This window comes from Methanoculleus sp. UBA303, assembly GCA_002501655.1.
Classification (GTDB): domain Archaea; phylum Halobacteriota; class Methanomicrobia; order Methanomicrobiales; family Methanoculleaceae; genus Methanoculleus.
The window spans coordinates 1-56,396 of the sequence record DANY01000002.1 but is presented as its reverse complement, the minus strand read 5'-3'; the positions used below and the strand labels follow the sequence as shown (position 1 = coordinate 56,396).

Sequence of the window (56,396 nt, the reverse complement as noted above, 5' to 3'; positions counted from 1 at the left end):
CGGAGACTGATCAAAGGCTGATCTTCGGAGCACGGTCGTATCTCTGCCGTGAGGGGCCGTCAGCCCCCCCATACGGGAAAGGGCATTAAGGATTGAGAGCACAGTATGGTGCACATCGATGCTGGACTATTATACAATAACTATTACGGGGGAGAATTGAGCATGGTATCTGTCACTGAACTGCTAAAAGACCCGGCGGTCAACGCCTATATCCTGCACATGATCGGCGAGCAGGGCATCGAACTTATCAGAAAGTTCCCTGAGGGAGAGGAGCACAGCGACGAGGAACTTGCCGAGGAGACCGGCGTCAACCTCAACACTGTCCGCCATACCCTCTACACACTCTATGAGAAGCGCCTCGCCGAGTACCGGCGGTTGAAGAATTCCGAGACCGGCTGGCTCACCTATCTCTGGCACCTCCGCCTGGACCGCGTCCACGAGGTGATCGAAGAGGAGATTCGGGATGTGCTCGACCATCTCGATGCGCGGCTCACCTACGAGGAGAAGAACGACTTCTATATGTGTAAGAACTGCGGCGTCATCTATACCTTCACGGATTCGGCGAACTGGAACTTCGAGTGCCCGAACTGTGAAACGATGCTCGAACACTTCGACAACGAACTCGTCGCCACCGCCCTCCGGCGGAGGGTCGACAAGATCAAGGAGAGCCTTGGGAGTGCGTGAGCCGGACTGCATCGATCTTCTCCGGCGCGCCGGGTGCTCCGAAGGGGTCATCGCACACTGCCGGGTGGTGCGTGATCTCGCGCTCACCTACGCCTCCGATCCTATGGTCGACCGCGACCTGGTTGAGGTCGGCGCCCTCCTCCACGATATCGGCCGGGGGGTGACGCACGACCTTCGCCACGCCCGGGTGGGCGGCGCGATCTGCCGCTCGCTCGGCCTCGATGAAGCGGTTGTCTCCATCGTCGAGCGGCACATCGGCGCCGGGCTGACGGCCGACGAGTGCTCGCTCCTTAACCTCGTGCCGCGCGACTGCATGCCCTGGACGCTCGAGGAGAAGATCGTCGCCCATGCCGACAACCTGGTAAAGGGAACTCGTATTATAACGATGGAGGAGCGGCTGCAGCACGCGATTGCTCTCCCGAGGAGGCAGAGGGAGCGGATCTGCCGGCTCGGACTTGATATGGAACTCTTCAGATAATCAATCGTTTTACCTGCGGAAGCGCACGCAGGTCTTCGTAGACCGACGCCGGGACCCGTGCCTCGTCCACGATCATAACGAGTTTCGGCTCCTCTGCAAGGTAGGGGTCAGTGACGAATATCTGGCGGATGGAGAGGTCGTGGTCGACGAGGACCTTGACCGCCGCGCCGACGATCCCCTTCTGCTGCGCGTCCTTTGGGTATAGCGTGATGACCGAGAGGCCGAGAGCCTCGGCGACCCGGGAGAGGTCGGGTGAGGCGCGCATGCGGATGAAGACCTCCCGCAGCTCTGGGTTTTCGAGGATGCGGCGGGCTGTGGCGTCTACGACTCTCCGGTCAGTCTCGATCGCCCTGCCTATGTGCGTGGCCGGGATCTCGATGCCGTTGCAGACGATGCGCCCCTCTTCGTTGATGCCGAACCCGTTCTCCAGCAGGAACCTGACTACCCTGGTCTGGGACGGTGAATCGGCGAACTCCCGTGAGATGTCAGCCCACATGCGGGAATGTTGGAACCGGGCGCATAAATACACACCGAAGGCGGTCCCGAAGCGCCGGAGCATGGGTATCTCCAGGAGGGCACGAGCCGGTGGGGGCTCCCAGCCTTGCATCCGCGAAAGCCCGGACCCCGCGGAGCAAGATATTTTATCTCGCGGGGTTGAAGGCGGCATGAGCGAGAAGACCCCGGCCAACAGGTGCGGGGATGGAAGCGGCGCGCCTTCTTCAGTGTCGATGTGCCCGGAGCCCGGGGATCACGCACCGGGGGAAAACACAGATTCGAGTGGATCAGGGAGCATAACTCTGAATGAATAATAAACGCATAGCGAATTTTTGTAATAAGGCGCTGTTTTAGCGCCAGTATAGAAAATCGAAGCGCCCCGGCCGGGATTTGAACCCGGGTCAAAAGCTCCGCAGGCTTCTAGGATATCCACTACCCTACCGGGACACGAAAATAAGTGTCTTACCCCTAATAACTACGTTGTCCTGGTTAAAAAGGATTGCTCACCGGAAAAACTGGGCCCCGTGAGGGGGGGCTGCAGGGTCCGGAATAAGAGGCCGGGCCCCGGTCTCTTCCCAGCAGGACCCGGGAGGAGTAGCGATGCTGGTTGGTGTATGCCCGCAGGCCTACACGCCCCCTGCACGCATCAGCACATGCACCTTCACATCGTTTCCGGCGAGCTCGATCTGGTAGTTTCCGGGCCGGCCCATGTAGATCTGCTTATGGGTATCTGCGCTGTAGAGTTTACCGAAGCCGTTCTCGGCCACAATCGCGCCGGTGCCGCGGTCCCGCACGGTCACCTTAAACCACGCATCTTCGCTCGGGAAGGTCTGCTTGTAGTTCTTATACTTCCTGTCCGTGTAGTCGCTTTTTGCATGCACCTCCCGCGTGATCATCTTCGGCTCCACATCAAAGTCTATGAGGAGCGGAGGTGCGGTCAGGTCAAAGGCAAAGGCTTCCGTCGTCTGAGTAAACTGTGTCGTCCGGTTGTAGATGATCACGTACATGTCGGGCGTCGGCGCGACCTCCGGCAGCATGCTGAACGTGGGGCCGGCCATACTGCTTGTTGCAGTGGGGTACGGGGTCACCGGCGTCAGATACCCCGGGTCAGCGTCCTGCCCGTCTGGCGTCTCTGGCGATTCTGACGGCGAAAAAATGCCGGACCAGCCGGATTCGCCACCGGCCGGCAACTCTGCGCACCCGGCGGATGCGAGGATCAGGATCATTACTGCAACGACAAGGAACGATTTATACACCCAGGTCACCGTAGAGGAATTATGCAAAGGGATATTTATGTTTTTACTCTCAGATTCTCAGAGAAATATTTTATACCCCAAATATATGTAAGGACTGCATTTATAGCCGAAATCCCTGGCTGATTCAATAATTGCGCCTCCCGGGCATCCGGCACAGTCATTCTGAAAGAAGAACAGCCCCCTCTTCGAGGGTGATCATCCGCAGGGGACGTCGTGTTGAGTACACGACGGAAAAAGAATCGGCCACGGTGCCGGGCTCCTGTATGCTGCCTGCAAGGCACCTGTGACGTACGATGTCCAAATATCCCGGCAAAAGGGATTTACAGATCCGGGGTTTTCGGGGTGCAAGCAAGCCCCCGACTTGAGCCGTGGGGCTGAATTGCACCCCCGGGTCTGTACACTTTCACCCCACGCGGGATAGATTATAGCCTGATGAGCACTCACGGATTCGTGGAGTCTGGAATGCGACACGTCACCCGGTACCGAGCATACCCCTCTCACGCCGTTGAGCAGCGGCTGTTCACCGGGTTTGCGAGGTGCTCCTTTGTCCGGCATTGGTGTCTTGAGAACAAGGTATACCGGGATTCCTGTCTCCCGAAGCTGAAAGAAGAGTACCCTGAGTTGAAGGAAGTCCACAGCAAGGTTCTGCAGAACGTGGTTCAGCAGATCGTTCACAACCTGATTGCCCTAAGAGGACTGAAGGCAAAGGGGAGGAAGGTCGGCAAGCTGCGGAAGAAGTGGCTTCACTCGATGATCTACGAGCAAAGCGGGTTCAAACTCACGGGGAACCGCCTCTGGCTGAGCAAGATCGGAGAGATGCCGATCGAGCTCAGCCGCCCGGTACCCGGGCGGATCAAGCAGATCGTGATCAAGCACACGCCTGCTCACCAGTGGTTTGTGGCGATCATCTCCGAGACTCCGGACACGCCCGAACCGACGACCGGCACCCGGGCGGTCGGGATCGACCTGAATCTGGAGAACTTCTCCACCGATACCGACGGAGTGGTCTTCGAGCACCCGCACAACGTCAGGAAGTCGGCAAAACGGTTGCGGCGTGCTCAGCGAAAGTTGTCCCGGGCAGTGAAGGGCAGCAGGAACCGCCGCAAGCAGCGGGTCAGGGTTGCCCGGATCCACGAGCAGGTGGAGAACCGGAGAAACGATTTCCTGCACACGTGGAGCCGGTACTATGTTGATCGATATGATCACATCGCTCTGGAACACCTGAACATCAAACCGATGGTTGAGTCGCTGGACGCGAAACTCCGCGGCAGATCCAGATCTATTCTCGATGCCGCGTGGTACAAGGCAAGAGAGTTCATACGCTACAAAGCTGCGAATGCTGGTAAGTATGTCCACCTCATTGATCCAGCGTATACGACCCAGGACTGTTTCCTCTGCGGGCACCGGGAGAAGAAAGACCTCTGGCAGCGGACCCATTGTTGTCCGGTCTGTGGGTATACCGTCCCGCGAGATCTGAATGCCGCACAGAATATTCTGAAACGAGCAGCCGTAGGGTGGGGCACACCCGAATCGACGCTTGTGGAGATCAGAACCGCTACACCGCCAAGTCTGGCGGTGCAAGTCCCGGTCAACGAAACAAGAATCTCCCGGCTTTAGCCCGGGGAGAGTGTCAAACGTCCCTGATACCTGCCTGAAGCATCCAGTAACGTATATCAGCGTTTGCAGTCAATGACTGATGATTAAACATGGGCAGAAAGCAGGGGAAACGGACAAAGCGTGAGGTCGAGACGTATGACGGCGGAGATCTTGACGCCGGCAACCCCACTCCAGCAGCATCGCAGGCTCTTTCCTTCGATACCCTCGTGGCGTCTGTCAAAACCAGCAGGTACCTGCAGGCCCTCATCGGGCTGACGCTCGTCGGGTTTCTCCTCCGGTTCTACAACCTCGGCTGGAACTCGCTCTGGCTCGACGAGGCTTCGACCCTCACGTTTGCCCGACAGTCGCTCATCGGCATCTGGGAGAGCACCGCCGGCGGGGAGTTCAACCCGCCGCTCTTCTACTGGCTGGAGCACGGGATGCTCCTCTTCGGGGATAGCGAGTTCGTGCTCCGCCTCCTCCCCGCACTCCTCGGCGTTCTGACGATCCCGGTTGTGTATCTCATCGGAAAGGAGTTCCGGGACCGAAATATCGGGCTCATCGCCGCTGCTCTCCTCACGTTCTCGCCCTTCCACATCTTCTACTCGCAGGAAGCCCGAGCATACGCCCCGATGCTCTTCTTCTTCTCCCTTGCGCTGCTCTTCTACGTAAGAGCAAGCCGGTCGAACGAGGCCCGTTCATGGGTCCTCTTCGGGCTCTTCTCCGCGGTCGCCTTCTGGATGCACTTCTACGCCATCGTGCCGGTCGCCGTCCTCATCCTCCACGCCCTCCTCACCCGCGCCGGCGAGTTCCGGCATGACGTCCGGAACGCGAGAAACCTGGCTTTCTCGGTCGTCGCGTTCGTCGTCGCAAGCCTTCCTCTGCTCATCGTAACGGTCAATCTCTTTCTCGTGAGGACTTCGTCCACCCCGACGTTCGGCATCCAGGGACTCGATGTCATCTACCAGACCCTCCTCCAGGTATCAGGGTTCAGCGACCTCATCCTGGTACCCTTCATCCTCCTCTTCGTGCTCGGCGTCGCCTACACCTGGCGCGAGGACAGAGACGGGGCACTCCTCCTCATCTTCATGATGGTCCTCCCGCTCGTGGCAAGCCTCATCCTCTCCTCAAGGATGCCGATGATACCCCGCTACCTCATCTACCTCCTTCCGGTCTACTTCGTCGGTATTGCGTCGGCGTATCCCGGGCTCTATGCCCTCGTGAGAGACAGGAGGGCGGTCTACCTTGCTGTCGCGGCGGCGGTCCTCGTGAGCGTCCCCTTTCTATCGACCTATTACACAACGCCCCAGAAGAACGACTGGCGGGGATTCTCCGCGGAGCTCGGGGGGATGACGGGGGAAGGCGACCTTGTCGTCGTGCTGCCGCCGTATATGGCGCAGCCGCTCGACTACTACTACAGCAACACGACCGACCGAACCCTCGAACTCGGGGCGACAACCGTGAAGGATCTCGAAGATATCCGGGACCGGTACCCCGACCGGCGTGCGTTCTACGTGGTGACCACCGATATCTTTGCTGCGGACCCCACCGGGGATGCAGTGGGCTGGCTTGACGGGAACGCAGCGTTCGCCGGGCAGCGCATGGGAATCTACCTCTTCACATCAGCCTAGGGGTGCACAATGGCTGACGTATACGACCTGACGGTGATCATCCCGACGTTCAATGAGGAGGAGAACATCGCCGCGATCATCGATGCGGTCAACGATGTCTTCCGGAGGAGCGGCATCCGCGGCGAGGTCCTGGTGGTTGACGACTCCTCAAAAGACCGCACGATCGAGATCGTGCAGGAGATCGCTAGCCAGAGTGACAACGTGCGCCTGATCGTGCGGAGGGAGGACCACGGCCTCTCCCAGTCGGTCGTCGAGGGATTCGGTGCGGCGCGCTCAGAGATCCTCCAGGTTATAGACGCCGATTTCTCGCACCCGCCGGAACTCATACCCCGCTTCTACGAGGCGATACGCGGCGGCGCCGATATCGCCATCGGGAGCCGGTATATGAAGGGCGGAGATATCGAGCAGTGGCCGCTTGCACGAAGGGTCATATCGTTCGGGGCCACGGTGTTTGGGCGTATCCTCTTCCCGGAGGTCACCGACCCCGTGAGCGGGTTCTTTGCCGTTCGGCGTGAGGTCGTTTTCGGCGCTCCGCTCACGCCGCGGGGATACAAAATCCTGATGGAGGTCCTCGGCAAGGGCCGGTGGCACTCGTTCGTCGAGATCCCCTTCATCTTTAAGGACCGCGCGGAGGGGACGAGCAAACTCAGGCCGGATACGATGGTGGACTACCTCCGGCAGTGCGCCGGCATCGCCCGCTTCTCGATAACCCGCCGGGCCGGACCGGTCTGGGATGAGTGGACAAAGATCGTCCGGTTCGGCCTCGTTGGGCTCTCCGGGATCCTCGTCAACATGGGGCTCCTCTACGCCCTGACCGAGGTTGCCGGCCTCTACTATCTCATCTCCGCCGCGATTGCAATCGAACTCTCGATCGTGAACAACTTTGTCTGGAACGACATCTGGACGTTCGGGGCCGCAGATAATCTCAGGCTCGAGCGGAAGATCCAACGGTTCGGGTCGTTCCAGGCGGTCTCTATGGGCGGGCTCGTCATCAATATGGCCATCCTCTACCTCCTCGCGGATGTTGCCGGAGTCTACTACCTCGTCGCGAACCTCGCCGGAATACTCATCGCGTTTATCTGGAATTATGCGGTGAACAGGCACTATACCTGGAAAGAGACATAGTCTTCGAGAAAGTCCCCTTGCCTCCAGGGACTGCGGGAGAGTCTCCCGGCCTCCAATCGCTGCAAGGTTAGTTACAATCGCTCAGTTCACTCCACCCCGGAGGGAGTCAGGCCGGGGCCCGGATATCGTTTTACCCATCGCCCGTATAGTAGTTGCCCGCTCTGCCGTGAGCCGGTTCATCGGTGAGACCCCCGCATTACCGGGAAGGAAGGCCCCTTCCGGCCGACCATACCCGTCCACGGGAGGAAGGATCATTCCAATCAGGATCGATCTCCATGAGTTGACCGGTACGTCATCGCAATACATTTGGATAGCGTTATCTGCAGTCGGGTGTACTTAAAAGCATTATGAGCCGCGTGAGGGGCCAGTACGACGATACAGCCCGGGAAAAGAGTGTGCTGGGCATAAGGTTCTCAGAGAAAGAGTTCTCGAAATTTCGGGAACACTTTGCAATGCTTATTGCCCTATCGATCATCACAAAGGTCGCCGTGGTACTTTTCACGACCGGGATCTTTCACTCGTTTGTCGACATCTTCGATGTATCGGTATATTACCGGTACGCGATGCAGGTCCTCGGGGGAGCGATACCCTATGTAGACTTCTCTCTTGAGTACCCACAGTTATCGCTGGTTGTGATCCTGGTTCCGCTCATCTTCACCGTGCTGACAGGGGACCCATCGACGTACCTTGTTGCGCACCAGGTGTTCATGTCGATTTTTGATATTCTAACAACCCTGCTTGTATATCTCATCGCGTTGAGGGTATCCGACCAGAGATGCGCTTTCATCTCGGGAGTGCTTTCTGCAACGGCATTCTCATCAGCGTATTTTGTGCTGACGAAATACGACGCCTTTCCGACATTTCTCCTGATGCTCTCACTGTTCCTCTTTATTTACCGGAAGGAGATCTGCGGTTACCTCTCAGCGGTCGCCGGGTTCCTGGCCAAATGGTTCCCGGGTCTCGCGATACCGTACTTCGCCCTTCACGAGTACATGAGCGGCAGGGACCCACGGACCATCGGCCGCCATATCATCGCATCAGCAGCTCTGCTTCTCATAATAACCCTGCCGTTTGCGGTGCTGAACAGTTCGGTGTTCCTCGCGACGTATACGGCGCACACCGGAAGAACCGCCCTGGCTCACAGTTTCTGCTACTATGTCGACTTCGCCCTTGAGAACGTTCTCGGGCTCTCGTTCTTCGCACAGGTTTCGCTCCTGCTGATGGCTGTCGTCCAGATATTCCTTCTGGGGTATTATTACTCGGCAAAGAATACCAGCGCTGAGTATCTCTGCGCGTTCCTCTTCTTCAGCACGTTTGCGTTCGTCATATTCAATAAGGTCTTCAGCCCGCAGTATCTCCTCTGGATCACGCCGTTCCTTGCCATATTCCTGGCTCGTTCCTACAAGGAGATAGCGCTCTTCTACGCAATCCAGGCGTGGGTGTATCTTGAGTTTCCCATCCTTTACAGGTCCATCTACATCAATGACGGATATTTCGTCGGGGATAGCAGTCCGCTCGCCTCAGTCCCGTTCCTCTTCTTTACGATCAAGTTCATCCTGCTGCTCGCTGCTTTCGGCATGGTCTGGATCTCTCTGAAACATCCCGATCTGAGAGTGGTCTGGACACTGATCCATCATGAAAAGAGCATGTAATTGTTTTGCAAGACAGTCGGAGGTGCCGGGGACAACATTTTTTCCGGGTGCCGGAGCGACCGGCGCGCCAGGACGGTAACAAATGGGAGATATCGGCTGGACTGCCGACAACCCCTCACCCGGAATACGCGCGAATAACACCCCGATACACATCCACAGCCTTCTCAAGCTGCTCCACGGAGACCCGCTCGTCCACCGCGTGCAGCGTCGGGATCTCCCCGGGCCCATACTCCACGACATCAAAGCCCTCGGCGCGGAGGTACTTCGCGTCGCTTGCGGCCCACTGGAGGAACGGGACCGCCGGCATGCCGTAGACCCGTTTAACTTCGTGGCAGACTGTCCGGACAACCCGGGCGTCCGGGGGCGTCAGGGTCGGTTCGGCGGCATCCATCTCGCGTATGGCGGCGTCCGGGGCATGCTCGGCGATGCTCTTCTTCAGGTCGTCGAGAGAGCACCCCCACGGCACCCGGATATCGAGTTCCATCCGGCACTGCTCCGCCACGATGTTCGCCTTCTCCCCACCCTCTATCCTTCCGGGGTTGAACATCACCCTCGTGAGGATGTTGTCTCCTCCCTCGAGCCCGAAGACGTCGTGGAAGACCCGGGCAGACTGTGCGACGAGCGGCTGCAGGGCTTCGGCGGGCGGGAACGGGTGCGCATGGACCTCCCGCAGGTAGCCGACGAGATCAACCGCCGCCATGATGGCGCTCTTCCCAACCATAGGATAGAGAGAACTGTGGCCCGGCCTGCCACGGAAGGAGAGGTCGACCCGGTAGAGGCCTTTCTGGCCGACCGCCGGGCTCATCGCCGGCGTCGGTTCGGCTATCAGGCAGTCGCGGGGCAGGAGCAGGTTCTTTGCCAGCAGCGACCGGATCCCGTACGGGCCGCCGGTCTCCTCATCGCAGACGAAGGCGAACTGCGCCTTCGGCGCGACACCGCTCTCGACGAGATCCCGGTAGGCGATGAGGAGGGCGGCGCATCCCCCTTTCATGTCGGTGGCGCCTCTCCCCCAGACGTAGCCTTCAGCGACCTCTCCGCTGTGGGGGTCGTGCGTCCAGTCATCGGGGATTGCGGGGACAACATCCACATGGCCGCAGAGGAGGAGGCGGGGATCAGGCTCGGTCGTGATGAGATCGTCCCGCCCGCCCGGATGGGAGACGACGCGGCTCTTCACGCCGAGCGAGTCGAGGAACTCCTTGATGAACTCGATCAGATCAGCCGTGCTCCCCGGCGGGTTCTCACTCCTGATCCGGACGAGCGATGAGGTGAGGCGAGCGACATCCATGCGTGGTCTCCTCAGAAGCCTTATTCGGGTCTGCTACTCGCGTACTCATCGAAGAGGCGGGCGAGCGTTGAGGTCTTATAGATCTGTTTGATGAACTTCGGGTCAAAGAACTCATCGATGAACGTCGAGAGGTAGTTGGCCGGGATCGCCTTTTTATCGTCGGGATTGAGCACGATGCGGAAACTCCGGTACTGGGCGGGGTCGTCGCGGTCGTAGACGCCGGACCAGAGCATCGGGAGTTCCTCGAACTTCTCCGGGTGCTCATCCTTCAGCCAGTTGATGAACCCGGGGAAGTATGCCCGCTCGCCGGCCTTCTCCTCATCCACGCGCCACCGCATATACTCCATGCTCATGATATTCCGGGGCGACATGTAGTTGTAAGCCTGGATGCCGAGGGTGAAGTCGATGTGGGCGAGGGCATCGGTGAAGTAGAAGTACAGGACTGGATGAAACTCGGAGGGATTTTCCAGGATCAGCGATTTGCCGTACAGCTTCTGCATGGCACGGGCATACTCATTCACTTCCAGCATACCCTCCTATTGGGGAGAGTGGTACAAAAAGTACTCCTTCAATGCAGGCAGGGATGGAACCGGAAATGCCGGGCGGGGCCGGTGGTGGGGGACCGGGGTCAGTGTAGGGGGCGGTGCCTGGACCGGGGCGGGGCGGGATACCGTATCGGTGTTGCCCCTCCAGGGCAGGCGGCGCTGCTCGCACCTGGTAGAGCCTGGACTCCGGTTGGCGTTGCAGGGCACAGCCGCTTCAAACAAAGAACGGCTTGCGCCTGCTGACGGCTTCCCTGAACGCGTCTTCCAGTTCCTTGCCGTGCTTGCCCTGGATATCGACCAAGTTATCACTCCGGAGGAGGCAGGGCTTGAGTTTTCCGTCTGAGGTCACGCGCAGACGGTTGCAGAATGCGCAGAACTCCGTGTTATGGAGTGGGCGGACCACCTCGACCTCGGCGCCGTCGAGACAGTACTTCTTCCGGTGGTGCATCCTGCGGGTGACGACCCGTGTTGCCCGCTCGTTCAGGTCCTGCTCGACGCTGTCCACATCCCCGTGGAATTTACACTCGTTGAACTCCATCAACTCGATGACCTGCAGGATGAGATTCTCTTTGCCCCGGACGAACGCCATGAAGTCGTCCAGTTCATCCTCATTGATGCCCTCGAGGAGCACCATGTTGAGTTTGACCGGGGTCAGGCCGACCTCGATCGCGGCGTCGATCCCGGCGAGAACGTCCGCGAGGCAGTCCTTCCCCGTTATGGTTTTGTAGCGCTCGGGGCGGAGCGTATCGAGGCTGACGTTCACCCGGGCAAGCCCGGCCTCCTTGAGCGCCGCTGCCTTTGCCGCAAGCAGCGTCCCGTTCGTCGTCATGGAGGACTCAATGCCCGGCGGTACGGAGCGGACGATGTCAAGGAGATCACGGCGGAGCAGAGGTTCCCCACCGGTGAACTTGATGTTTTTAACGCCGAACTGCGCGCCCACCTGCATCAGTTCGGCGATATCCGCGGTGCTCATCTGCTCCTTCGGGCTCACCTCGCCCTCGGCGTGGCAGTAGATGCACCGCAGGTTGCACCGGGAGGTCAGACTGATACGGAGGTTGGTCACGGTCCGATTATAGGGGTCCTTCAGGATCATCGCATGTTCCCTTGAAATTCTTTGCAATAATGTAGGTCTCGGCACTCCCTTTCCGTGACGCCTTCGTCCGATATCCGCGGACGGAATAGAAATGCTTCCTTGCCTCGGCGATCAGGTCCCCGAAGAGTTCCCCCTGGAACGACTTTATCACCATGTTGCCGCCGGGCTTCAGGATCGTGCAGGCAAACGCCAGGGCATCCTCGCCAAGTCCAATTGCACGAGCCTGGTCGTAACTCTTCTGGCCGGAGAGTTTCGGTGCGGCATCGCAGACTACAACGTTGACGATGCCGCCGGCCTCCTCCCGTATGCGCTCCTGGACAAGGGGATCAGTGAAATCCCCGACGATGGTGGTGACGCCTTCCATGGGCGCAATAGGGTTGAGATCCACGCCGACGACCTTCCCCCCGGTCAGATCGCGGAGCACCTGCAGCCAGCTGCCCGGCGCTGCCCCGAGGTCGACGACGTTGTCGCTCGGCCTTATGATCCCGCTCTTCTGCTGGATCTCCAACAGCTTATAAGCGGCCCGTGCCCGGTATCCGGCGCTCATCGCCTTTCTATAGACGCTATCTTTTGTCCATTGAGAACCCATTGCGAGATTACCCTCCGTTTGACGCTGACAGGTGGTTAGTTGTATTGTCAGCACGATCAGGAGATTATGTATAGTGTTTCGATGCAGCTAACCATGAATGTATAGGGTTCCGTCCGGTTCCGGCATACGGGGCGGTTGGGGTATATCGCAAAGCACTAAAATGAAAAGTGCGATTATATACTTTAGACGAGAGCTTGATAAGGGGTCACAATGTTAAAGGCAACGATTGATACAGAAATATTTCGAGAATCCATCGATGCGATCGCCGCACTGGTGACGGAGTGCCGCCTGCACACCGCTGATGATCACACCTGGACGCGGGCTGTCGATACCGCAAACGTGGCCATGGTCTCCCTGGACCTCCAGAGCACGGCGTTCAACACCTTCCTGGCGACAGCCGGAGAACTGGGCCTGGATATCGCAAAGATGAAGAACATCCTCGGGATGATGGGGAAAGGTGACGTGCTGACGCTCAGTCTCCTCGATGAAGAGCGGAAACTGGAACTGAGCTTTGGAGGCTACCGCTACTCGATCACGCTGCTTGACGTCAACACCATCCGGAAAGATCCGAACCCTCCGGGGATCGATCTCCCTGGTAAGGCCGTCCTCTCAGGAGATGCTCTGAACAGCGCCATAAAGGCGGCTGCCGTCATATCCGACAAGATCGCTCTCGGGATCGACCCCGACACCATGACCTTCTACATGGAGGCGGAGGGAGATACCGACCATATCAAACTCGCGCTCGGCGAAGACGAACTTGTCGCACTCAACCCGGTGCGGGCCCGCTCCCTCTTCTCGCTCGATTACCTGAAGGACATGGGCCGGGTCATGGCACGCGCGGATGAGGTGGAGGTCTACCTCGGCGTCGATCACCCGGTACGGTTTGCCTTTGACATTGCGGACGGCAACGGCCACGTCGAGTACCTCCTTGCTCCTCGGATCGAGGCCGATTGATGGATGTTGTACTCGACCACAAAGAGCTCATCAAATACCCATTTTTAAAAGAGTCCCAGCAGCTGGCCCGCCGGCACGTTGAGTCGCTCGAAGAATTTCTCGGAAGTAACTCGGGTGCTGCGGCGCTCGAGCGGGCAAAGGCCCGGGTCATCGCTGCGCTTTCCGCGAAGCGAGAGTTTCAGGATGAGAATACGCAGAACCTCAGGCCCGAGTTTGAGATAGCGAGTTATGCGCTTGCCCGGATACTGGTCTCCTGCATAGGCGACCGATCCCTCATCGACCGCCTTGCGCGCTATGAAGCGGAACGCGCATCCTTCTTCCTGGAGGCCGAAGGCCCGGAGATACGGCAGTTCGTTGCCTGGAGTATCGGGATCAATACCGGGACCGTTGTCCTGCCGGTCACCGATTACGTTGAACTGGTGCCCCATCTGCGTGATCTGCGCTGGCGGCTCATCAACAGGGACGTGCGGCAGGGAACGGTTCACCTCGAACCGGGCGAGATCGATGAACTTATCCGGGAACGGATCCGGGTCATCCTCATCGACCAGCTGCCGCTTCGGGTCCCGCCCGGGATCTGCGAACGCCTCGAACCGGTTACGAAAGAGATCGCTGCGTCATACCAGCAGCAGATCCTCGAGCAGTTCGGTGAAGTTAAGGAGGAAGCGTTCCCGCCCTGCATCAGCTCGCTCATCCAGGCGATCACCACAGGAGGAAACCTGACGCATATGGGCAGATTCGCCATCACGTCGTTCCTCCATACCATCGGTGTGAACATCACAGGGATTGCAGAGATCTTTGCGCGGGCGCCTGACTTCGACCTGGAGAAGACGATGTACCAGGTGGAGCATATCTCCGGCCGGGGCGGCACCGAGTATACCCCACCATCGTGCGCCACCATGCGCACCTTTGGGCTCTGCGCTAACCGGGATAAGGACTGCGAGCGGGTCAACCACCCCTTAAGTTACTACCGGCTCAGAAAAAATATAAAGAAGAGGCGGAGTTAAGCGACCATTTTATCGATCGTATAGCCTGCAACACTGAGCGCGGCGATAAAGACGACCAGCGCGATGATGTATGACGGCCCTTCCATCCACGACAGCCCTTCTATCCCCATCACCAGTGCGGGCAGCATCACCAGCAGTATGACAAACAGTGCGAGGCACCCGAATGCGGCCAGCACCTCAAGAACCCGTAGATTCATGTACACAAGTGGGATAGGGGCAGGTATATCTCTATCCATAGGCGGGAGACCCGCATGCTTATGCTCTGTGCGCCTGACAACCCATCCCGCATGGAGAGAGATGAGGCACTGGCCCTCCTCAGGCGCTACGTGGCGTCACCGTCTCACATTGCGCACAGCCACGCCACAGCGGGCATCATGAGGAAGGTCGCAGAACACCTCGGCGAGGATGACGATACGTGGGAGGTTATCGGCCTCCTGCATGACATCGACTACGATGTTATCGGAGGGGATATGGACCGGCACGGCATTGAGGGCCACCGGATCCTTATAGAGAACGACGTCCCGGAGGAGATCGCGGATCTTGTCAGGCGCCACAACCACATGCTCTTCTCCGGCTATGATCGACCCGTAGAGACCGCGCTCCAGGCGGCGGACAGCGCGTCAGGCCTGATCATCGCCTGCGCCCTGGTGAAGGGCGGGGCGGTCAGCGAGGTCACGCCCCGGACGGTAATGAAGAAGTTCAAGGAGAAGTCGTTTGCCGCCGGGTGCGAGCGCCATAGAATCAGGCTGATCGAGTCTCTCATGGATATGGAGACGTTCTACCTTCTCGCGATCGAGGGGCTCACGGAAGTTCGCGCCGATATCGGCCTCGTCTGAGCACAAACCTTATGCGGCACCCAAAACGAGGGATAGAGAGCATGACGCAGGAAGACCGCGCGAGGGTGATCGCCTGTATGGGCGAGGCTGTGGCGCTGCTCACCGGGCGGATGGACGCCCGGCTCATCCCGGAGGTCGGGATGAACATCGTCTACGCCCTGCCCAACGCGCGGAGCAAGGACGACGTGGCGGGGGTCCTCGGCCGGATCGTCAGGTTCGGCGACCGGGTCCACCCTGTCGGTGAGGTTGCATTCGGGGCAAGCGATCACGTGGCCCGGATCGTTATCACGGCCATGCGCTTTAACCCGCAGGTCCGGAGCGCGGCAAACATCCGCTTCTCTGAAGCGGTTCTTCTTGATATGGAGAACCTCCTCTTCGAGGTCTGCTCCTTTGACCGGGCGAAAGAACCGCCGGGTGTGCAGACAATGGACTGGGGCGTCGCCTCCTGCTGCAGGGAGGGCGTACCCGACGCCATCTACGACCGGGGAGCCATGGGAAAAGAATCGATGATCAGGGTTCTTGGGGAGGATCCGGTCATGGTCGCACACAATATTCTTAAACTGTCAAATCGCATTACCTATGCACAATTATAAGGGAAGGTCCACATGGGAATAAAACCATCATATATCAAGAACCTCGGCGAAGAACTCATCGTCAAGCATCGCGACAGGTTTACTGGAGACTTTGATGAGAATAAACACGCCGTCGCCGAAGTTGCCGTGATCGACAGCAAGGGTGTCCGGAACAGAGTTGCCGGGTACATCTCAAGAAAGATAAATACAGGGAAGCGGTAAACCTCATTATATGTTTGAGGGAATCCTTCCAGCAATCATTACCCCTTTTCACCAGGACTCCGGGGCGAGTCTTGATATTGAAGGATTACGGTCCAACATTGAATCGCTGCTGCAACGCGGGATCCATGGTATCGTACCCTGCGGGTCGACCGGGGAGTCTGCGACGCTCACGTTTGAGGAGCACGAGCAGGTGATCAGTGAGACCATTGGGGTCGTCAACGGACGAGTGCCTGTGCTGGCAGGGACTGGATCGAACAACACTGCAGAGGCGATTCGCCTGACCCGGTCGGCGCGGGATGCAGGCGCGGACGGCGCGCTCGTCATCAGCCCGTACTACAACAAGCCGAACCGCTCCGGGCTCGTCAAGCATTTCACGAAGCTCGCCGATCTCGATCTTCCCATCGTCCTCTACAATGTTCCCGGCCGGACGGGGCAGAATCTCCAGCCAGACCTGGTGATCGAGCTCGCCCGGCATCCGAACATCGTCGGGATCAAGGAAGCGAGCGGTGATATCACCCAGATATCCCGCATCATCGAGGGGACACGGGACGAGGACTTCATCGTGCTCTCCGGGGACGATGCGATGACCCTCCCGGTCCTCGCACTGGGGGGCGCAGGTGTGATATCGGTGACCGCCAACGTCGACCCCGGCCGGATGGTGCAGATGTACGAAGCCTTCCGCGGGGGCGACCTTGCCCGCGCACAAGATCTGCACTACGAACTCTCGGCGCTCATGCGGGCGATGTTCATCGATACGAATCCCATCCCCGTGAAGAAGGCGGTAGAACTCATTGGAAGGGCCGCCGGACCGGTCAGGCTGCCGCTCGATGAACTGGATGACCAGAAGACGGAACAGTTGAGGAAGGTGCTGGTGAACTATGATTAAGGTAGCCGTATCCGGGGCCCTGGGAAGAATGGGCACCACTATCGGCCGGATCGTCGACGAGGCTCCCGACATGGAGCTCGTCGGAGGTGTCGACGTGAGGGAGGGGACGCTGTTTGGGAAGGAAGTGGTCCCTGCAGCCCGCATCGATGAGTTCCTGAAAGAGAAGAAACCGGACATTCTCATCGACTTCACCGTTGCGGCCGCTGCTGTCGAGAACATCAGGGCAGCAGCAAGAAACAACGTAGCGCTCGTCGTCGGGACGACCGGGTTCTCCTCCGAACAGAGGGAATCGATCCGGAGCGCCATCGAGGGGAACGTCCCCGCGGTTATATCGAGCAACTTCTCCGTCGGCGTCAACATCTTCTGGAAACTCGTGCGGGAAGCCGCCCGCGAGCTCGGCGACTACGATATCGAGGTCACGGAAGCCCATCACCGCTACAAGAAGGACGCCCCGAGCGGCACCGCAAAGACCATCCTTGAGATCCTTGATCAGGAACTCGGGGACCGCGAGAAGGTCTACGGCCGTGTAGGTGCGACCGAACGGAAGAACGAGATCGGTGTGCATGTCGTCCGCGGCGGCGACATCGTCGGCGATCACTCGGTCCTCTTCGCGGGGAACTTTGAGTGCATCGAGATATCTCACCGGGCTTACGACCGGGCGGTATTCGCGCAGGGTGCCGTCCGGGCCGCACGGTGGGTCGCCGGCAGAGAACCGCGCATCTACGCCATGCAGGATGTCCTGGGGATATAAGAGACGCCTCTGTTCTGGGGGGAAAGCGAAATTTATTTTTAATACACTCATAAACTATGTACGTTCGGAGGAAAAAAATTGCCAGCAGTTGTTGATGTTGAGAAGTGTACCGCCTGTGAGACCTGCATAGATGTCTGCCCGGCTTCTGCCATCTGCATGGAAGACGGGAAAGCAAAAGTTGACGTCGATCTCTGCGTTGATTGCGAGACCTGCGTCGATGAGTGCCCATCTGAGGCAATCTCGATGGAATGAAGAAACACACTCTTTAATACCTCCTACACTACAGATATTTTTGTCTATGATTAATGTAGGAGTGCTTGGTGCCACAGGAGCGGTGGGACAGCGCTTCGTTCAGCTTTTAGCGGATCATCCCTGGTTTCATCTCCAGACACTCACCGCTTCTGAACGAAGTGCAGGAAAACCGTATGGTAAGGTGGTCAACTGGCGCCTTGATGCGCCGTACCCGGACAACATCAGCGATACCGTCGTCACTCCCACAACTGTCGAGAGCCTGAAGGACTGCGACCTTGTCTTCTCAGCGCTTCCCGCCGATGTGGCGACGTCCCTTGAGACCGAGATCGCCGATGCGGGCATCGCTGTCTGCAGCAACGCCCGATCGCACCGCATGGACCCGGACGTTCCGCTGGTGATACCGGAGGTCAACCCGGATCACCTGGGCCTGATCGACGTCCAGCGGGACCGGGGGCGTGGGGGTTTCATCGTGACCAACCCGAACTGCTCGACGATCGTCCTTACGCTGGCCCTCGCACCCCTCAGACCGTTCGAGTTCCATGACGTGCGTGCGGCAACCATGCAGGCGATATCGGGAGGCGGGTTTTCGGGTGTCTCCGCTATGGACATCTACGACAATGTCATCCCCTATATCGGTTCCGAGGAGGAGAAGATAGAGACCGAGATCGTGAAGATCATGGGAACGTTCAATGGTTCTGAGGTGATCCCTGCTCCATTCAGCGTGAGTGCAAGTTGTCATCGGGTCCCTGTCATCGATGGGCACACCATTGCAGTCTGGGTCGACGTGAAGGAACCGGTTGCCGAAGTGAAAAAAGCTTACGCAACATTTAAGTCCCCCTTCAGCAATCTACCTTTACAGCCGGCAAAGGCAGTTGAGCTCCTCGACCAGTCCGATCGTCCGCAGCCACGGCTTGACCGTAACCGGGGACGGGGCATGACGGTCTCTGTCGGGAGAATCCGGGAAGGGTTACGGTTTGTTGCACTCGGGCACAACACTATCCGTGGGGCTGCAGGCGCATCCGTTCTCAACGCAGAGCTGATATACTCGAGGAAGTACCTTTAGACGAGGTGGGCTAATGATAAAGGATAACACAGTATTCGTGGGAAACAAACCGGTCATGAACTACGTGCTTGCGGTGGTCACCCAGTTCAACAACGGAGCGGAGGAAGTTGCGATTAAAGCCCGGGGGAAGGCGATCTCACGGGCAGTCGATACTGCGGAGATAGCGCTCAACCGGTTCCTCGCGAACGTGAGCAAGAAAGAGATCTTCACATCAACCGAGATGATCGACACCGATACCGGAAAGACGAACGTCTCAAGCATCGAGATTGTCCTCACTCATGCGAAGTGAGGCTCCGAAGCACTTTTTTGACATTTCCCTGGAGAGCGCGGTGAACGGAGAGCATAGCGGGACTCTCTGGTTCAGGCGTCCCTCGTCGTGCCGGCGCTCCCGAGGTTGCGCTGCAGGTCGCCGGCGTATAGAAAACCCGGTATTTCGAGAGCAGTTAGGTCGATATCCCGAGTATAAGGTTTCTCCAACACCGGGTCACCATAAAGGTTTTATGACTCCCCCCACCACCATTGTAGTATGAAATGGGTGACGGTCGGGATAGTGCTCGTGCTGGTATCCGCTCTCGTCGCTCCCGCATTTGCGGCGGGTGAGGAGCGGTACAGTTACATCACAGTCAAAGACGTCACTGTCCAGCTGGAGAAAGAGGATGCCGTCATCACCATGAACTATACGATCGATAGCGGCATCGGGTTCCTCGTTCTCCTCCTGGGAAAATCCGACCTGAAGCAAAAGGCACTCGACATACTGAACTTCAACGATACCAGAGTTCAGCACCTCGATATCGAGCACATCGAGGTGCGCGTGAAGAATGTCTCCGATGACTACGGGCAGGGGTCATACTGGTTCCCTGCCCACAGGTTTGGCGTGGTCGTGCCTTCGCTCACCATAATCACCCCGCAGGACGTCAAAAGTTACGAGAATGTCAGGGAGTTCCCGGACGGACTCGGTTATTTTGCTAAACCGTGAATAGACCCTATCTGCGAACCGGGCCGCGGCGCGTATCACATCCGGGGGAGCGACCTGTGCCCGGAAGTGATCCGGTTGGCCGCCATGATGGGCGGGGATAACCTGTATGGGGCGAGATGGCCTCCGGCCACCCCCCCTTCTTCCGCCGCCCGAGTTGTTATAGTTCTCTCAGGATAGATGCCAAACCCGGATTCAATTGTCCGGGACTTTTGGGATAATCACCGACCGTAACTCCCCGATGCGCAGCCCGGCCAAAGTAGAGTCCCCCGGGTCTCACACCTCTCTCTTCAGCGCGACCGGCTCGCGTTCATTCCCCCACCTGCCCAGGAGCGACTGGAGGTAGACGCCGAGGAAGGCACAGAAAAGACCTCCAATTGTGGCGAAGATGATATACTTCACGCCGACATCGGCTGTTATGGGGAACCTGGAGATGTCGCTGATCGAGAGGATGTAGATGCTTGCACCGTAGGCGATGGCTCCTATCGCCAGCACGAAGAACGGCAGGGCGACCACCCGCCGGATCGCCTCTCGTTCGTTGAGGAAGACATCGATGATCTTCCCCCCCGATGCAACGAGGCCGGCGGCAGTGAACCAGGCGATGGCGCCGTAGATGAACGCGAGTACCTGAAAGAAGATCCCGGCAGAGGTATAGTAGTCAAGGAGGCTTATAAGCCCGAGGACGATCCCGACGATACCCAGCAGTATTGCCGTGATGTACGAGACGAAGGTAAACCTGCCGCCATGCAGCGACGTCTTCAACGATGTAATCAGATACCCGAAGACCTCGTCGATTCCGACACCCTTGAAGAGCAGATAGGTGCCGATGACGCCGACGACAACGATGGTTGCGCCTTCAGGGTATCCCAGCAAGTATCCCACAGCATAGAGGAGCATGGCAAGACCGAGCGGTACGAGCACGAGCTTTGAGACCTTCGGGTCATCGAGAAGGCGCCTGAGGATATAGTACGTCCCCTCAAGGTTCGGCATCTGGTTGACCACGACCCTCCGTACGCTGCTGACCGGCACTCTGGATTGGATGATCGGAAGGACGTACTCATCCTCAGCACCATCCGTCACCAGAATGCAGGCCGTAGAATTTGTGGCCGAGAGGATCGCATCGAGGCTGGAGGCTATCCGCCGGTCACCCTCGAGCAGGTTCATGTGGTTGCCGCAGATGACGGCGACGGCAACCTCCTCCCCCCGCCCGGTGAGCTCGTCGTAGAGCTTGATCGTCTCGAAGATCGCGTTGACGTCGGAGTCTTCAGAGTCGTTCAGACCAAGGGAGGTTGCCGCATGGAGGCATGCCTCTCTGCCCACGATAGGGCCATCGATCCGGGCTTTAAACCCAAGATCATCATCGCGATCAACACAGAGGACGAGCGTTCGCTCTTTTGCCATGCAATAGAACATCTCCTCGGATCTATTAAAGAATTTGCAGCGAGCGATAAAAAAATATTAAATAAGTTTAGCACGCTGAAGCAGGAGCAGGTCGTCGGTCGTGATCTTTTCACCCTCACGGAACTGCTGGAAGACGCGTTCCGCCTCTTTCCGGACGGCCTTCTGCTCTTTGGTGACTCTGGTCTTCCGGGTCTTCTTCCGCAGGCCCGAGATCACCTTATCATAATCACGGAGTTCCTTCTGGCAGGCAATGAACTGCTTGTGCTCCTCATCCGCCGACTCCTGGGCTTCAACAAACTGCTGGTGAGCCTGGTCCGCCTCTTCGCGGGACTTGTCGGCTTTCCGGTAAGACTCCACCATCAGGTCATGGTGCTGCTGGGCGGCTTCAGCCTTCTCGGTGACCTCCTTGTGGATGTCTGAGGCCAGTCTGCGAAATTCACGAGCATCGGTGAGCTTCGTCCGCATCTCTTTGTTCTGCTCGAGTTCGACTTCCTGGTCTTTCGCTGCCGCCTTCAGCTGCTTGATCTTCTCGATCAGCTCGCGTTCTTTGTCGGTGCTGTAGACCTCGGTCTGCTGCTTGAACTCCAGGTGCTCGATCTGCTTCTGCAGTTCCTTGATGCCCCGGTTCTGGAGGTTGCCGTGCTCTTTCTTGAAAGACTCAATCTCGTCAAAGAGCACGTTCGCCTTGTCGTTGTTCTCGTTCCTCTGGTCTTTCAGCGCCTGGACTTCCTCGTTGATCTTATCCCGCTGCTCTTTGTGCTGCTGCGCCTCCTCGACAAATTCGCGGGTCTGTGTGTTTAAGGTGTTGCGTTCCCGGGCATTTTTGCTGGCGAGCGCGTTCAACTCATTGCGCCGGTCTTTGTGTTGTTCAGACTCCGCAAGGACTTTTTTTCTCTTCTCAATCAGATCGTTCAGCATTCTTTACCAATCCTCGACATTCGGTACCTGTCTCATATCCCCACCAGCGAGTCCGCTCCCATGTGCCTGCAGGGATACCGGAGGCTTACGTAGCGGCTACACCACAAGAAAAGACGTTTTCCGGACTCGCGATCGAGGCCGTCATCCATATGTCTGCTCATGTGTTCAACCCCGGTACTTGGCAACCGCAGACCCGCAGGTTCTGCGCCCTGCACAATACACCCCGTGCTGGAGGGATTATACAAGAACGTCTATAATTCAAACGTCATCCGTACTATTAAGTATTTCGTAGAGGACCGGAGGCACGCCGCCGGGAACTGATCCGGATGAAAAATAGGGAAGAGGATGTGGGGGTTTAGAGGAAGTCGATGAGATGCCCGCTCGGGGCGTCCCCTGCCATGCGCCTGCCGGCCGGTGCGCCAGATCGCTGCGTCACCGGTTCGTAGGCACGGTGGCTCCCGAGGATCTGTGCACTCTTTACGCCGGTCATGACCGCCATGACGCGGACTCTGCCCTCATAATCGCTGTTCACCCGCGCTCCCCAGATGACGTCCGCGTGCGGGTCGAGCTCGTAGGTCAGGGAACTTGCGATCTCCTCGGCATCCTGGAGGGTCAGGTCGTTCCCGCCCGTGATATGGATGAGGCTCCCCGTCGCTCCACGATAGTCGATGTCCAGCAGGGGGTGGTTCAGGCACTCGTGAACGACACTCTCAGCCTTGTTCTGCTGCTTGCTCTCTCCGACAAGCATCACGGCGACGCCCCCCTTGCTCATGATGGCACGCACGTCTGCATAGTCGATGTTGATGAGCGAAGGCTCGGTGATCGTCTCGCTGATTCCCTTGACGGTCTCTGCGATGAGCTGGTCCATGACCGAGAACGCCTGGCCAAGCGGCAGGTTGGGCACGTACTTGATGAGCCGGTTGTTGTCGAGCACGATGACCGAGTCGGCAGCGGCCGAGAGCAGTTCAAGCCCTTCTTCCGCGCGGAGAAGCCGGGCCTTCTCAACCTGGAAGGGATAACTGACCATGCCGACGACGATTGCCCCCTGCTCCTTTGCTATCTGCGCGACAACCGGGGCCGTCCCCGTGCCGGTACCTCCACCCATACCGGCGGTGATGAAGACAAGGTCCGCGTCGCAGAGCAGGCCCTCGAGAGTCGGCCGGGCCATCTCGGCTGCACGTCTGCCGACATCGGGGAACCCGCCGGCCCCAAGGCCTTTGGTGAGCGACTTGCCGACAAGCACCCTCTTGTCGGCCTGGATCATATCCAGGTGCTGCTTGTCTGTGTTGATCGCGATCGTTTCTGCACCGTTGACCTGCATGTGGTACAGGCGATTGATGGTGTTGTTGCCCGCACCGCCGCACCCTACGATGACAATTCGTGGCTGGCCGAGCATGTCGTCTTCCCCCTCGGAAGAGTCTGTCTTCAGGTATTTCTCACGTTCTGCGTGTTTCAACGCCTCGTTGATGATCGTCTGCATTGAATACCTCCTAAACTTGAAATGAAATTTGATCGGCCTCGCGTAGAACACGGCTTCCATGCCTTTCGAGAAGCGCTCTGACTGAATACCGCACAGCCTCCGATACCGTGGGGAATTCGCCAGCCTCCACCAGCCTCTCGAGCATCTCAACCTGTTGCCGGGGCAATCTGATAGTTATCCGATCCATCATTTCAATCACTCATATCTGACATTTAGCCGCTAAGCGTCTGCCATTTGTCAGACAATCGTAATCTTTCTGTCTGACTGCATCAGATAAGCCATAATAATACTGGTATGGTATAAATACCTTCTGAAATGAACTCCAGCCCGACATAACGGTTTTATGGATAGCAGCCGACAACATACCCTCATAGGATTGCCACAGATATGAGAGAAAATCTCCCCGAAAGGATGGAACATGGCGGCCGGGTGCGCTGGCATCGCACCCGGGAGAGAGGCGAGTTACTCGATTTCAGCGCTAATGTAAACCCTTATCCCCCGGAGATCCCCTGGACGCCGGATCCTTCGGTGCTGAAAGATTACCCGGACGATCGGTATGAGGCACTCAAAGAGGTTATCGGCAGGACATTCGGGCGCGATGCGGCAGAGGTCACTGTCGGCAACGGATCCGTCGAATTGATCCGCGCGTTCTGTTTCGCCATGCTCGGGCGTGGAGATACCGCCTGTATCAGACCTCCGACGTTTGCCGAGTACGAGATGGCAGTACTGCTGGCCGGTGCCCGGTGCACCGTCGATGACAGCGATGCTGCTGTTCGGTTCCTCTGCAACCCGAACAACCCCACCGGAAAGCTCTATACCCGCCTGGAAGTCCTCCAGCTGCTCGCCGAAACAGCGGAGCAGGGGACATGCCTCTTCCTCGACGAAGCGTTCATCGAACTCTCCGACCCGCGCCAGAGCCTCGTCGACGTCTCTCACGAGAATCTCTTCGTCCTGCGCTCCCTGACAAAGAGTTTCACCGTTCCGGGCATCAGGTTCGGATACGGTTTCGGCACGCCCGAACTCATCGAGAGGGTGGAGACCGTGCGCCTTCCCTGGACAGTGAACGCATTCGCCGAGTCCTTTGCTATCGAGGCCTTCCGGCACTACGGCGACCTTGAACGCTCGCGGGAGAGGATTGCCCGGGAGCGGATGTGGCTCTCTCGCCACCTGGACAACCTCGGCCTCACGTGTGAGCCTCCGTCTGCGAACTACATCCTGATAGAGGTCCCGATGGAGGCGGAGGTGCTGGTCGGGCGGCTCTTTTCCCGTGGCATCCTTGTCCGGGACTGCCGGTCGTTCGGGCTCCCCCGCCATATACGCGTGGCTGTGCGGACCCACGAGGAGAACAGGCAACTCATCGAGGCACTCGAAGCATGCTTGCCCTGATCATGGCCGGGGGGCAGGGGTCCCGGCTCCGGATGGGTGAGAAGCCGCTCGTTACCGTCTGCGAAAGACCGATGCTCTCCTATGTCATCGATGCCTTTGGGTCTGCAGGGCATGAGGTGGTCGTGGTCGCCTCGCACCGGACGCCGTTCACCAAAAACTGGTGCCGGGTAAGGGAGATTACCCTCTATGAAGCCGAAGGGCTCGGCTACGTCGAAGATATCCGTGCGGCAGCGGGGGATCTAGGGGAAGAAGGAACGCCCTTCTTCACCTGCGTCTCCGACCTTCCCTGTCTTGCGCCCGATATCATCACCGGTGTCGAGGACGCCTGGCGCCGGACGGGAACGCCGGCATGCTCCACGTGGGTGCCCCGCGACCTCTGTGAAGAGCACGGCTGCCGCACGCAGTATACGGAGATGGTCGACGGCACGCCTGCCTGCCCTGCCGGAATCAACATCCTGACAGCGGGCGATCTCGACGGCCCCCAGGAAGAACTGCGGCTCCTTCTGCACGATCGGAGGCTCGTCTTCAACATCAACACGCGCGATGAGCTGGCGCTGGTGCAGGAGTACCTCTGCCGGAAGCAGATCCCGTAACCTCCGGCGGATGGCTGCACTCACCGACCTCCGATCTTCTCGAGATCCGCTCCGCAGGAGCGTCGTTTCCCACACTTCATTCCTTGAGAGAAACTGTATTATCGGAATATCACCGATATCTCTGTATGGAATCCTGCCGGGAAATCGAACTCGAGGGTCATATCATCGATTCAGGAATTATGACCCTGGTGTTTGATAGGATCATGGATATGGGTGGGGAGTTTGAGATTCTCACATTCAACGTCGGGAAACAGAAGACGGACACGAGTTACGCGCGGCTGCGCGTAACGGCACCCACCGAATGGCAACTCGACTCTATCCTCTCTGAACTGCACAGGCTCGGCGCACGCACCCCCGAGATCAGCGACGTCACCCTTGTACCGGCAGAGGGCGACCGGATCCTTCCAAAGGGGTTCTACTCGACCACCAACCATCCGACCTTCGTGAAATATCAGGACGAATGGCTGCCCGTCGAGCGTATCGAGATGGACTGCCATATTGTGGTCGATGAGAAGGAAAATCGGGCTTTTTGCACCCCGATCTCTAAAATAAAGACCGGCGATGCCGTCGTCGTCAGCGAGGCCGGGGTGCGTGTGGTCTATCCCGAGCGGCCGAGGAAGGTCAGCACGTTCGAGTTCATGCATGGGACCGTCTCGTCGGAGCGGCCGAGCGAGGCGATCATAGCAAAGATTGCCCGTGAGATCCTGGAGATGAAGAAGGAGGGAGGGAAGATTGCGCTCGTCGGCGGCCCGGCAATCGTTCATACGGGAGCGGCCGACGCTCTTGCGAAGATGATACGCGAAGGCTACATTGACGTGCTCTTTGCGGGGAACGCGCTTGCCACTCACGATATCGAGTCCAACCTCTTCGGCACGTCTCTTGGGATGGACGTCAAGACGGGCACGCTCATCACCGGCGGGCATAAGCACCACATCTATGCCATCAGCGAGATCATGCGGGCGGGGTCCATCAAAAACGCGGTCGATCAGGGTGTCGTCACCGGGGGGATCATGTATGAGTGCGTGAAGAAGGGTATCCCGTTCGTCCTTGCCGGATCAATCCGGGATGATGGGCCGCTCCCCGACACGATCACGGATGTCGTGGTGGCGCAGGACACCATGCGCCGCCACATCCACGATATCGGGATGGTGGTGATGGTCGGGACGCTCCTCCACTCGATCGCCGTGGGCAACTGCCTCCCCTCGTATGTCAAGACCGTCTGTGTCGATATCAATCCCGCATCGGTGACGAAACTGATGGACCGCGGCACGACGCAGGCGATCGGTGTCGTGAGCGATGCCGGGACGTTCCTCCCGCTGCTCGCAAAGCAGCTGGAGGAACAGAAGAAGTGCTAGTGGGCTATTTTATCTTATTTTGAGGGTTCTGGTGCGTGAGGAGCGCCGCAGGCGCGGGCAGGGTGGGGGATTTGCCATGGCGATAACCACCACGGTCCAGTGCACGGGGAGATCCCGGGGAAGAACCGGATTCGGGCCCACTCTCCCTTTCTCCCGGGAAACCGGCGTCAGCGCCGCCCCCCGGGCACGGCTTCCCACGGGATATCGCCATGACTGCCCCCGCTCCCCCGTGGCGATATTCCCACGGTCCACTCCGGGGGGAGATCCCGGAGAAGAACCAGACGCGGCTCATCCCCGGATATCAGCCCGGGCACTGCCCCCGCCCCCTCCCGGGCGGGGTGGGGGGACGGAGGGGAGCGCTCTGTGGGGGAGGGGACGAAGGCCAGATATGGTCTGTTATTTTGGAATCGATGTACTAGCGGGTAAGCGGCATACAGAACGGTTCTTCCTGGCCGAGCACAAACTCCCACTCTTCTTTGCACCCGCATTCCATCTCTCTCAAGGCGCGCAGGAGTTCGACATCTCCGGTCAGTGAGTAGTCGCCGATCCCCTTCACGATCGGGCTGTCGCAGGCACCGCAGTTGTGTGGCCCCCGGGTCTGCCCGCCGCCGACGGGGTCGCAGAGGATATGCACCGGAGACTGAATCAGCACGTCAAGGACGCTCCAGAGATACGGCGGGCGATATGCGCTCTGCTTCCAGAGGCGTTCGACCTCAGTCCTGCTCTGGACGGTGCAGAGGTTCATCGATATACTGTCCGCAACCGAGGAGACGTCCCTGATGGAGCGCACCATGTCGTCGCGCGCCTCGCGTTCGGTCAGGAACGGCGGCTTCATCAGCAGGTAGGCCTTGACGCCTGTGCCGGCGGCATGTGCAACCTCTGCGGCGCGGAGGAAGTCGGTATACGAGAACCCCTTATCGATGCTCTTCTCCCTGATGGCGTCGTTCGTGGTCTCCAGGCCCACGGCGACGGAGAGCGGTCTCGTCCAGGCGCCGGTATCGATGCCCTCACGGAACTCCTGGAGCGTATCCGCATCAACGTACTCGGGCCGTGTCTCGGCGATCACGACCTTGCCCCGGAACGCCTCCGCAACGGCGCGCCGGGCAGCGGCGGGGACCTCATCGGGATCGAAGAAACTCCCCGATGTGAAGACCTTCAGCACCTGGTAGTCCTCGTCGCGGAAGTTCTCTTTCACCCAGCGGACCTGGCGGATAAGCCGGTCGGCGAGCTCGTCCCGCGGGAGGTCGGGGTAGCGCTCGTGCCGGTAGCCGCACATACGGCACCGGTTCCAGGAACACCCGCCGCTCCTGAAGATAACCGTCAGCGTATCGAGGATCTGCCCCTCATAGCGGTCTTTCCCCCGCCAGGACGCCAGCGGCTTCTCAATCGATTTGGATAGCATTATACCTCATATTCGTTGATGTACTGGTATGAAAAGGATCGCATGGCTGACGCTCATCGCTGCGATGCTGCTCGTCAGTGCGGCATCAGCCGCGTACGTCGCAATCAGTGCTCCACAGAAGGTATACGTCGGCGACTCGCTCGTCGTCACAGGCACCACGATCGTGGGAGGGCTCTCAAAGCCTTCGCTCAACCCGGGATTCAGCACGGACGTTATCCTGTATTACGCTCAGGGCACAAAGAGCGAAGTAGCCCGGAAGACCATCGTCGTCCAGGAGGACGGTTCATTCTCTGCGACATTCAACACCAGCGGTCTCGGTGCAGGAACGTACTCGGTCGAGATCGTCGATCCCACGCAGACCACCTTCGGGGGCAGTTCGACGAAACTGCAGATCGTCACCCTGGTCGACCGGTCAGGAGCTATAACGATGCACTCGCCGCTCAGTCAGGACTTCGACGGCATTCTTGAGCTTCAGGGTGTAATCGGCGAGATCGGAGACGCGGGAGTACAGGTCCGGGTCGAGCACGATGCCGCCACGGTCTACGGGCCGGAATATATCCGTACTGACAAGAACGGGGCGTTCTCTGCGGCAGTGCCCATATCCGCTGCGGGCTCATACAGGGTCACCTTCTCCGACTCCAGGGGATTCATCGGCACCGTCGTGGTTGTGGTGACGGGCGGACCATCTACGCCGACTCCGACGGTGACGCAGACGATGATATCTGCCAGTGCCCCTGCTACGCGATCCGCCCCGGCGTACTTTGAGGTCGATACCAGGAGCGGCATGGTGACGATCGCAACGTCGGCCGGGATCGACTGGGTGGTCGAGTACATCGACGAGGATGAAAAACTCCATAAAGTCAATGATAAGGGCCTGCTCGAACCCGAGATCGCGGAGTTTGCCGCACGGGGGGGCCTCGTCTACGTCAAGGTCTACCCCATGAGTTACAACGACAGCGGAACGGTGCAGGTCTCGGCCGCGAATGCCGACTCGGTCAGGGCAAGCCAGGCTGCGCCCGGGTTCTTCGGGGACGCGACGCCCACCCCCGCCCAGGCTGCGCCGGTCCCGGTGGCGCTGGCACTCCTCGCACTCCTCGTCGTCGTCCTCGCGCGCCGGGGATGAACAACCTTTTTTTATCCGGCGGCCAATAGGTATAGGCGAGCCGGGATAGTCTAGTCCGGGAAGGCGGTGGCCTTGAAAGCCTCTGGTGCCTGGCACCTCGGGAGTTCAAATCTCCCTCCCGGCGCTCTTTCATGTTTATTCTGGTTTCTGTTGCCCTGGTTGCGAACCGTACTTCTGCACTCGATTGTATACTACGACAGGCGAGCGGGAGCGCATCTAAAGAGGCGGTAGGGCATTGTATGCCCTGTGAAGGGGTATCGATAGGGACGGAACTGTAACGTTAACTGCTCTGGAGAGAGGATGAGCATGCACGCCAGGGGATTGGGAGAATGTTGGGGATCCCGCCCTCCCTTCCCGGCTCCTTTCGTGCGGCAAGTAGCATACCCATAACACGGATTTCCGTTGGTTATCGCCACGCAGGGGGGTGGAGACAGTCTCCTCTCCCCGTCAGCCCCTCCCCTAATGGCGATTCCCCCACAGTCCACTGTACCGAGATTTTCACGAACCCCGGCGGTTCTGTCGATCGCCCTCCCACATGGGCCGGGGAAATAACCCTGGCAGACCCGGGCAAAGGTTCCTCAAAAAAAGGTTTAAAGAATCTTCTCTCCCGCCTTTGGGCCGGGAGCGCACTCGTAGATCTCCCGGATCTTCATGATGAGGAGGCTCTTTGCCGGCGCCTTTGACATCTTCGACCGGACGGTAAACTGCATCTTCTCAAACTCCGGGCCGCTGGTCTTGACTATGACATCGCCCTTGGCCTGGAAACAGCCCTTCGTCTCGGCTCCCCAGATGTATATGGACATCTTCGGGTTCTCAAGGATGTTTGCGAGCGTCTTCTTCATGAAGTTGTCCGCAATCCAGATCGTCTCGTCGTCGACGAGTTCGACGAACCCGATCGGCACTACGTTCGGCCACCCGTCCTTTGAGGCTGTGGCAACCGGGAAGATCTTCATTGCCTGGAACGCCGCTTTCATCTCTTCAGTTAATGCAACCATCGGTTTTCACCAATAGATTTTCTAAACTACAGATTTATATAGTAATTCGTCAGAGAACTGTAGTTACGGCGGCGGTGCTACAGACCCCTGACCCGACAGCCCACGCCGCTCCATCATAGAGACGGATGTTTGACATCATGGAAACTACAAACGGCGGATCGGAACTCACCGCTCTCCGGCATGAGATCGCAGAACTCCGGGCCGAGGTCCGGCGGTATGCCGTCCCGGACGGCCGGCAGGTAGACCTGCTCTTTTCCGAGTTTCGGCGGCAGTGCGCCGAAGCCGCCGTGCGCGGACACATCGAGAACGCAAGCGACCTGATCGGCCGCGAGGCTTCGGGCTGCCCTCTCGAGGGACGGTGCAGGGCTGCTTTTGCCGCCCTCTTCGAGAGCGCGATCGAGCACCTGAAGATGGGAGAGGTACCGGCCGGGGCTGTTGGTGCTGTCAGGGAACAACTCGCAGAACTGCAGCGATGCGCTCCGACCGACCACTGTGCCCCCTGTTTTCGGGAAGCAGGCAGGCAGTTCGACCGCCAACTCCGGATGCTCGAATCGATCCATGGTTACCGGGACGGGCGGGGGGAAGAGCATACCATCGAGGCCCTCTCACCGGAGGATGTCGCAAACACGATCTGCTACCCTCTGAGCAGCCCTCACCGGGTTCGGATCCTCAAATCTCTCTACCACGAAGGGAAGTCGTTCTCTGACCTCGCAAAGATCACCGATCTGCGCGGGGGCAACCTCCTCTTCCACCTGGAGAAACTCCTGGCAGGCGGCCTGATCCGGCAGCGCAAAGACCGCGGTGAATACTGCATCAGCTTGAGCGGCTACGAATCGCTCAGAGCGCTCTCGGAACTCAACTGGAAGGTCCGGGAGAGTAGCATCCATACCGGCAGGAATGGGGAAGGGCGGAATCGTGACTGAGGGGAGAGATCACGGTTCAAAGTCCATCACGACGGCGGAGTGGTCGCTCAACCCCTGCCCCCGGAGGTCATGCAGGTACCAGCACGCCGTCGGGTTGAGGCGCGCAGACGCGAAGATGTGATCGTAGCGCTTGCACTTCGGGACATCTTCAGGCCCGCGGTCGGGACACCAGCTGTACTCCCTCGCCCGGTAACCGTGCAGCCTCCGGAAGACATCAGGGAGGTCGTACTCCGCAAGGCCGGTGAGAACGTTCATCTCGGCGTTATACCACCATCTCCTCGGCCGCCCGAGATACTCGTCGCTCTCGGAGACCGTGGCGTAGGTTTTGTCAGGGAGGATATCGCGGTAGAAGGGAACGATCGTCCCGTCGGGGAGCTCTGCTTCCGGTATGTGGAGGTCCCCGCAGAAGACCCGCGGTCTTGCCGACCTGACGGCAAGGCGCCGGTAGATCCCGACCAGCGTCTCGGCCTTCGCGATCTCATTTCTCCGGCTGCCTATCGCCGTGGGCACATGGACGTTGTGGATCTCGAACTCGCCTGTGGGTGCGCTGACGACGGCAGAGACCACCCGCTGCTTCCACGGTATATCGAAGTCGAGGGGGTTTAGCGGGGTAAGGGGATACCTGCTTGCTATCAGGCATCCGAAATCCTTTGCTTCACCCGATGGTGAGCACTGCTCGGAGAGCCGGGAGATGCTGTACGCAAACTGGAACGGGTCGCTTGCGTTCCGTGTGCGGAGGTCGTTTAACCGCTCGGCCATGTAGGCCACCCGCGCAATCTCCACCAGAGCAAGGCTGTCGACGGAGTAGGACAACCCAAAGTTCTCCAGTTCTTCACGAAAGAGCGGCAGAGCCCGGTCCGTCACCTCCTGGAAGGCGACGATATCCGGGGAGTGCTGGCAGACTGCTTCGACTTTCTTCTCCACGCTCTTTGTACCGGAGCGAAAGAGATCAACGTTCCATGATATGAGCCGCATGGTCCTGGTACATTGCGCATTGACCCTGCATGCTCATTAACACATCGAGTTGAGAGCGGCAGTGCGGTACCGGCGCTACCGTGGACGGCGCTCGATCCCGCGGGCCGGCACATGCCCGGGGGATGCCTCCCGGCAGGCTGCCGGGAAGCGCCCGTGAAAAAACGGGCAGGGATCTTCGGGACGGCACCGGACCCCGCGCCGGCTCCCCGCCGGGGTGAACGCCCCCTCACAGCGGCCCTATAGGATAGAACCTTCCGGTGTCCTCTCTTCTCCGGGCGTGACCTCTTCTCCGGGGGTCGTCTCTTCCTCTTCGGGTGTCACCGTCGGTTCAGGGGTTTCAGAGACATTCAGGTACATCCCCGCGTCCCAGTCGATCTGCTCTTCGCCTGCCCCGAGTTCGAACTGTGCGGTGGTGCCGCTGGACGGGTCGGCGTCACTATCCGCGTCATCACTGCCCTGGTCGGGTGCAGTGAACGTGTAGTCGGCCGGTGCTTCGAACCTCACGGAGTACGTTCCCGGCAGGATGCCGGTGAAGAGATAGGCGCCGCCCGCGCCGGTCGTTACGGTGGTGACCTCAGAACCGTCCGCGCCGATGAGGATGACGCCGACGTCCGAAAGCCCGGGCTCACCCGGGTCCTGGATACCGTCCTGGTTGGTGTCCTCCCAGACAAAGTCGCCGATACTCCCGTTTTCGGCCGGAACCTCTGCAGGCGTCAGGTTCAACCCCGCGTCCCAGTCAAGCTGTGTCTCGTTCCCGGCGAGCGTGATGCTTGCCGTCCTGCCGGTCGCCGGGTCGGCGTCGCTGTCCCGCGCGTCGTCGGCGCCCTGATTGGCCGGCGTGAAGTTGTAGCCTTCCGGCAGTCCAAAGACCAGGTGGTACTCGCCCGCCGGGAGAGCGGTGAAGAGGTAGGCCCCATCTGCATCCGTCGTCGTTGAATTGGCGAGGGTCTCGTTTGCGTAGTAGAGCTCGACGATGGCGCCGGCAATGCCTTCCTCACCCTTGTCCTGGATGCCGTTCCCGTCGGTGTCGTTCCAGACGAGGTCCCCGATGGTGCTGTTGGTCAGAGGCCGGCTTGGGGATTTGGCGATCCCTACGTTCATCACCGCCAGGGCCTTCCCGGTTCGGATCTCGATCACCGTCGATCTGCCTGTTTGGGGATCCAGGTCGGATCCTTCGACGGGGCAGGTGAATTCGTAACCGGGCGGAAGCGTAAACTGCAGAGAGTACTCTCCCAAAGTGAGATTCGTAAAGATATACGTCCCGTTCCCGTCTGTAACGGATGTGGTCGTACCGGAGTCCGTGAGCCCGTTAGAAGCCAGAAGTTGCACCTCTATCCCGGGGACGCCCGCTTCATCGGCATCAAGTTCATTGTTTCTGTTGGTATCGTTCACGACTCCGCCCAGTATGACGCCTATCCCCGTGGTGTTAACATCAGGAGGGGGATGGGTTTCATTTTCATAGACGATATCCGGGAAACCGGAATCCCCCGAAGATGGGGTGTTTTCGGACGGGAGACTACCGGGGGAACCGGGCGTAAGGGAGGCCCCGGAATTTGCCTGCACGGTATCGCCGGTGCCTGCACTCTGCACGAGTCCTGTTACCATCTGAAGTATACCCGGCAGCCATGAATGAAGGATACCGTCGACGTAGACATCCACCGTGCCGTCAAAGAGACTCGCTCCTCCCATACCGGTGCCGGCGATCGCCCCCGCCGATCCCGTCAGGTCGAGAGGTGAGAGTATCGGGGCTACAAGGCAGATACCCATCCAGTTCAGGGGCGGCGGACAGAGGAACCAGTGTGCCAGGTCCCTGCCGACCTGCCCCCAATCCGTTGAACCTCTGAAGGAGCCGGATTTGCGCAGGAGTCCGACATCCCATTGTTTCTGCGAGTCCCCCACTCCGAGCGTGATCGGGGGGGCGATGAACCCATACCCGTTGCTGTCGAGGACAAGCCCCACATTGTTCCGCCCGGCACCGTACTGATCGAACTTCGTGAACGCAGCCCAGGCGGGCGGCTTGACAACCAGACCGTACTGTCCCGGTGCCAGACCCGAGAACAGGAAGACCCCGTTCGCGTCTGTCGCATCCGTCGCAACCCTTGTGTACTGCCCGCCGCCGTCATGTTTCATCAGCGAGACAACGACACCGGCTACAGCGCCGTGATCTCCGGCTGCAGAATCTTCGAGGATACCGTTGCCGTTATCCTCCCAGACCGTTCCGCCGATCTCACCCGTGAAACGGGTCATGCCCGCATCCCAGTGATCCTTTATTTCGCCGGCCCGGAGGGTGAAACTCTCGGTCATGCCGGAGAGGGGATCGACGTCGCTGTCCTCGTTGTCATTGCCCTGATCCGGCTTCGCCACGAATTTATACCCGGCGATAAGGCTGAATTCAAGGTAGTAGTTCCCCGGCGGAACGTTCTTGAACTGGTATATTCCATCCGCATTGGTCGTAGTCCTGTCCTGAATCGTTCCCACGCCGTCGGCTTTACGAAGTTTCACCTCGATATTCGGAATGCCCGGTTCCTGGTTGGCCTGCTCTCGCTGCTGTATGTTGTCCCCGTTTACGTCCTCCCAGACTCTGCCGTGAACCTCCGCCGTCGTTCCCGGCGCCGGCCCCGTGACCAGCCCTGCATCCCACCGATCCTGTAATTCGTTCTCCTTGAGTGCGATTACACCCGTCCGGCCGGTCGTCTGGTCCGCATCGCTGTCCTTTGCGGCGTCGCTCCCGGCGCCTTTCACGGTGAATGCCGCGCTCTCGGGGGCTACGAATTCGACGATGTAGTTCCCGGCCGCCAGATCAGCAAACAGATACTTGCCGTTTGCATCGGTCTTCACCTCGCGCGGGTTTCCGCCGGCACCTGGGACCGGGTTGCCGGTCCCGTCCAGCAGCCGCACGGTGACGCCGGCTACGCCCTTCTCGCCCGTATCCTGGATGCCGTCCTTGTTAGTGTCCTCCCAGACGAGATCGCCGATCTGCCCGCCGGTCGACGGCGCCTGTTTGATCATCCCGGCATCCCACTTGAGCTGTCTCTCTCCCGCCCTGAGGGCGATCTTCGCGGTCCTGCCGGTCGTCTGGTCAGCGTCGCTGTCTTTAGCGTCGTCACCCCCGGCATCTGTCTTGGTGAACGTATATCCTTTCGGGGGGCTGAACCTGACATAATAGTCGCCGGGCTGCAGACCGCTGAAGACGTAATTGCCCCTCGAATCAGTCACCCTGGTGGCAATCTCCTGCTGCTGCGCATTCAGGAGTTTGACGGTGACGCCCTGTATCCCGGGCTCACCGCCATCCTGGATGCCGTTTTTGTTCGTATCGCTCCAGACGAAGTCGCCGATACTGCCGGTCTTCGGCTTGGGTGTTATTGTCGGTTTCGGCGTCGGCGGGGGGCACTGCGCGGGGCAGACTTTCGGCGGTTTCGGCGGCTTTGACGGCGGTTTTGTCACCGTCTTCGGTTTCGTGGTCAGTTTTACGACCCAGGCATCGGTCTCCGGCGTGCCGCCCTTCTTTGTGCTGTTGAAGGTCCCCGCAAAGACATACTCGGATGCCGCCGTCTGGATGACCGACGCTGCCCGGTCGCCCGGGTTCGCGCCCCCGATCGTCAGGTCGCCCTCGACGGCCCCCGTGCCATCAAGTTTCACGACCCAGGCGTCGTTATCGAGCGGCGACTTTCCGGTTCTGCCGACAAAGAGGTATCCGCCGTCGCGAGTGGCGATGATCGATCCGGTCGACTCGTTCTCGCCCGCGTCCCCATAGGTCCAGTTCCAGGCGACCTTCCCGTCCGGTCTCATCTTGACGACCAGGGCGTCATCATCCGTCCTGCCGGAGGCGGCCCTGCTCATGTAACTCCCCGAAAAGACGAAACCCCCGTCCGGCGCAAGGACGATTGACCGGGCAGTGTCGTTCTCCGCACCGCCGAAGGTCACGTTCCAGGCCTCGCTCCCGGACGGGTCGATCTTCTGGACGAACGCATCGGTCTCGAACGCTTCAAACGACTCCGTGCTTCCTGCAACACCGATATCGCCGGACGGTGCCGCGACGACCGCGTATGCCGAATCGTTAAGCTCCGGCTCCCCGAAGGTGCGGCTCCACTCCTCCGACCCGGAACCGTTGAGCTTGATCACCAGCGCATCGGTGTCCGGTTCTCCCCAGAACGCCGTTGCACCGACGACAATGTAACCTCCGTCCGCTGTTTCGGCGACCGCGTATGCCGTGGCGTTGTCATCGGGCCCACCGAACGTCTCATTCCAGATGATATCACCCGTTGGGCTGAATTTCACGACCAGGACGTTGGTATCTCTCCGGTTTTCCCCGGTCACGAAGGTGAGCGTCCCCGCAAAGAGGTAGTTCCCGTCCGATGTGTTGATCACTGAGCGGGCCGTATCCTTACCGGGGTCACCGTAGGTCCTGTTCCATCGTTCGGCGCCTGATCCAGAGAGATCGACCACCCAGGCGTCGGTCTCTCCAGCGCCAAACGATCCGGTCTCGCCGGCGAAGACGTATCCCCTGTCCCCCGGGACCTGGACGATCGAGTATGCGGAATCGTTCGCGCCAGGTTTGCCATAGGTCTTGTTCCACACCACGGAGAGGTCTACGACAGCGGCGCCGGCGACAGTTGCCAGTGCGCAGGCTAACACTACAAAGATCAGAATGCTCTCTTTTCTCATCTCCTCAACTCCTCAGACAGTCTGTCCCAGCAGGCAGGTGCTTCGGGGTGATGATATCCATGAAACGTTCGAGTCCCGCCATGTGAATGGAAGAGATGGCCGTGATGGGTCGTGCGGCACATTTCAGAACGACGTACGGGTGCATGAAAGGATTTTCTCGTCAGCTGGCCTTCTGCGAATCAACGATCAGTGCGGTGGTCGAAGCACCTTCGATCTGCGACGAGATCAAAATATTTATGAGTATATATTAATCTTCTCTATAAAATTGGATGAGCCTGGGACGGCGCCTATCTCACCGGGAATCCTTCCTCCGGCACCTGCCGGGCAGACGGCCTCATGGCGGGTGGAGGATATTTTGGGGGTCGCGTCCGGGTGCCGGGATCCTCCACCTGAAAGGAGACCTTACCGGGCAGCGAGAGGCTGCAGCCCCCCGCCTGATGCTCCCCTCTCCTCTTTGCGGGCGGCACCTCTCCACCGATTCCGTCTTCCGGGACTTGCGGGGCGGATCCACCCGGCGTGCAGCGTCACGGCCGGGAGGAGTATCGGGACGACAGCCGCGTCACCCGCTCCGGCGCCCCGGTCCGATCCCCTCTTCCACGCAGTGCTTATCGATGGCATCAAGGAACCTCCTGCCGTAGCGCTGCAGTTTCCCCTCGCTGACACCATAGATCTCGAGAAGCGCAACACCGGTGCGCGGGTAGCACTTCGCCATCTCCTTGAGGCTCCGGTCGTGGAAGACGACGAACGGCGGCACGCGCTCAAGGTCGGCAACGATTTTCCGGAGCCGGCGGAGCCGGAGGAAGAGGGCTTCGTCGTAGTCTTCCCCGGCCTCCACAGCAACGACGCCCTCCGGCCCCGGCTCCGTGAGCGGCACCGGGAGGTCGCCCGCGAGAACCGCCCGGCTCCGTTCGTTCAGCGTAAGGACCGGGTAACGGCCGCCGGTCGATGTGATGAACCCCTTCCGGACCAGCTCCTGGATGAAGAGCAGCCACTGGTCGCGTGTATAGCCCCCGCCGGTGTTGTAGGCCGGGAGGGCATCGTGCCTGTTCTCGCGGATCCTCGCGACGTTCGCTCCGGTCAGGACGTCGGCGACATACGACGCCCCGAACCGCTCCCCGACCTCGCCGATGCAGGTGATGACCGTCGATGCAACCTCTGTCCCATCGAAGACCTTCACCGGTGTCTCGCACCGGTCGCACCCGCCGCATTGCTCCTCAGGGTAGGCCTCGCCGAAGTAGGTGAGCAGGAACTTCCTCCGGCACCCGGCGGTCTCGCAGTAGTCGAGCATCGCTCCCGCCTTACGGTAGGCTACGTCCTTCTGCACCGCATCGGTACACTCCTTCTCGATGATGTACCGGATCGTGTTGTAGTCGCCCCGGCTATAGAAGAGGATACAGTCGGCCGCCTCCCCGTCCCTCCCGGCCCGGCCGGTCTCCTGGTAGTAGGACTCGATATCCTTTGGGAGGTCGGTATGGATGACGAACCGGACATCGGGTTTGTCGATCCCCATGCCGAAGGCGACGGTGGCGCAGATGATGGCAGCGTCACCGTGTGAGAAGGCCTCCTGGTTCTCCGCGCGTACGGCATCAGGGAGGCCGGCGTGGTAGGGAAGGGCCGAAAAGCCCCTGTCCCGGAGTTTCACCGCGAGGTCTTCCGTCGCCTTCTGGGAGAAGCAGTAGATGATCCCGGCGTCGTCCCGGTGCTCGCTCAGGTATCTCACAAGCCTCGGGAAGTAGCGGGCCTTCGGCACCACCCGGTAGGTGAGGTTCTTCCGGTTGAAACTCCCGACAAACCGGGCCGGGTTCTTCAGGGCGAGCTGCACTGCAATGTCGTCCTGGACGGCGGGGATGGCGGTCGCGGTCAGGGCGATGATCGGGACCGTGGGGAACCGTTCTTTGAGCACCCGGAGCCGGCGGTACTCAGGCCGGAAGTTATGCCCCCACATCGATATGCAGTGCGCCTCGTCGATGGCGATGAGCCGGACACCGGCCTTTGCTATGAGCGAGAGGAAGAACGGCTGCACGGCCCTTTCCGGCGAAACGTAGAGGACCCGGATGCGGCCTTCGAGGATCACCCGCTCGATGATCTGCCGCTCCCCGTACCCGAGCGAACTGTTGATCGTCGCCGCGGGGATGCCATTCGCCCGGAGACCGTCGACCTGGTCTTTCATCAGGGCGATGAGCGGTGAGACGACGACCGTCAGCCCGCCGAAGACGAGCGCCGGGAGCTGATAGCAGAGAGATTTGCCGCCCCCGGTCGCCATGACGGCAAGGACGTCCCTTCTAGCGAGGACGGCATCGACGACCTCTTCCTGGTGGGGGAGGAACGATGTATAGCCGAAGTATTTCTCAAGAGCAGTGTGCTTTGCACCCATTGCGTCACGTAACCGGATAGATTGTTATTACAGTTGGATGAGGGCCGGGATAGTGTTTGCTGTCTTCGGCCGGTATCTGCTGGCTAACTCCGTCGCCGGCTAACTCCGTCAATAGCAGGTTGCGCCCCAGGGAGCGATAGAGATGCGTTCTTCCGCGCTCGCGGTTCCCGCCAGCAGCCGGGGCGGTTGCCCGTAAGGCGCTTCCGGGGTTGTGCCTCTACGCCATACCTGCATCGAAGCGCATATCCGCCGGGAGTGCACTTACTGGAAAGATATGAAGAATATTGATATGGCGATTGAGGGGAACATCCTCACCATACGCGTGGATCTCGGGAAAGATTTCGGTGAGTCGAAGAGCGGGAAGTCAATCACGATCGCCTCCACCGAGGGTAACATCGCGGTGCCGGGGCACGAGGAGATCAAGATCGGCCTGAACATATACCGGAAGAAGTGATCGGGCCGTCACTCCGGGGCACCAGCGCACCGGAGCGAGCGGTGGACCACCCGGATGGGGCAGCGGTCGCAGAGCGGCGATTTTCTGCAGACGGTCTTTCCCAGGTGAACGATCTGGGCATGATAATCGTTGAAGAGTTCTGCGTCCGGGTTGAGATTGTCGGCGAAGAGGCGCTGTGTCCTGTCGTACGATGCCTTCTCCGGCAGGAGGCCGTAACGCGTGAATACCCGCCGGGTGTAGGCGTCGACGACGAAGACCGGTTTCTCACAGGCGTAGAGCAGGATGGTATCCACGGTCTCCTTCCCGAGGCCCGGGAGAGAGAGCAGGCGCTCGCGCAGGGCCTCGGTCCCCGTGGCCGCCATCACCGCCGGATCCGCCTGAAACTCCGTAACGTAGACCCGGGCGAACTCCCGGATCCGCTCTGCTTTCTGGTTATAGAACCGGGAAGAGACGATCAGGCGGGCGATATCGCCGGCATCTGCCGCAGCGAGGCGGCCTGGATCGAGCATCCCGGCGCTCTCCAGGCTCGCGACGGCCTGCGCCGCGTTCGTCCAGGAGACGTTCTGGGCGAGGATAGCGCCGACCATCGTCTCGAAAGCGGTCTTTGCGGGCCACCAGTGCTGGTGGCCGAACGCCGCGGAGAGGGCACCGTAGATCGCAGGGAGGTCGTCGGTTAGGGTTGTCATCGGCATACGTCCTCCCGCCACCACGGTTCTGCAGCGATCGGCATCCGCCAGTCGGTGCTGAAAGCCCGATCGGTCACCCTGAGCCCGGGTGGAGCCTGCCGGCGCTTGAACTCCGCCTGCCTGACCATCCGGAGGACCTGGTGGACGGTCCCGGCAGGATACCCGGCAGCGATGATATCGTCGGGCGACTCGAAGCAGTCGATGTGACGGTGCAGGATCGCGTCGAGGAGGTCGTAGGGAGGGAGAACCTCCTGGTCGGTCTGGTCGGGCCGGAGCTCCGCAGAGGGGGGCTTCGCGAGCACCCGTTCGGGAATGGTAGGGCGCCTCGCGTTCAGCCACCGGGCAATCCGGTAGACCATCTCCTTCGGGACGTCGGCGATCACGGAAAGTCCCCCTGCCATATCTCCGTAGAGGGTGGAGTAGCCGACCGCGGCCTCTGACTTGTTCCCGGTCGAGAGGAGCAGGGAGCCGAACTTGTTCGCGAGGGCCATCAGGACCGCCGCCCGGATCCTGGCCTGCAGGTTCTCTTCGGTGGTGTCGGGGGCAAGCCCCGCGAAGACTCCCGCGAGGACCCCGTCGAACGCCTCCATCACCGGAGTGATCGGGAGAGTGTGCACCCGGACACCGAGGTTTTCTGCAAGTTCGTGGGCATCCTCGATGCTTTCTGTGGAGGTGTAGGGAGAGGGGAGGAGCACCCCGAGGACGTTCTCTGGTCCGAGGGCCTCGACGGCGACTGCGGCCACAAGCGATGAGTCGATCCCGCCGGAGAGGCCGAGGAGGACCGATGCAAAGCCGCACTTGTGGGTGTAGTCGCGGGTGCCGAGCACCAGCGCCCGCCAGATCTCGGACTCCGGGCCCAGGTCGTCGGGAGCGACTGTCTGCGGAGTGGGGTGGGCGAGATCGACGGTCACGAGATCCTCAGCAAAGGCCGCGCCCCGGGCGATGAGTGTCCCGTCTGCGCTGAAGACAGAACTCCGGCCGTCAAAGACCAGGTCGTCGTTTCCGCCGACGAGGTTTACTGCGGCGATTGTGACCCGGTGGTCCCGTGCGGTGCGGGAGAGCGCCTCCTCGCGCCGGCCCTGCCGGCCGGCGGCAAACGGTGATGCGGAGAGGTTCACGATCACTTCCGCGCCGGCGCGGACCAGTTCACCGGCAGGATCGATGTGGTGCCGCCGGCCACACCAGATCTCCTCGCCGATAGAGATCCCGACCTTCCTCCCGCCGAGGCGGAGGATCTGGGGGATCAGGGCCGCCGGCTCAAAGTAGCGGTCTTCATCGAATATGCCGGGGGAGAGGCGGGCCTTCCGGAACGTCTCCTCTACCGCCCCGTTCCGGAGGAGGGCGGTGGCGTTGAAGAGCGGCCGGCCGGTGCCGGCGAGGTTTGGTGCGGCGAGGCCGACGAGGACCGGCGGCGCATCCCGGAGATCGGCGGCCAGGTCTTCAAGGACGGCAAGGCTCCTCTTCACGAACCCCTTCCCGAGAAGCAGGTCCCGGGGCGGGCACCCGGTCAGGGAGAGTTCCGGGGTCACGACCAGGTCCGGCCGGTAACAAGATGCCTCACCGACGCCCGCCGCTATCCGGTCGGCGTTGCCGGTGAGGTCTCCGACAACCGTGTTCACCTGGAGGAGTGAGATCTTCATAGTTTTCCCGGATAATTCTGATCAGTTATGGCGGAACGGAGAGCATATGCCTTTGCATGACCGCGTTCTCATATCCGGGGGGCGCGCAGCGTGGCCGGGACATCCAGGTAGCCGCCGGAAAACCCTCATGTAGATGCTCCCGTTACCTGATCCGGAAACTATAAAGAGCGATCATTTTTAAAGGTCAGAAATGAAAGCGGCCTATAGAAAACCATGCGCAACGCCCACTGTAGAGACAAAATTCATGCCCTGTGCGACGGGATAGCGTGCACACAGCCCCTCCAGGGTCAGAGGGGGGCGGCCTGATGACCGGGCAGCGCCAGTTCGCAGGCATAGCCGGAGAGGATGCCCGCCTTCCCCTGCTTGCGGCATCGGTCGTCGTCGCTTTCGGCGCAAACGCTGCCGGGCTTTTTGCCGGCATCACCAATGTCTTTCCGCATCTCATGTATCTGCCGATCGTGCTTGCCGCCTACTGGTTCTCCCGCAGTGGATCCGCCTTCTCGCTTGTTCTCGCTCTTGGATACCTGGCAATGACCCTGCCTTTCATCAGAGGAGACGCCGGACTGATCGTCGCGGCGCTCGCGCGTGCGATGGCCTTCGTCGCCATCGGCGTTATCATATCGTTCCTCTCCCTGAGACTGCGAGAACGGGAACAGCGGTACCGCGCGGTCTTTGATAATTCAGAAGCAGGGGCGTTCATCATTGCACCGGGGGATGCTGAACCGCGTATTGAGGAGACCAACTACGTGGGCGCTACCCTCCTCGGCTCCAGGGCAGACAGCCTGATCGGAGAGCCCATCACCCGGTTCCTCGACGACCCCGGTGTCTGGAGAGAGTTCCAGGCGAAAGTCCGCCTGGACGGTGCGGTCTATGGGTATGAAGTGGCCCTCCGCCGCCCGGACGGGGCCGCTGTCCAGGTGCTCGAATCGGGAGGGCTGCTCCCGGATGGGCGGATCATCCTCACGCTTGTCGATATCACCGCCCGGACGAATGCCGAAGATGCCCTCCGCCAGGTCAACACCAAACTGAACATGATGGGACGCCTCACCCGGAACGACCTGATGGCGGCGGTATCAGCACTCCTCAGGCGGATCGGTGAGGGGATGCAACAGTTTGATGAACCCGTCGTCCGTCGGTACCTGGAGAGCCTGGAAGAGAGCGCCCGGATTGTGCAACGCAGTGCGGAGATCACCCGGGATTACCAGGACCTTGGCCTCCGGCCGGCGGGCTGGCAGCCCTTGCAGAGCGTGATCCGGGAGGTGACGTCGTGCCTCCTGCTACCCGGGATATCTGTCCGGGCCTGGGTGGAGCGGGTCGAGATCTTCGCCGACCCGATGCTCGACCGGGTCTTTTCGAACCTCATCAAGAGTTCTGCTCGCCACGGGAAGACCGTGTCGCAGGTCGTCATCACTTACCAGATCACGGATGATGGACTCTTGATCTACGTCGAGGACGACGGTGTGGGTATCCCCGAAGCAGAGAAAGAGAAGATCTTCGAGTACGGTGCCTACGCCGGGGGAGGGCTCGGGCTCTTCCTGGTCCGCGAGGTTCTCTCGATCACGAATATGACGATCCGGGAGACCGGGAAACCCGGCGAGGGGGCCAGGTTCGAGATACACGTTTCGCCGGACGGCTACCGGGTTGTGTGAGGTGAAAACCGTGTTTACAAAGGTGCTCATTGCGACGGATCTCTCCGAAGCCTCCGTAACCATGGTGGAGCGGGTCGGTGAGGTCCCCGGGGTCCGCGAGGTCATCCTCTTCCACGTCCGGACCTCGGCCGGCCCCATACCCGCCGATGGTCCGCTCCGCCGGATGCAGGAATTGGTGCGGCGGCAGCGCATCCCCGCGGAGGTGGTGATCGCGGAGAACGACGGGGCGCCTGTTCCTGAGAGGATACTCAGGGCTGCCACCGAGACGGACGTCGACCTGATTGCAATGGGCGTCAACCAGGGGATCCTCAGAAACCTCTTCGGCGAGAACGCCGCGGCCACCGTGCTCCGGGGTGCGAAGACGCATGTCCTGATCGTTCCGCAGCCTGCAGAGGGCAGGCCGCCACTCTTTGAGCGGCTGCTGGTGCCGACCGATCTCTCGGTCCCGGCGCCGGAGGTCCGCTCACTCCTGGAGTTTCCCGCCGGAGACGGGACGGCGGTGCTCCTGCACGTCATCGAGCCCGGACATGCAGGCACGGAGCTGGAGGTGGGCAGGCGGCTCTCTACTCTCCGCAAAGATATCACACTCCCGCCGGGACGGGACATCCAGGTCCTGGTGCGTACCGGGAGCCCGGCGCGCACCATCTGTGCAGTGGCAGAAGATATTGGCGCCTCTGCAATCATCATCCCGCGTATGAGCAAGCGCGATGCCGCGGGAAGCGTACTGCTCGGAAGCGTCACCGCCGGTGTCGCACAGTGCGTAAAGCCGCCGGTACTGGTGCTGGCAGTCCCGATCCACCTCGCGGTCGAGACCCGGGAACTGCGAAGAGAGGAATTCGTGCTCGCTGAGGAGATCTGGACCGACTACCACCAGTTAAAAGCAGACCCGGAGACGGACAGGATATTCGGGGTCTTCGCAGACGATATCCTCGTCTCCGTCGCCCGGTGCCGCCGGCACCCGGACGGCTACGAGGTGGACGGTGTCTTCACTCCGGTCCGGTTCCGGGGAAGAGGATATGCCCGGAGGGTGATGGATGCACTCGTCGAAGCGTGCCAGCATGACACCCTCTTCATGCACTCGGTCCGGAACCTCGTCGATTTCTACGGGACATACGGGTTTATGTCGATACCGGAGAGCGCCCTTCCGCCGACCATCCGGGCGAGGTTCGCGTTTGCCCTCGGCGAGATGGAAGGCGCAAACGTCCAGCCGATGCGCCGGGTGCGAGGCCCGTTCCGGAGATAGTGCCCTGGCAAGCAATCCTTGAGTTCTGCCGCCCGCCGGCCTCAACTACACGAAGGTCTACCTGGTTCAGTCGTCGTAGAGCACCATGGCTTCGGCATCGTCGTCGATATCGTCGGAGTACGGGAGATCGATGACAACCGCGCCATCTTCTAGAATATCACCGATCTCGATATATACCCCTGCAGGGAACTCTCGCTCTTCTGTTCTGCCGTCAGAACGTTTGACATACGCCCACATGCTGTACCTCCACGAATCCATTGTTTCAGGGCTCCCGATGCACCGGGGCCAAGGTCGGGCCCGAGACCCGGTGCACCCACGAGAGCATGCTCCTATTCCAGTATCAGATAATAGTCAAATAAAGATTTTCCGGTGCAGAGAACCTGAGAATATCCGAATGTTCTGGATTCTGGAGTTGCTGTGTGTAAAAGCGCATAGCAAGAGGTCGGAGGGTAATATTCTTCTCTGAATTCCCGGCAGGCGGCACGGCCGGGATAATGCACAGCCATATATATCGTGACAGCGGTCAAGATCACATACATGCGTATCGGGCTCCTCTCTGACACACACGACAACCTCCAGATGGTAGATGCAGCCGTAGAGCAGCTGAACAGAGAAGAGGTAGGCCTGGTCCTCCATGCCGGAGACTACGTATCTCCGTTCGTCATCCCCCGGCTGGCGAACTTGAAGTCACCCATGATCGGTGTTTTCGGGAACAACGACGGCGACCGCCAGCGCCTGGTCGCGCAGTTTGCCGAACATGGCCGACTCAGCCTGCGTGGGACCTTTGCCGCCGTCGCCGCGGGCGGCATGACTGTCGGGCTGCTCCACGGGGATGACCGTGAACTCCTGCAGGCGCTCGCCGGACGGAAGGCCTTTGATATCGTGATCCACGGCCATACTCACCAGGCAGAGGTCAGAAATCTTGGGGGGACTCTGGTCGTCAACCCCGGGGAGGTCTGCGGTTACCTGACCGGCCGGCCGACCATCGCCGTGCTGGATACGGCGACCCGGGACGTTGAACTGATCTCCCTCTGACCCGGCAAGATGCGGGAAAAAAGCACGGTGCGGGTTATACCGCATCCGGATTGCCGGGCTCTTTGCCGAGTTCTCTTCCGAAGTCCCAGGCAGGAGTGCCGGCATTCCCGAGATCCGCTCTGATGGTCGCCCCGGAGACCTCGAGGGTTGCGGGCACATCGAAGTAAAGATAGCCTTTCAGCGACTCGTACCGATCGAGTGTCTTCCTGTCGAACGACTCTCCGAGTGAGGTGAAGGCCGGGACCTCCAGGGGTTCAAATGTCGTCCCCTGGCATTCGAGAACGAAAGCGTCCCGCCCGGGAGTCTCGACGGCGTAGAGGTCGGAGTCGCCCTTGTGCCCGAGGTTTGTCCCCTTGATGACAACAAGGAGGAACATACGCCCTTCACCTGCCTCAGTCTTCACCTCTGATTCGTTGGTAGAGGCCGCCTTGTATGCCGTTACGGTCCGGGTAGACTCCGCGAGCAGCGAGGCCATATTCTCGCCTGACGGGTCGTCGTAGGTGTAGCGCTCTCCGAGAGGCAGTGTCTCTGCAGGCGGTGCGACCAGAACCGGCCCGGTCCCGGCAAAAACGGCGGGCGCCTCCGCGGCTGGGGTGGTGGCGGTGCGGGCCGGCTGCACCTCGACGGCCTGCTGGCCGACCGCTTCAAGACCCTCTGATGCTATGGCCAGATCCCTGAAGGCCGTGGGAACGGCATCTCCGCCGGCATCCGTTGAACCGAGAAGCATCTCGCTAGCCGTGGAGTATGCCGAGAGCGACCTGATGAACTCGTCCTTGACAGGTTGCTGAACCGGGGAGACCTGGAGCGGCTGCACCTCGCCGAGCAGCCTGATGGAGAAGGCATGCAGGTCGTCCGCTGCTATAGAGGCGGCATCCCAATCCTGCAGGTAGAGGGCATGGGCATGCTCCATCGAGAGTCTCATCAGGCGGATGCTGGCAGTGTTGATCAGTCCCGCCAGCCGTTCGTCGTCGTAGCTGTCGGTCCCGCCGGGAGCTGCATCGACCACAGGAACCGGAGCAAGGGGCGGGCTGTTGGTGTCGTCCGGAGCTGCAGACATCGCCGGTTCTGTGTCGGCGCCGACGAGCAGGTCGGGAACCCCGGCATTGTCCGGGGTCGGGAATGCATCAGAGGCATCCTCTTCGTCCGGGAGTGCCGGGATACCGGAAGGCTCCGCTCCGTCCTCTGCCGCCGGTGTACCGCCGAAGGGGATCTGGAACAGTTCCCCCGACTCCAGCGCCGTGAGCCCCTGGCCTGAGCCGGCAACAGCTGGTACAGAGAGGAGGAATCCCGCGCAGACGGCAATTCCAATGAAAATTAGAGCGTTCGTATGGTGCTTGCTCATGTACATTTTTCTTCCGGTTGATAAATATAAATATTATTATATTATCTGTTTGAAAAAAGAGCCCCTGTAAAGAAACTGTTTCCGATATCGGCCGGTATCCACCTGCCGTAGTTCGGGGAGAAAGGGCTGCCCGAAGAGTCCTGATCGCGGCAGAATTGTGCGAAGGGCGGGCGGGCATAACCTCGCCTTCCGGAGAAGGGAGGCTCCCGATGGGCCTGGCCGAAGGGGAATGACAGGCGATTTTGTCGTCAGGATGGCAATCAGCGGGCATTTTGCCTGAACAAAGTGATGGTAAGCCCGCCAGGGGAAACCTATATGTACTCTCACAGGTTATCGGGATAAGAGGATGCTCGATGGAGATCGTGAAGATCCCGAACATGGATAAAGCGGAGTATGACAAACTCATTGAAGAAGGGTTTATCAGCCGTATAGCATTTCAGGGGAGCAAGTACCCGTATATTGCCCCGTTTCTGTATGTCTTCGACGGGAAGTTTCTCTACTTCCTCGCGACCAAGTACGGCAGGAAGAACGACCTCTTCCGGCAGCACCCATACGTCTCAGTCGAGATTGAGAAATACTCAAGTGACCTCTCCTGCTACACCTTCGTGACGATGCAGGGTTACCTGGTGCAGCTTGAGGACGCTATCGAGAAGAAGATCATCAGGGAGAAGTTCGTGAGCATGATACGGGCGCATAACCTCTCGCAGAATATCCTTGCCGCGCTCGGCCACAAACCCGAAGAGCCGCTTGAGTCAATCGCCTCAGAAGAGCGCTCAAATATCTGGAAACTTACCGGCGTGACCGATATTGTTGCGTTAAAAAACTTATAACCCGCTTTTGCCGGACAGCCGGAGAATGGGTTCTGGCCCCGGTCGACGTCGTCCGTATTCACCGTCATGAGGGGCAGCCCCTCCTCCTGATGATCTTCGCCGGAGGAGCCGGACTGCTCCTCTGACGGCGCCAGGGCCACCCGCGATCACTCCTGGAGCGGTTGGAGCATCCCGCGGGCCATATCCAGCAGGGTGCCGAGGGCCTCCGGTGTGGCCGTTCCCTTCTCCATCCAGCGTATGATGCCGCGGCCGTCCAGGAGGTATATGTAGGCAAGCGACGGGTCATCGATCCCGTAAGCCCGCCGGCATCGTTCGATATCCCCGGGTATGGTCAGCACCAGGTCGTGCTTCGCGGGAGGGACACCGCCCCGCAGCCCCTGGTGGATACGGTCGGCAAGGGACCTGCCGATGAGGCTGTCGCCGACCACCGAGACCAGGTACGTCGTCACGCGGGAATTCTCGGTGAACGCCCCGGCAAAGGAGCCGCTCCAGGACTCCGCCATCGGCGAGGTCGACTCAAGGAAGACGAGGACAATGAGCGAGGCGTCGCCTCTCGCATCGTCGGGAAGGGTGACGACTCTCCCCGTGATCGATGTGGCCATAAGGGTGGGAAACGTCCTGCCGAGGGCCGCAGGCACCGGCTCAGTGGTTGCTGCTGTTCCGTTCATGGCCTGCCCATGGGGTGAACCCCTGATAAAGCCTATGTCTGGCGGCGGCACCCGCAGGCTGCAAGCACGTTACGTCAGGCACTTACCTGTGAGCCGCAATACCTCCTCTCGGAAGACCCATGATCGATATCGGGGAAGGATGGGAGGACCTCGCCGCGGCGCTCGCGGAGGGGGATACTCCGGAGCGTGTATACGTCGTCGGGCCGACGGATAGCGGAAAGACGACGCTCTGCCGCTACCTCGTCGAGGAGACGGCACCCCGCATGAGGACGGCATACGTCGACTGCGACACCGGACAATCCTGGATCGGCCCGCCGACGACCGAGGGGATGGTCCTGTATCCTGGCCCACCGGAGTCGTCCGGCCGTACCTACCTCCGGTTCGTCGGTTCAACGTCTCCAGGCGGCCACTTCATCCAGACGCTGACGGGCGCAAAGCGCCTTGTCGAGAAGGCCGCCGAACTTTCGGCCGGCGCCACTGTCATCGACTCGCCCGGCCTTGTCTTCGGCGGGGTGGGCACCGAGTTCCAGTTTCAGATGATCGACCTGCTCCTTCCTACCCGGATCGTTGCCCTCCAGCGCGGGCGGGAACTGGAGCGGCTGCTCGCAAGTTTCGCCCGGCACCCGGGGGTTGCGATCCACCGGATCCCCATATCTCCGGCGGCCGTCGCCCGGACTGCAGCCAGGCGGCGGCGCTACCGAGAGGAGCGTTTCGCGGCCTATTTTGCCGACGGCCGGCTGCAGGAGGTCCTGCTCCGGGGGCTCGGGCTCCAGGGCCGGGTGCCCGACCTGAAGAACCCCCGCGGGGTCGAGCGACGGCTGGTCTCCCTCAACGACCCGGAGAACTTTACCCTCGCCCTTGGCATCGCCCGGGAGATTCACCCCGGAGGGCGCGGGCTTCGCGTCTTCGCGCCGCCCTTCGACCACGCCGCCGTCGCATCGGTCAGGTTCGGCTCGCTCTACCTGGACCTCAATGCTGAACCAGGGTCTCTGGAATCCTGCCGGCCGTGATCCTTTCTCTCACGCCGGGAAGAGTGAGAGGAAGAGAACGTACACCGCTGTCTGGGCGACGGTGAGCGGGATGCCGATCCGGGCAAACTCCCCAAATGTCAGCGTCTCGCCGCCCTTCTCTGCGCCCTGGATGATGATGACGTTGCTTGCCGCCCCGAGGATCAGCATGTTTCCGGCGATGGTGCTGCCGGCCGCAAGCGCCATCATGCCCGCCGTGGAGGTACCGAGGTGCGCAAGGACCGGGAGGGAGAGGGCGACGAAGGGGACGTTCGAGACGAACTGGGAGACGACGACGCTTACCGCGGCTATGACCGGGACGGCGGCGAGATCGAGGGAACTCCCCTCGATGAACGGTTGGAAGAACCCGGACTGCCAGACGCTTGCCATAAGGACGAAGAGGCCGGCGAAGAAGGCCAGTGTCGGCCAGTCGATCCCGCGGAGGATCTCGAACCGCCGCCTGCTCCCGGCGAGGACGGGTATGGCCGCAACGACTGCGATCCAGGTCAGCCGGATATCGAAGTCCGGGACGAGCACGGCTGCGATGACCTTAACCCCGATCAGGAGGATGAGCAGGGTGAGCGAGAGGCGGGAGAGCGCCGCGAGGGCCGGGTCGCGGATCTCCTCCTCACGGTGGACCAGCGGGGTAGCGTTGAATTCGCCGGGGAACGCCCGGCAGAGGAACCCGTAGGCGAGCAGGAGCGATATCACCGTCGGGACGGCCAGGTAGAGGGGGAACGTGATGAACGGGTTCTCGACACCGCCCGAGAGTGCGACGAGAAGGTTCTGCGGGTTCCCGATGGGGCTTGCAACACTTCCCGTCGTGACGGCGAACGCGAGTGCGAGTAGCAGGAGCTTCGGGGAGATACCGTGCCGCCGGGCGAAGTAGAGCATCAGCGGGGTGCCGACGACCGCGAGCGTATCGTTCATCAGGAGCGCCGAGAGCACGCCGCCGCCGATGAGAATGAGAAAGACAAGGTGCCGGACCGATTCTGCCCGGGAGAAGAGATGAAATGAGAGGTGGTAGAGATAGCCGCTCTCTGCGAGCGCCTCCCCGATCACGAACATAAAGAAGAGGAAGAGCATTACATCGACGTTGATGGACGCGAGCGCGTCCCGCGGCGTTATCCCTCCTGTCACCAGGACGGCGGCCGCACCAAGGAGCATCACCTGCCATATGCGGAGGTTGACATCTCCGACCTTCCGGACAGCAATCAGGAGAAAGACGATGATAAGAACGACGATCGGTATGAGTGTGCCCACGTTACCACCGGCAGGGGGATGCGCTGATCGAGGGTTTGCCGTCCGCCCGGAAAAAAGGGATCACCCGGGCTCCCTTCGGCCCTCAGGCCTCCTGCCCGACGAGATAGTTGATGACGCTTTCACAGATATCCCCTGAATATTCTCCGATACGCCGGATACTGTCTGCGATCTGCCCCGCGGGGATCGCCTCCACCGCCTCGAACTGGAGCACCCGGGTGTTGATATCCCGGGTCTTCTCCTCAAGGTCGCGCACCCTCTGGAGCGTCGCGTTTGCCTTCTTGATCTCTCCCGCATGGAACGCCTCCATGCTCCAGGAGAAGATATCCAGCGCAAGCGTGCTCGCCTCGTCCATGAGGTCGAGCGTCGCCGCCTCGGCCTCACGGTCAATTAGGGCGAGAGCATTGTATGCTACCCGGGTGGCGTGGTCGGCTATCCGCTCGATGATCCTGCTGACCTGGAAGTAATACGCCGCCTGGGTCGCCGTGATACCCATCCGGCGCGAGAGCGTGGCATCGGTCAGGATCAGGTTATCCTGCCGCGCAATGAGCCAGTGCAGCCGGTCAACTTCTGTGTCCCGGGCGATGACGTCTTCAGCAAGAGCCGCATCGCGTCCCCGTATGGCGGCCATCGCGTCCTGCTGCATGCCCCGTGCCAGCACATGCATCCTTTTTGTGGTATTCTCGAACGGCATCTCTACAGGGTTGAGGAGATCCTTGATCGTTATCGAAGAGTCCGTCTCGCCGACCACTTCCTGCCCGATCGCCATCTGCGTGAACTCCCGGACCAGTTGCAGGACAAATGGCGGCAGCCGCCCTTTCGATTCGAGGCGGATGACCGTGAACCCGGCGACGTACGCTCCGACGAGGAGGCGAAGCAGGTAGGTGCAATCCGTCGTGGCGCCGACCTCAAAGACCCGGGTCCGGCGAACCGACTCCTCGCTGATCTTCGGGGTGATCATAAGTGAACCATCAGGCTGCACAATCAGTCCTACCGGATCGTTCTTCTGGATATTCAGGGATTTTATCCACTGTTTCGGCAGGGATACGATATATGACGAGCCCCCTGTGATCTGAACTTTTCTGATCTCCATGAATTTGTACGCGTTGGCGCTGGATGAATATATACATTCTGTACATATATATATCTCTCCGGAATTTACTGGAAGTAAATATATTCATGGAGTCTCCTTCGAGAACACCTATCTATCCGGTATTCCCACCCGGTAAGCATGGCCCGGATGATGGGTGGTCGACCCGGAACGGCACAGCGCTCGAGGTTTTACGGCCGCACTGAGAGGAATATGGGTCCCGGCCTGGTACCATGAACGGGGGAGACGATCTTCGTAACGCAGATGCTCCATTGAGCAGTGGCATACCGATACCGCTCCACGAGGGGAGACAGATCGGGTCCGGCCAGGCGGCCGCTCATACCCGGTCCGGGATCGCACAGATGTCCGAAGAACTGCCCAGCCCGGATAAATCTGGCTCTCTCTGGAAGACTCTCAGGAAGAGAACCAGGCAGATTCGCGAAGAAGCCATCCGGACACTCTGGTTCTGCACGGCCATCTTTGCCGTCGTTGCCATCTTCTTCATTCTCTTCTTCCTGGTCAAGAACGGCTACCCGATCTTCGAGCAGATCGGGGTCTGGAACTTCCTCACCGGAGACGTCTGGAACCCGACGGGAGCGCCTCCGGCATACGGCATCTACCCGCTGATCGTCGGCACGCTCTTTGTCACGCTCGGTGCGATGGCGATCGCCATTCCGCTCGGGATCGCGGTCGCTGTCTTCATCGCCGAGCTTGCGCCGTCCTGGATGAAGGGGGCCATAAAGCCCGCCATCGAACTCCTGGCGGGGATACCCTCCGTGGTCTACGGTTTCTTCGGCCTCATCGTGCTGACCAACTGGATCCGCATCTCCTTCGACGTCGCGTCCGGCGAGACCTGGCTTGCCGGCTCTCTCCTGCTCGGCATCATGGCACTCCCGACGATCGTCAGCGTCTCGGAAGATGCGATCAGCGCCGTGCCCCGGGCATACCGGGAGGGATCCCTTGCGCTCGGAGCGACACACTGGCAGACGATCGCAGGGGTCGTACTCCCGGGAGCGCTCTCCGGCATCACTGCCGCGATCATCCTCGGGATGGGACGGGCGATCGGCGAGACGATGGCGGTGATCATGGTGGTCGGCAATGCAGGCGTCGTTCCCGAACCCCTCTGGAATATTCTCTCTCCCATCCGGACGCTCACCGGGACGCTGGGTATCGAGATGGGCGAGGTCGCTGTCGGCAGCTCCCACTACCACGCGCTCTTCGGCGTCGCAGTCGTCCTCCTGGCGATCACCCTTGCAGTTAACCTCCTCGCACGGGGCATCCTCGTGAGGGTCAGCGAACAGCATACGGCGACCACCGGAGCGACCCGCCGGGCTCGGAAAGGGAGGGGCGAGACAGCAAGACCTTATGCCCGTGCCGTTCTCGGCATCGGCACACTCGGGCTCCTTGCGGCGGCAACAGACGTTCTGGTTGCCGCCGTCGCCGCTGTGACTCTCTTCGGAGCGGTACGCGTCAGGCGCAGGGTCTCCCCGAAGACCAGACAGAAGATCGCGTTCGGGCTCCTGTATGCGGTCACCGGTATCGTGCTCTTCGTTCTCGGGATCATCCTCTTCGATATCATCTACAACGGTGCACCGGCCCTCTCCTGGGAGTTCCTGACTGCCCCACCAAGCGACCTCGGTCGGGCGGGAGGCATTGGCCCGGCAATCCTCGGGACCCTCTACCTGGTCGGGGGCGCCATCCTCTTTGCCCTCCCTATCGGGATCGGCGCCGCCATCTACCTCCGCGAGTACACCCGAGGCGGGCGCATCACCGGGATCATCAGAGCAGGCGTCGACCTCCTGGGCGGCACACCGTCCATCGTCTTCGGCCTCTTTGGGTTCGCGTTCCTGGTGCTCTACCTGAACCTGGGTGTATCACTGCTCGCCGGCCAGATCACGCTGGGGTTGATGGTCCTCCCCACCATCATCAGGACAACCGAAGAGGCGCTAAAGAGTGTCCCGGGCAGCGTCAGAGAGGGGAGCCTCGCTCTCGGAGCGACGCACTGGCAGACAATATGGCGGGTCGTGCTCCCCCCGGCGGTGCCGGGGATCCTGACCGGCACGATCCTCAGCGTCGGGCGGGCGGCCGGAGAGACTGCGCCGATCCTCTTCACCGCGGTCGTCTTCTCCCGGCGCTTCCTCCCCGAATCGGTGATGGAGCCGGTGATGGCGCTCCCCTACCACCTCTTCATCCTTGCAACCAACGTCCCGGGGGCACGAGAGAACCAGTACGGAACGGCGCTGGTCCTCCTCGCGCTGGTGGCGGCCATCTACCTGATAGCGATCTTCGTCAGGACCCGTTACCAGAGATCAATCCGGTGGTGACCCACAATGCAGAAAGATAACTGTATCATTACAGCAGAACGTCTTAACCTCTACTACGGTGACAAGCAGGCTCTTCGCGACGTGTCGGTCTCTTTCCCACGGAACCAGGTCACTGCACTGATCGGGCCGTCCGGGTGCGGGAAGTCGACTCTTCTGCGCTGTTTCAACCGGCTCAACGACCTCGTCGAGGGCGTCAGGATAGAAGGCAGGATTCTCTTTGAGGGGAGGGATATCCGCGACCCCGACTGCGACGTCGTGGACTTACGCAAACGCATCGGGATGGTCTTCCAGAAGCCGAACCCCTTCCCCTCATCCATCTACGACAACGTCGCCTACGGCCCTCGTGTCCACGGGGCCCGTAATAAGAAGGTCCTGGATGTGATCGTCAGGGAGAGCCTGAAGAAGGCTGCTCTCTGGGATGAGGTGGCGGACCGGCTCTCCGACTCCGCAATGGGGCTTTCGGGCGGGCAGCAGCAGCGGCTCTGCATCGCAAGGACGCTTGCGGTCGAGCCCGAGATCATCCTCATGGACGAGCCCTGCTCCGCGCTCGACCCCATCGCCACCTCAAAGATCGAAAACCTCATCAACGACCTCAAAGTGCACTACACGGTCGTGATTGTGACCCACAACATGCAGCAGGCTGCCCGGGTCAGTGACTTCACGGGGTTCATGTACCTCGGCAGGCTGGTCGAGTTCGGGCCGACCGCCCGGATATTCGAGAACCCGCAGGAAGAGTTGACCAACAATTACGTGACCGGGCGCTTTGGATAGGATAGCCATGGCGGATAAATTTCGTGAAGAACTGAAGGACCTCAAGGGCCAGGTCCTCGCGCAGGGGGCGTTCGCCTACGGCATGCTCTCTAACTCCATGACTGCCCTGCAGGACCGGGATGCCGAACTTGCAGGGCGCGTGTATGCACAGAGGGCGGAACTCGCAGAGCGGAACCTCGCCATCGAGGCGGCGGCGCTTCGACTCATCGCGCTCTACCAGCCCATGGCACGTGATCTTCGTTCTATCATCTGTGCACTCCGGATGAACGTCGCGCTCTTCCGTATCGGCCGGTACGGCAAGGATATTGCCAGACTCGTGGACGAGGTCTCAGTGAATCCACAGATCGGGAACCTGATGGGCCTGCCACACATGGCTGATCTGGTCTGCGCCATGATCGATGATGCCCTCAGAGCCTACCGGACCGAAGACATTACGCCCATTGAGGGTATGTCGCGCCGGGACAATGTCGTGGACAACCTCAGGTACGCCATCTTCAGGGAGAGCGTCACCTACATGATGGAGGACCCGAAAAACATCACCCGATGCATAGACTATGTGATGATCGCACGCTACCTGGAACGCTGCGGTGATTACGCCTGTGATATCGCCGAGCAGGTCTGTTACATGGTCACCGGCGAGCGGGTGGAAGTGAAGTAGGGCTTCTGCTTGCCCCTCCAGGGGTAATTGGGCAGGAAAGCCAGGATATGCCGCCATCCGGGATGTCCATCACCCGTGCCCGGCAGTTCTCTGCCCCGGGTAGTGCTTCAGCAGAGAACTGATAATCGATCTCCGTGGATCCGACCGAAAATTTCCGTTATCGGGCTCTGGTAAAGCCCACCCTATTCCGGCTGTCGTTCATCCCTG

At 60.2% G+C, this 56,396-nt stretch carries 55 protein-coding genes and 2 tRNA genes (1 of these 57 running past the window's edge); 33 read left to right on the top strand and 24 right to left on the bottom strand.

The genetic code is table 11. From position 1 onward, the window contains the following. From BP846_RS00510 to BP846_RS00500, 3 genes are all read left to right on the top strand, one after another. Positions 1-21: the final stretch of an ATP-grasp domain-containing protein gene (locus BP846_RS00510; protein WP_292392089.1), read on the top strand. It extends 1,056 nt beyond the left edge of the window; 21 of the gene's 1,077 nt are visible here — the last part of the coding sequence; the start codon falls outside the window, past its left edge; the stop codon is at positions 19-21. A 141-nt stretch (positions 22-162) separates the two neighbouring features. After that, on the top strand, positions 163-684 hold the full coding sequence (locus BP846_RS00505; protein WP_292392088.1) for a transcription factor: 522 nt from the start codon (positions 163-165) through the stop codon (positions 682-684). Further along, complete coding sequence (locus BP846_RS00500) at positions 677-1,162, top strand: HDIG domain-containing metalloprotein (RefSeq protein ID WP_292392093.1); 486 nt, start codon at positions 677-679, stop codon at positions 1,160-1,162. The genes BP846_RS00505 and BP846_RS00500 overlap by 8 nt, the downstream gene beginning before the upstream one ends. On the opposite strand, the gene BP846_RS00495 is transcribed toward BP846_RS00500, so the two are convergent. The 3 genes from BP846_RS00495 to BP846_RS00485 form a co-directional block, all read right to left on the bottom strand. After that, complete coding sequence (locus BP846_RS00495; protein ID WP_292392087.1) at positions 1,155-1,658, bottom strand: regulator of amino acid metabolism, contains ACT domain protein; 504 nt, start codon at positions 1,656-1,658, stop codon at positions 1,155-1,157. The two genes, BP846_RS00500 and BP846_RS00495, sit on opposite strands and share 8 nt — an antisense overlap. A 374-nt stretch (positions 1,659-2,032) precedes the next feature. Further along, positions 2,033-2,104: transfer RNA gene (locus BP846_RS00490), tRNA-Arg, on the bottom strand. A gap of 179 nt (positions 2,105-2,283) precedes the next feature. Further along, positions 2,284-2,922, bottom strand: a complete 639-nt coding sequence (locus tag BP846_RS00485; RefSeq protein ID WP_292392086.1) for a hypothetical protein — start codon at positions 2,920-2,922, stop codon at positions 2,284-2,286. A gap of 453 nt (positions 2,923-3,375) precedes the next feature. On the opposite strand from BP846_RS00485, the gene BP846_RS00480 reads away from it, so the two are divergent. From BP846_RS00480 to BP846_RS00465, 4 genes are all read left to right on the top strand, one after another. Continuing rightward, positions 3,376-4,530 (top strand): RNA-guided endonuclease InsQ/TnpB family protein, encoded by a 1,155-nt coding sequence (locus tag BP846_RS00480; RefSeq protein WP_292392085.1) that lies wholly within the window; start codon positions 3,376-3,378, stop codon positions 4,528-4,530. Positions 4,531-4,619: 89 nt separating this feature from the next. Then, positions 4,620-6,140, top strand: a complete 1,521-nt coding sequence (locus BP846_RS00475; RefSeq protein WP_292392084.1) for a glycosyltransferase family 39 protein — start codon at positions 4,620-4,622, stop codon at positions 6,138-6,140. Positions 6,141-6,149: 9 nt separating this feature from the next. Next, positions 6,150-7,265 (top strand): glycosyltransferase, encoded by a 1,116-nt coding sequence (locus tag BP846_RS00470; protein ID WP_292392083.1) that lies wholly within the window; start codon positions 6,150-6,152, stop codon positions 7,263-7,265. Between the two features lie 347 nt (positions 7,266-7,612). Beyond that, a complete protein-coding gene (locus tag BP846_RS00465; RefSeq protein ID WP_292392082.1) occupies positions 7,613-8,917 on the top strand; it encodes a hypothetical protein in 1,305 nt (434 codons plus the stop codon). 115 nt (positions 8,918-9,032) lie between these two features. On the opposite strand, the gene BP846_RS00460 is transcribed toward BP846_RS00465, so the two are convergent. The 4 genes from BP846_RS00460 to BP846_RS00445 form a co-directional block, all read right to left on the bottom strand. Beyond that, positions 9,033-10,202 (bottom strand): M20 family metallopeptidase, encoded by a 1,170-nt coding sequence (locus BP846_RS00460; protein ID WP_292392081.1) that lies wholly within the window; start codon positions 10,200-10,202, stop codon positions 9,033-9,035. 20 nt (positions 10,203-10,222) lie between these two features. Then, a complete protein-coding gene (locus tag BP846_RS00455) occupies positions 10,223-10,732 on the bottom strand; it encodes a hypothetical protein (RefSeq protein ID WP_292392080.1) in 510 nt (169 codons plus the stop codon). Between the two features lie 229 nt (positions 10,733-10,961). After that, positions 10,962-11,840, bottom strand: a complete 879-nt coding sequence (gene moaA / locus BP846_RS00450; RefSeq protein WP_292392079.1) for a GTP 3',8-cyclase MoaA — start codon at positions 11,838-11,840, stop codon at positions 10,962-10,964. After that, positions 11,818-12,429: an RlmE family RNA methyltransferase gene (locus BP846_RS00445; RefSeq protein WP_292392078.1), complete on the bottom strand. Its 612-nt coding sequence runs from the start codon at positions 12,427-12,429 to the stop codon at positions 11,818-11,820. Before BP846_RS00445 ends, moaA begins: the two co-directional genes overlap by 23 nt. A gap of 210 nt (positions 12,430-12,639) precedes the next feature. Between BP846_RS00445 and BP846_RS00440 the strand changes: the two genes are divergently transcribed. Both BP846_RS00440 and priL read left to right on the top strand, forming a co-directional pair. After that, positions 12,640-13,383 (top strand): DNA polymerase sliding clamp, encoded by a 744-nt coding sequence (locus BP846_RS00440; protein ID WP_292392077.1) that lies wholly within the window; start codon positions 12,640-12,642, stop codon positions 13,381-13,383. Then, on the top strand, positions 13,383-14,387 hold the full coding sequence (gene priL, locus BP846_RS00435) for a DNA primase regulatory subunit PriL (RefSeq protein ID WP_292392076.1): 1,005 nt from the start codon (positions 13,383-13,385) through the stop codon (positions 14,385-14,387). Before BP846_RS00440 ends, priL begins: the two co-directional genes overlap by 1 nt. On the opposite strand, the gene BP846_RS00430 is transcribed toward priL, so the two are convergent. Continuing rightward, positions 14,384-14,584 carry a hypothetical protein gene (locus BP846_RS00430; protein WP_292392075.1) on the bottom strand — a complete coding sequence of 67 codons (201 nt, stop codon included), beginning with the start codon at positions 14,582-14,584 and terminating at the stop codon, positions 14,384-14,386. The two genes, priL and BP846_RS00430, sit on opposite strands and share 4 nt — an antisense overlap. Positions 14,585-14,674: 90 nt before the next feature. Between BP846_RS00430 and BP846_RS00425 the strand changes: the two genes are divergently transcribed. The 9 genes from BP846_RS00425 (at position 14,675) to BP846_RS00385 (ending at position 19,945) form a co-directional block, all read left to right on the top strand. Then, a complete protein-coding gene (locus tag BP846_RS00425) occupies positions 14,675-15,223 on the top strand; it encodes an HD domain-containing protein (protein WP_292392074.1) in 549 nt (182 codons plus the stop codon). A gap of 41 nt (positions 15,224-15,264) precedes the next feature. Further along, entirely contained in the window at positions 15,265-15,816 is a 552-nt protein-coding gene (locus tag BP846_RS00420; RefSeq protein ID WP_292392073.1) for a thiamine-phosphate synthase family protein, read from the top strand. Between the two features lie 12 nt (positions 15,817-15,828). Beyond that, complete coding sequence (locus BP846_RS00415; RefSeq protein WP_292392072.1) at positions 15,829-16,017, top strand: 30S ribosomal protein S17e; 189 nt, start codon at positions 15,829-15,831, stop codon at positions 16,015-16,017. Between the two features lie 10 nt (positions 16,018-16,027). Continuing rightward, a complete protein-coding gene (dapA, locus tag BP846_RS00410; RefSeq protein WP_292392071.1) occupies positions 16,028-16,903 on the top strand; it encodes a 4-hydroxy-tetrahydrodipicolinate synthase in 876 nt (291 codons plus the stop codon). Further along, complete coding sequence (gene dapB, locus BP846_RS00405) at positions 16,896-17,654, top strand: 4-hydroxy-tetrahydrodipicolinate reductase (protein WP_292392070.1); 759 nt, start codon at positions 16,896-16,898, stop codon at positions 17,652-17,654. Before dapA ends, dapB begins: the two co-directional genes overlap by 8 nt. Before the next feature lie 78 nt (positions 17,655-17,732). Continuing rightward, the gene (locus tag BP846_RS00400; protein ID WP_292392069.1) at positions 17,733-17,906 is read left to right on the top strand and encodes a 4Fe-4S binding protein; all 174 of its coding nucleotides are present in this window, start codon (positions 17,733-17,735) and stop codon (positions 17,904-17,906) included. Between the two features lie 46 nt (positions 17,907-17,952). Further along, positions 17,953-18,969 carry an aspartate-semialdehyde dehydrogenase gene (gene asd / locus BP846_RS00395; RefSeq protein WP_292392068.1) on the top strand — a complete coding sequence of 339 codons (1,017 nt, stop codon included), beginning with the start codon at positions 17,953-17,955 and terminating at the stop codon, positions 18,967-18,969. 13 nt (positions 18,970-18,982) lie between these two features. Then, positions 18,983-19,258 carry a DNA-binding protein Alba gene (albA, locus tag BP846_RS00390; protein ID WP_292392067.1) on the top strand — a complete coding sequence of 92 codons (276 nt, stop codon included), beginning with the start codon at positions 18,983-18,985 and terminating at the stop codon, positions 19,256-19,258. Between the two features lie 237 nt (positions 19,259-19,495). Next, positions 19,496-19,945 (top strand): hypothetical protein, encoded by a 450-nt coding sequence (locus BP846_RS00385; protein WP_292392066.1) that lies wholly within the window; start codon positions 19,496-19,498, stop codon positions 19,943-19,945. A 273-nt stretch (positions 19,946-20,218) separates the two neighbouring features. On the opposite strand, the gene BP846_RS00380 is transcribed toward BP846_RS00385, so the two are convergent. The 4 genes from BP846_RS00380 to BP846_RS00365 all read right to left on the bottom strand — a co-directional run bounded on the left by BP846_RS00380 (position 20,219) and on the right by BP846_RS00365 (position 23,931). Next, positions 20,219-21,343, bottom strand: coding sequence for a DUF373 family protein (locus BP846_RS00380; RefSeq protein ID WP_292392065.1), 1,125 nt, complete (start codon positions 21,341-21,343; stop codon positions 20,219-20,221). A 57-nt stretch (positions 21,344-21,400) separates the two neighbouring features. Next, on the bottom strand, positions 21,401-22,261 hold the full coding sequence (locus BP846_RS00375; RefSeq protein WP_292392064.1) for a coiled-coil protein: 861 nt from the start codon (positions 22,259-22,261) through the stop codon (positions 21,401-21,403). A gap of 355 nt (positions 22,262-22,616) precedes the next feature. Next, entirely contained in the window at positions 22,617-23,741 is a 1,125-nt protein-coding gene (gene ftsZ / locus BP846_RS00370) for a cell division protein FtsZ (RefSeq protein ID WP_292392063.1), read from the bottom strand. A 10-nt stretch (positions 23,742-23,751) separates the two neighbouring features. After that, on the bottom strand, positions 23,752-23,931 hold the full coding sequence (locus tag BP846_RS00365) for a ribbon-helix-helix domain-containing protein (protein ID WP_292392062.1): 180 nt from the start codon (positions 23,929-23,931) through the stop codon (positions 23,752-23,754). Between the two features lie 338 nt (positions 23,932-24,269). Between BP846_RS00365 and BP846_RS00360 the strand changes: the two genes are divergently transcribed. The 3 genes from BP846_RS00360 (at position 24,270) to BP846_RS00350 (ending at position 27,075) form a co-directional block, all read left to right on the top strand. Beyond that, a complete protein-coding gene (locus BP846_RS00360; RefSeq protein ID WP_292392061.1) occupies positions 24,270-25,127 on the top strand; it encodes a pyridoxal phosphate-dependent aminotransferase in 858 nt (285 codons plus the stop codon). After that, a complete protein-coding gene (locus BP846_RS00355) occupies positions 25,115-25,720 on the top strand; it encodes an NTP transferase domain-containing protein (protein WP_292392060.1) in 606 nt (201 codons plus the stop codon). Before BP846_RS00360 ends, BP846_RS00355 begins: the two co-directional genes overlap by 13 nt. 125 nt (positions 25,721-25,845) lie before the next feature. Further along, positions 25,846-27,075 carry a TIGR00300 family protein gene (locus BP846_RS00350; protein ID WP_292392059.1) on the top strand — a complete coding sequence of 410 codons (1,230 nt, stop codon included), beginning with the start codon at positions 25,846-25,848 and terminating at the stop codon, positions 27,073-27,075. A 415-nt stretch (positions 27,076-27,490) separates the two neighbouring features. Here BP846_RS00350 and BP846_RS00345 read toward each other — a convergent pair whose 3' ends face one another. After that, positions 27,491-28,477: an archaeosine biosynthesis radical SAM protein RaSEA gene (locus BP846_RS00345; RefSeq protein ID WP_292392058.1), complete on the bottom strand. Its 987-nt coding sequence runs from the start codon at positions 28,475-28,477 to the stop codon at positions 27,491-27,493. Positions 28,478-28,505: 28 nt separating this feature from the next. On the opposite strand from BP846_RS00345, the gene BP846_RS00340 reads away from it, so the two are divergent. Together BP846_RS00340 and BP846_RS00335 are read left to right on the top strand one after the other, a co-directional pair. Continuing rightward, positions 28,506-29,600, top strand: a complete 1,095-nt coding sequence (locus BP846_RS00340) for a hypothetical protein (protein WP_292392057.1) — start codon at positions 28,506-28,508, stop codon at positions 29,598-29,600. Positions 29,601-29,639: 39 nt separating this feature from the next. Next, positions 29,640-29,724, top strand: a tRNA-Ser gene (locus BP846_RS00335). A gap of 466 nt (positions 29,725-30,190) precedes the next feature. Here BP846_RS00335 and BP846_RS00330 read toward each other — a convergent pair. Next, the gene (locus BP846_RS00330) at positions 30,191-30,595 is read right to left on the bottom strand and encodes a pyridoxamine 5'-phosphate oxidase family protein (protein WP_292392056.1); all 405 of its coding nucleotides are present in this window, start codon (positions 30,593-30,595) and stop codon (positions 30,191-30,193) included. 137 nt (positions 30,596-30,732) lie between these two features. On the opposite strand from BP846_RS00330, the gene BP846_RS00325 reads away from it, so the two are divergent. Further along, positions 30,733-31,518: a winged helix-turn-helix domain-containing protein gene (locus BP846_RS00325; protein WP_292392055.1), complete on the top strand. Its 786-nt coding sequence runs from the start codon at positions 30,733-30,735 to the stop codon at positions 31,516-31,518. Positions 31,519-31,527: 9 nt separating this feature from the next. On the opposite strand, the gene BP846_RS00320 is transcribed toward BP846_RS00325, so the two are convergent. The 3 genes from BP846_RS00320 to recQ all read right to left on the bottom strand — a co-directional run bounded on the left by BP846_RS00320 (position 31,528) and on the right by recQ (position 39,532). After that, a complete protein-coding gene (locus BP846_RS00320; RefSeq protein WP_292392054.1) occupies positions 31,528-32,493 on the bottom strand; it encodes an endonuclease/exonuclease/phosphatase family protein in 966 nt (321 codons plus the stop codon). Positions 32,494-32,730: 237 nt separating this feature from the next. Then, on the bottom strand, positions 32,731-37,158 hold the full coding sequence (locus tag BP846_RS00315) for an SdrD B-like domain-containing protein (protein ID WP_292392053.1): 4,428 nt from the start codon (positions 37,156-37,158) through the stop codon (positions 32,731-32,733). Positions 37,159-37,717: 559 nt separating this feature from the next. After that, complete coding sequence (recQ, locus tag BP846_RS00310; protein ID WP_292392052.1) at positions 37,718-39,532, bottom strand: DNA helicase RecQ; 1,815 nt, start codon at positions 39,530-39,532, stop codon at positions 37,718-37,720. A gap of 274 nt (positions 39,533-39,806) precedes the next feature. Here recQ and BP846_RS00305 point away from each other — a divergent pair, with 274 nt between their 5' ends. Further along, entirely contained in the window at positions 39,807-39,986 is a 180-nt protein-coding gene (locus tag BP846_RS00305) for a hypothetical protein (RefSeq protein ID WP_292392051.1), read from the top strand. An 8-nt stretch (positions 39,987-39,994) separates the two neighbouring features. Here the strand turns inward: BP846_RS00305 and BP846_RS00300 are convergent, their stop codons facing one another. Together BP846_RS00300 and BP846_RS00295 are read right to left on the bottom strand one after the other, a co-directional pair. Further along, the gene (locus BP846_RS00300) at positions 39,995-40,678 is read right to left on the bottom strand and encodes an endonuclease III domain-containing protein (RefSeq protein ID WP_292392050.1); all 684 of its coding nucleotides are present in this window, start codon (positions 40,676-40,678) and stop codon (positions 39,995-39,997) included. Next, entirely contained in the window at positions 40,669-42,312 is a 1,644-nt protein-coding gene (locus BP846_RS00295) for an NAD+ synthase (protein WP_292392049.1), read from the bottom strand. The genes BP846_RS00300 and BP846_RS00295 overlap by 10 nt, the downstream gene beginning before the upstream one ends. 305 nt (positions 42,313-42,617) lie before the next feature. On the opposite strand from BP846_RS00295, the gene BP846_RS00290 reads away from it, so the two are divergent. Together BP846_RS00290 and BP846_RS00285 are read left to right on the top strand one after the other, a co-directional pair. Continuing rightward, positions 42,618-43,961, top strand: a complete 1,344-nt coding sequence (locus BP846_RS00290) for an ATP-binding protein (protein WP_292392048.1) — start codon at positions 42,618-42,620, stop codon at positions 43,959-43,961. A 10-nt stretch (positions 43,962-43,971) separates the two neighbouring features. After that, the gene (locus tag BP846_RS00285) at positions 43,972-45,204 is read left to right on the top strand and encodes a GNAT family N-acetyltransferase (protein ID WP_292392047.1); all 1,233 of its coding nucleotides are present in this window, start codon (positions 43,972-43,974) and stop codon (positions 45,202-45,204) included. Between the two features lie 66 nt (positions 45,205-45,270). Here the strand turns inward: BP846_RS00285 and BP846_RS00280 are convergent, their stop codons facing one another. Continuing rightward, positions 45,271-45,462, bottom strand: coding sequence for a hypothetical protein (locus tag BP846_RS00280; protein WP_292392046.1), 192 nt, complete (start codon positions 45,460-45,462; stop codon positions 45,271-45,273). Positions 45,463-45,717: 255 nt separating this feature from the next. On the opposite strand from BP846_RS00280, the gene BP846_RS00275 reads away from it, so the two are divergent. Beyond that, positions 45,718-46,239, top strand: a complete 522-nt coding sequence (locus BP846_RS00275) for a metallophosphoesterase (protein ID WP_292392045.1) — start codon at positions 45,718-45,720, stop codon at positions 46,237-46,239. Positions 46,240-46,273: 34 nt separating this feature from the next. Here BP846_RS00275 and BP846_RS00270 read toward each other — a convergent pair whose 3' ends face one another. Next, positions 46,274-47,581: a hypothetical protein gene (locus tag BP846_RS00270; protein ID WP_292392044.1), complete on the bottom strand. Its 1,308-nt coding sequence runs from the start codon at positions 47,579-47,581 to the stop codon at positions 46,274-46,276. A 353-nt stretch (positions 47,582-47,934) separates the two neighbouring features. Between BP846_RS00270 and BP846_RS00265 the strand changes: the two genes are divergently transcribed. After that, positions 47,935-48,411 carry a pyridoxamine 5'-phosphate oxidase family protein gene (locus tag BP846_RS00265; protein WP_292392043.1) on the top strand — a complete coding sequence of 159 codons (477 nt, stop codon included), beginning with the start codon at positions 47,935-47,937 and terminating at the stop codon, positions 48,409-48,411. A 146-nt stretch (positions 48,412-48,557) separates the two neighbouring features. On the opposite strand, the gene BP846_RS00260 is transcribed toward BP846_RS00265, so the two are convergent. Continuing rightward, the gene (locus BP846_RS00260) at positions 48,558-49,079 is read right to left on the bottom strand and encodes a hypothetical protein (protein ID WP_292392042.1); all 522 of its coding nucleotides are present in this window, start codon (positions 49,077-49,079) and stop codon (positions 48,558-48,560) included. A 119-nt stretch (positions 49,080-49,198) separates the two neighbouring features. Between BP846_RS00260 and BP846_RS00255 the strand changes: the two genes are divergently transcribed. Continuing rightward, positions 49,199-50,089: a Clp1/GlmU family protein gene (locus BP846_RS00255; RefSeq protein WP_292392041.1), complete on the top strand. Its 891-nt coding sequence runs from the start codon at positions 49,199-49,201 to the stop codon at positions 50,087-50,089. A gap of 9 nt (positions 50,090-50,098) precedes the next feature. Here the strand turns inward: BP846_RS00255 and BP846_RS00250 are convergent, their stop codons facing one another. Further along, on the bottom strand, positions 50,099-51,349 hold the full coding sequence (locus BP846_RS00250; protein ID WP_292392040.1) for an SLC13 family permease: 1,251 nt from the start codon (positions 51,347-51,349) through the stop codon (positions 50,099-50,101). Positions 51,350-51,431: 82 nt separating this feature from the next. Beyond that, entirely contained in the window at positions 51,432-52,439 is a 1,008-nt protein-coding gene (locus BP846_RS00245; RefSeq protein WP_292392039.1) for a phosphate signaling complex PhoU family protein, read from the bottom strand. Between the two features lie 359 nt (positions 52,440-52,798). Between BP846_RS00245 and pstA the strand changes: the two genes are divergently transcribed. Genes pstA through phoU form a run of 3 tightly spaced genes read left to right on the top strand, consistent with a single transcriptional unit; the run spans position 52,799 to position 56,189 of the window. Further along, positions 52,799-54,760: a phosphate ABC transporter permease PstA gene (gene pstA, locus BP846_RS00240; RefSeq protein ID WP_394339944.1), complete on the top strand. Its 1,962-nt coding sequence runs from the start codon at positions 52,799-52,801 to the stop codon at positions 54,758-54,760. 6 nt (positions 54,761-54,766) lie between these two features. Further along, positions 54,767-55,531: a phosphate ABC transporter ATP-binding protein PstB gene (gene pstB / locus BP846_RS00235; RefSeq protein ID WP_292392037.1), complete on the top strand. Its 765-nt coding sequence runs from the start codon at positions 54,767-54,769 to the stop codon at positions 55,529-55,531. 7 nt (positions 55,532-55,538) lie between these two features. After that, positions 55,539-56,189, top strand: a complete 651-nt coding sequence (gene phoU, locus BP846_RS00230; RefSeq protein WP_292392036.1) for a phosphate signaling complex protein PhoU — start codon at positions 55,539-55,541, stop codon at positions 56,187-56,189. Positions 56,190-56,396: the final 207 nt, after the last annotated feature.

Bases quoted from the DNA above. Each gene is read 5' to 3' on its own strand.
- BP846_RS00505 (WP_292392088.1), top strand. From the start codon at position 163: ATGGTATCTGTCACTGAACTGCTAAAAGACCCGGCGGTCAACGCCTAT.
- BP846_RS00495 (WP_292392087.1), bottom strand. From the start codon at position 1,658: ATGTGGGCTGACATCTCACGGGAGTTCGCCGATTCACCGTCCCAGACC.
- BP846_RS00480 (WP_292392085.1), top strand. From the start codon at position 3,376: ATGCGACACGTCACCCGGTACCGAGCATACCCCTCTCACGCCGTTGAG.
- BP846_RS00475 (WP_292392084.1), top strand. From the start codon at position 4,620: ATGGGCAGAAAGCAGGGGAAACGGACAAAGCGTGAGGTCGAGACGTAT.
- BP846_RS00470 (WP_292392083.1), top strand. From the start codon at position 6,150: ATGGCTGACGTATACGACCTGACGGTGATCATCCCGACGTTCAATGAG.
- BP846_RS00465 (WP_292392082.1), top strand. From the start codon at position 7,613: ATGAGCCGCGTGAGGGGCCAGTACGACGATACAGCCCGGGAAAAGAGT.
- BP846_RS00460 (WP_292392081.1), bottom strand. From the start codon at position 10,202: ATGGATGTCGCTCGCCTCACCTCATCGCTCGTCCGGATCAGGAGTGAG.
- BP846_RS00455 (WP_292392080.1), bottom strand. From the start codon at position 10,732: ATGCTGGAAGTGAATGAGTATGCCCGTGCCATGCAGAAGCTGTACGGC.
- moaA (WP_292392079.1), bottom strand. From the start codon at position 11,840: ATGATCCTGAAGGACCCCTATAATCGGACCGTGACCAACCTCCGTATC.
- BP846_RS00445 (WP_292392078.1), bottom strand. From the start codon at position 12,429: ATGGGTTCTCAATGGACAAAAGATAGCGTCTATAGAAAGGCGATGAGC.
- BP846_RS00440 (WP_292392077.1), top strand. From the start codon at position 12,640: ATGTTAAAGGCAACGATTGATACAGAAATATTTCGAGAATCCATCGAT.
- priL (WP_292392076.1), top strand. From the start codon at position 13,383: ATGGATGTTGTACTCGACCACAAAGAGCTCATCAAATACCCATTTTTA.
- BP846_RS00430 (WP_292392075.1), bottom strand. From the start codon at position 14,584: ATGAATCTACGGGTTCTTGAGGTGCTGGCCGCATTCGGGTGCCTCGCA.
- BP846_RS00425 (WP_292392074.1), top strand. From the start codon at position 14,675: ATGGAGAGAGATGAGGCACTGGCCCTCCTCAGGCGCTACGTGGCGTCA.
- BP846_RS00420 (WP_292392073.1), top strand. From the start codon at position 15,265: ATGACGCAGGAAGACCGCGCGAGGGTGATCGCCTGTATGGGCGAGGCT.
- BP846_RS00415 (WP_292392072.1), top strand. From the start codon at position 15,829: ATGGGAATAAAACCATCATATATCAAGAACCTCGGCGAAGAACTCATC.
- dapA (WP_292392071.1), top strand. From the start codon at position 16,028: ATGTTTGAGGGAATCCTTCCAGCAATCATTACCCCTTTTCACCAGGAC.
- dapB (WP_292392070.1), top strand. From the start codon at position 16,896: ATGATTAAGGTAGCCGTATCCGGGGCCCTGGGAAGAATGGGCACCACT.
- asd (WP_292392068.1), top strand. From the start codon at position 17,953: ATGATTAATGTAGGAGTGCTTGGTGCCACAGGAGCGGTGGGACAGCGC.
- albA (WP_292392067.1), top strand. From the start codon at position 18,983: ATGATAAAGGATAACACAGTATTCGTGGGAAACAAACCGGTCATGAAC.
- BP846_RS00385 (WP_292392066.1), top strand. From the start codon at position 19,496: ATGAAATGGGTGACGGTCGGGATAGTGCTCGTGCTGGTATCCGCTCTC.
- BP846_RS00380 (WP_292392065.1), bottom strand. From the start codon at position 21,343: ATGGCAAAAGAGCGAACGCTCGTCCTCTGTGTTGATCGCGATGATGAT.
- BP846_RS00375 (WP_292392064.1), bottom strand. From the start codon at position 22,261: ATGCTGAACGATCTGATTGAGAAGAGAAAAAAAGTCCTTGCGGAGTCT.
- ftsZ (WP_292392063.1), bottom strand. From the start codon at position 23,741: ATGCAGACGATCATCAACGAGGCGTTGAAACACGCAGAACGTGAGAAA.
- BP846_RS00365 (WP_292392062.1), bottom strand. From the start codon at position 23,931: ATGATGGATCGGATAACTATCAGATTGCCCCGGCAACAGGTTGAGATG.
- BP846_RS00355 (WP_292392060.1), top strand. From the start codon at position 25,115: ATGCTTGCCCTGATCATGGCCGGGGGGCAGGGGTCCCGGCTCCGGATG.
- BP846_RS00350 (WP_292392059.1), top strand. From the start codon at position 25,846: ATGGAATCCTGCCGGGAAATCGAACTCGAGGGTCATATCATCGATTCA.
- BP846_RS00345 (WP_292392058.1), bottom strand. From the start codon at position 28,477: ATGCTATCCAAATCGATTGAGAAGCCGCTGGCGTCCTGGCGGGGGAAA.
- BP846_RS00340 (WP_292392057.1), top strand. From the start codon at position 28,506: ATGAAAAGGATCGCATGGCTGACGCTCATCGCTGCGATGCTGCTCGTC.
- BP846_RS00330 (WP_292392056.1), bottom strand. From the start codon at position 30,595: ATGGTTGCATTAACTGAAGAGATGAAAGCGGCGTTCCAGGCAATGAAG.
- BP846_RS00325 (WP_292392055.1), top strand. From the start codon at position 30,733: ATGGAAACTACAAACGGCGGATCGGAACTCACCGCTCTCCGGCATGAG.
- BP846_RS00320 (WP_292392054.1), bottom strand. From the start codon at position 32,493: ATGCGGCTCATATCATGGAACGTTGATCTCTTTCGCTCCGGTACAAAG.
- BP846_RS00315 (WP_292392053.1), bottom strand. From the start codon at position 37,158: ATGAGAAAAGAGAGCATTCTGATCTTTGTAGTGTTAGCCTGCGCACTG.
- recQ (WP_292392052.1), bottom strand. From the start codon at position 39,532: ATGGGTGCAAAGCACACTGCTCTTGAGAAATACTTCGGCTATACATCG.
- BP846_RS00305 (WP_292392051.1), top strand. From the start codon at position 39,807: ATGAAGAATATTGATATGGCGATTGAGGGGAACATCCTCACCATACGC.
- BP846_RS00300 (WP_292392050.1), bottom strand. From the start codon at position 40,678: ATGCCGATGACAACCCTAACCGACGACCTCCCTGCGATCTACGGTGCC.
- BP846_RS00295 (WP_292392049.1), bottom strand. From the start codon at position 42,312: ATGAAGATCTCACTCCTCCAGGTGAACACGGTTGTCGGAGACCTCACC.
- BP846_RS00290 (WP_292392048.1), top strand. From the start codon at position 42,618: ATGACCGGGCAGCGCCAGTTCGCAGGCATAGCCGGAGAGGATGCCCGC.
- BP846_RS00280 (WP_292392046.1), bottom strand. From the start codon at position 45,462: ATGGATTCGTGGAGGTACAGCATGTGGGCGTATGTCAAACGTTCTGAC.
- BP846_RS00270 (WP_292392044.1), bottom strand. From the start codon at position 47,581: ATGAGCAAGCACCATACGAACGCTCTAATTTTCATTGGAATTGCCGTC.
- BP846_RS00265 (WP_292392043.1), top strand. From the start codon at position 47,935: ATGGAGATCGTGAAGATCCCGAACATGGATAAAGCGGAGTATGACAAA.
- BP846_RS00260 (WP_292392042.1), bottom strand. From the start codon at position 49,079: ATGAACGGAACAGCAGCAACCACTGAGCCGGTGCCTGCGGCCCTCGGC.
- BP846_RS00255 (WP_292392041.1), top strand. From the start codon at position 49,199: ATGATCGATATCGGGGAAGGATGGGAGGACCTCGCCGCGGCGCTCGCG.
- BP846_RS00245 (WP_292392039.1), bottom strand. From the start codon at position 52,439: ATGGAGATCAGAAAAGTTCAGATCACAGGGGGCTCGTCATATATCGTA.
- pstA (WP_394339944.1), top strand. From the start codon at position 52,799: ATGTCCGAAGAACTGCCCAGCCCGGATAAATCTGGCTCTCTCTGGAAG.
- pstB (WP_292392037.1), top strand. From the start codon at position 54,767: ATGCAGAAAGATAACTGTATCATTACAGCAGAACGTCTTAACCTCTAC.
- phoU (WP_292392036.1), top strand. From the start codon at position 55,539: ATGGCGGATAAATTTCGTGAAGAACTGAAGGACCTCAAGGGCCAGGTC.